Annotated in this window: 51 protein-coding genes, 1 tRNA gene and 1 riboswitch (2 of these 53 running past the window's edge); of the genes, 22 read left to right on the top strand and 30 right to left on the bottom strand. The window is 71.2% G+C overall.

Annotation, left to right across the window (positions count from 1 at the left end; translation table 11 throughout):
• A protein-coding gene (locus tag ACZOOI_RS12765; protein WP_465280763.1) for a DedA family protein crosses the window boundary here: on the bottom strand, window positions 1–667 show its 5' portion. 8 nt of this gene lie to the left of the window's left edge; only the first 667 of its 675 coding nucleotides appear in the window; it begins with the start codon at window positions 665–667; its stop codon lies beyond the left edge, outside the window.
• 209 nt (window positions 668–876) lie between these two features.
• Between ACZOOI_RS12765 and ACZOOI_RS12760 the strand changes: the two genes are divergently transcribed.
• Together ACZOOI_RS12760 and ACZOOI_RS12755 are read left to right on the top strand one after the other, a co-directional pair.
• Window positions 877–1,413, top strand: a complete 537-nt coding sequence (locus ACZOOI_RS12760; protein WP_391588067.1) for a hypothetical protein — start codon at window positions 877–879, stop codon at window positions 1,411–1,413.
• 81 nt (window positions 1,414–1,494) lie between these two features.
• Window positions 1,495–2,643: a CapA family protein gene (locus ACZOOI_RS12755; protein ID WP_465280762.1), complete on the top strand. Its 1,149-nt coding sequence runs from the start codon at window positions 1,495–1,497 to the stop codon at window positions 2,641–2,643.
• Between the two features lie 221 nt (window positions 2,644–2,864).
• Here ACZOOI_RS12755 and ACZOOI_RS12750 read toward each other — a convergent pair whose 3' ends face one another.
• From ACZOOI_RS12750 to ACZOOI_RS12715, 8 genes are all read right to left on the bottom strand, one after another.
• Complete coding sequence (locus ACZOOI_RS12750) at window positions 2,865–3,398, bottom strand: DUF6879 family protein (protein ID WP_465280761.1); 534 nt, start codon at window positions 3,396–3,398, stop codon at window positions 2,865–2,867.
• A gap of 34 nt (window positions 3,399–3,432) precedes the next feature.
• Entirely contained in the window at window positions 3,433–4,599 is a 1,167-nt protein-coding gene (locus tag ACZOOI_RS12745; protein WP_465280760.1) for a methyltransferase domain-containing protein, read from the bottom strand.
• 59 nt (window positions 4,600–4,658) lie between these two features.
• Window positions 4,659–4,808, bottom strand: a complete 150-nt coding sequence (locus ACZOOI_RS12740; RefSeq protein ID WP_465280759.1) for a hypothetical protein — start codon at window positions 4,806–4,808, stop codon at window positions 4,659–4,661.
• Between the two features lie 32 nt (window positions 4,809–4,840).
• A complete protein-coding gene (locus ACZOOI_RS12735) occupies window positions 4,841–5,707 on the bottom strand; it encodes a helix-turn-helix domain-containing protein (RefSeq protein ID WP_465280758.1) in 867 nt (288 codons plus the stop codon).
• On the bottom strand, window positions 5,704–6,216 hold the full coding sequence (locus tag ACZOOI_RS12730) for a DUF6879 family protein (protein WP_465280757.1): 513 nt from the start codon (window positions 6,214–6,216) through the stop codon (window positions 5,704–5,706). Before ACZOOI_RS12730 ends, ACZOOI_RS12735 begins: the two co-directional genes overlap by 4 nt.
• A complete protein-coding gene (locus ACZOOI_RS12725; RefSeq protein ID WP_465280756.1) occupies window positions 6,200–6,394 on the bottom strand; it encodes a hypothetical protein in 195 nt (64 codons plus the stop codon). Before ACZOOI_RS12725 ends, ACZOOI_RS12730 begins: the two co-directional genes overlap by 17 nt.
• 105 nt (window positions 6,395–6,499) lie before the next feature.
• Window positions 6,500–6,976 (bottom strand): GNAT family N-acetyltransferase, encoded by a 477-nt coding sequence (locus ACZOOI_RS12720; protein WP_465280755.1) that lies wholly within the window; start codon window positions 6,974–6,976, stop codon window positions 6,500–6,502.
• 58 nt (window positions 6,977–7,034) lie between these two features.
• Window positions 7,035–7,475, bottom strand: coding sequence for a nuclear transport factor 2 family protein (locus ACZOOI_RS12715; RefSeq protein ID WP_391588073.1), 441 nt, complete (start codon window positions 7,473–7,475; stop codon window positions 7,035–7,037).
• A gap of 223 nt (window positions 7,476–7,698) precedes the next feature.
• On the opposite strand from ACZOOI_RS12715, the gene ACZOOI_RS12710 reads away from it, so the two are divergent.
• Window positions 7,699–8,808: a S1C family serine protease gene (locus ACZOOI_RS12710; RefSeq protein WP_465280754.1), complete on the top strand. Its 1,110-nt coding sequence runs from the start codon at window positions 7,699–7,701 to the stop codon at window positions 8,806–8,808.
• Window positions 8,809–8,925: 117 nt separating this feature from the next.
• Window positions 8,926–9,954, top strand: a complete 1,029-nt coding sequence (locus tag ACZOOI_RS12705) for an RDD family protein (protein WP_465280753.1) — start codon at window positions 8,926–8,928, stop codon at window positions 9,952–9,954.
• 25 nt (window positions 9,955–9,979) lie between these two features.
• On the opposite strand, the gene ACZOOI_RS12700 is transcribed toward ACZOOI_RS12705, so the two are convergent.
• Complete coding sequence (locus ACZOOI_RS12700) at window positions 9,980–10,171, bottom strand: ferredoxin (protein ID WP_465280752.1); 192 nt, start codon at window positions 10,169–10,171, stop codon at window positions 9,980–9,982.
• 308 nt (window positions 10,172–10,479) lie between these two features.
• Here ACZOOI_RS12700 and ACZOOI_RS12695 point away from each other — a divergent pair, with 308 nt between their 5' ends.
• Window positions 10,480–12,525 (top strand): serine/threonine protein kinase, encoded by a 2,046-nt coding sequence (locus tag ACZOOI_RS12695; RefSeq protein WP_465280751.1) that lies wholly within the window; start codon window positions 10,480–10,482, stop codon window positions 12,523–12,525.
• Between the two features lie 51 nt (window positions 12,526–12,576).
• Here ACZOOI_RS12695 and ACZOOI_RS12690 read toward each other — a convergent pair whose 3' ends face one another.
• Window positions 12,577–12,999, bottom strand: coding sequence for a hypothetical protein (locus ACZOOI_RS12690; protein WP_026218597.1), 423 nt, complete (start codon window positions 12,997–12,999; stop codon window positions 12,577–12,579).
• 225 nt (window positions 13,000–13,224) lie between these two features.
• Between ACZOOI_RS12690 and ACZOOI_RS12685 the strand changes: the two genes are divergently transcribed.
• The 3 genes from ACZOOI_RS12685 (at window position 13,225) to ACZOOI_RS12675 (ending at window position 14,915) form a co-directional block, all read left to right on the top strand.
• Window positions 13,225–13,965 (top strand): nuclear transport factor 2 family protein, encoded by a 741-nt coding sequence (locus ACZOOI_RS12685; RefSeq protein WP_465280750.1) that lies wholly within the window; start codon window positions 13,225–13,227, stop codon window positions 13,963–13,965.
• Between the two features lie 13 nt (window positions 13,966–13,978).
• The gene (locus ACZOOI_RS12680) at window positions 13,979–14,518 is read left to right on the top strand and encodes a nuclear transport factor 2 family protein (RefSeq protein WP_465280749.1); all 540 of its coding nucleotides are present in this window, start codon (window positions 13,979–13,981) and stop codon (window positions 14,516–14,518) included.
• 106 nt (window positions 14,519–14,624) lie between these two features.
• Complete coding sequence (locus ACZOOI_RS12675) at window positions 14,625–14,915, top strand: hypothetical protein (protein WP_465280748.1); 291 nt, start codon at window positions 14,625–14,627, stop codon at window positions 14,913–14,915.
• A 79-nt stretch (window positions 14,916–14,994) separates the two neighbouring features.
• Here ACZOOI_RS12675 and ACZOOI_RS12670 read toward each other — a convergent pair whose 3' ends face one another.
• Complete coding sequence (locus ACZOOI_RS12670) at window positions 14,995–15,198, bottom strand: hypothetical protein (RefSeq protein ID WP_391588081.1); 204 nt, start codon at window positions 15,196–15,198, stop codon at window positions 14,995–14,997.
• 142 nt (window positions 15,199–15,340) lie between these two features.
• Between ACZOOI_RS12670 and ACZOOI_RS12665 the strand changes: the two genes are divergently transcribed.
• Complete coding sequence (locus ACZOOI_RS12665) at window positions 15,341–17,014, top strand: MFS transporter (protein WP_465280747.1); 1,674 nt, start codon at window positions 15,341–15,343, stop codon at window positions 17,012–17,014.
• Window positions 17,015–17,278: 264 nt separating this feature from the next.
• Here the strand turns inward: ACZOOI_RS12665 and ACZOOI_RS12660 are convergent, their stop codons facing one another.
• From ACZOOI_RS12660 to ACZOOI_RS12635, 6 genes are all read right to left on the bottom strand, one after another.
• Complete coding sequence (locus tag ACZOOI_RS12660) at window positions 17,279–17,767, bottom strand: YcxB family protein (RefSeq protein WP_465280746.1); 489 nt, start codon at window positions 17,765–17,767, stop codon at window positions 17,279–17,281.
• A gap of 40 nt (window positions 17,768–17,807) precedes the next feature.
• The gene (locus tag ACZOOI_RS12655) at window positions 17,808–19,490 is read right to left on the bottom strand and encodes a PrsW family intramembrane metalloprotease (protein WP_465280745.1); all 1,683 of its coding nucleotides are present in this window, start codon (window positions 19,488–19,490) and stop codon (window positions 17,808–17,810) included.
• A gap of 140 nt (window positions 19,491–19,630) precedes the next feature.
• Entirely contained in the window at window positions 19,631–20,359 is a 729-nt protein-coding gene (gene trmB / locus ACZOOI_RS12650) for a tRNA (guanosine(46)-N7)-methyltransferase TrmB (RefSeq protein ID WP_465280744.1), read from the bottom strand.
• A gap of 12 nt (window positions 20,360–20,371) precedes the next feature.
• Window positions 20,372–22,591 carry an FGLLP motif-containing membrane protein gene (locus ACZOOI_RS12645; RefSeq protein WP_465280743.1) on the bottom strand — a complete coding sequence of 740 codons (2,220 nt, stop codon included), beginning with the start codon at window positions 22,589–22,591 and terminating at the stop codon, window positions 20,372–20,374.
• A 150-nt stretch (window positions 22,592–22,741) separates the two neighbouring features.
• Window positions 22,742–24,016, bottom strand: coding sequence for an L-2-hydroxyglutarate oxidase (lhgO, locus tag ACZOOI_RS12640; RefSeq protein ID WP_465280742.1), 1,275 nt, complete (start codon window positions 24,014–24,016; stop codon window positions 22,742–22,744).
• Window positions 24,017–24,098: 82 nt separating this feature from the next.
• Window positions 24,099–25,529 (bottom strand): cytochrome P450, encoded by a 1,431-nt coding sequence (locus tag ACZOOI_RS12635; RefSeq protein ID WP_465280741.1) that lies wholly within the window; start codon window positions 25,527–25,529, stop codon window positions 24,099–24,101.
• 317 nt (window positions 25,530–25,846) lie between these two features.
• On the opposite strand from ACZOOI_RS12635, the gene ACZOOI_RS12630 reads away from it, so the two are divergent.
• Window positions 25,847–25,920: transfer RNA gene (locus ACZOOI_RS12630), tRNA-Met, on the top strand.
• A 97-nt stretch (window positions 25,921–26,017) separates the two neighbouring features.
• On the opposite strand, the gene ACZOOI_RS12625 is transcribed toward ACZOOI_RS12630, so the two are convergent.
• Window positions 26,018–27,364 (bottom strand): MFS transporter, encoded by a 1,347-nt coding sequence (locus ACZOOI_RS12625; protein ID WP_465281174.1) that lies wholly within the window; start codon window positions 27,362–27,364, stop codon window positions 26,018–26,020.
• A gap of 673 nt (window positions 27,365–28,037) precedes the next feature.
• Here ACZOOI_RS12625 and ACZOOI_RS12620 point away from each other — a divergent pair.
• From ACZOOI_RS12620 to ACZOOI_RS12605, 4 genes are all read left to right on the top strand, one after another.
• A complete protein-coding gene (locus tag ACZOOI_RS12620) occupies window positions 28,038–29,933 on the top strand; it encodes an asparagine synthase-related protein (RefSeq protein WP_465280740.1) in 1,896 nt (631 codons plus the stop codon).
• Window positions 29,934–31,551: 1,618 nt separating this feature from the next.
• Entirely contained in the window at window positions 31,552–32,697 is a 1,146-nt protein-coding gene (locus ACZOOI_RS12615) for an acyl-CoA dehydrogenase family protein (RefSeq protein ID WP_465280739.1), read from the top strand.
• Window positions 32,698–32,897: 200 nt separating this feature from the next.
• Window positions 32,898–33,938 carry a phosphotransferase family protein gene (locus ACZOOI_RS12610; RefSeq protein ID WP_465280738.1) on the top strand — a complete coding sequence of 347 codons (1,041 nt, stop codon included), beginning with the start codon at window positions 32,898–32,900 and terminating at the stop codon, window positions 33,936–33,938.
• 95 nt (window positions 33,939–34,033) lie between these two features.
• Window positions 34,034–34,486 (top strand): universal stress protein, encoded by a 453-nt coding sequence (locus ACZOOI_RS12605; RefSeq protein ID WP_396008343.1) that lies wholly within the window; start codon window positions 34,034–34,036, stop codon window positions 34,484–34,486.
• Window positions 34,487–34,705: 219 nt separating this feature from the next.
• Here the strand turns inward: ACZOOI_RS12605 and ACZOOI_RS12600 are convergent, their stop codons facing one another.
• Complete coding sequence (locus ACZOOI_RS12600; RefSeq protein ID WP_465280737.1) at window positions 34,706–35,449, bottom strand: TetR/AcrR family transcriptional regulator; 744 nt, start codon at window positions 35,447–35,449, stop codon at window positions 34,706–34,708.
• A 219-nt stretch (window positions 35,450–35,668) separates the two neighbouring features.
• On the opposite strand from ACZOOI_RS12600, the gene ACZOOI_RS12595 reads away from it, so the two are divergent.
• Both ACZOOI_RS12595 and ACZOOI_RS12590 read left to right on the top strand, forming a co-directional pair.
• Window positions 35,669–37,000 carry an NAD(P)/FAD-dependent oxidoreductase gene (locus ACZOOI_RS12595; RefSeq protein ID WP_465280736.1) on the top strand — a complete coding sequence of 444 codons (1,332 nt, stop codon included), beginning with the start codon at window positions 35,669–35,671 and terminating at the stop codon, window positions 36,998–37,000.
• Window positions 37,001–37,223: 223 nt separating this feature from the next.
• On the top strand, window positions 37,224–38,840 hold the full coding sequence (locus tag ACZOOI_RS12590; RefSeq protein WP_391588094.1) for a SpoIIE family protein phosphatase: 1,617 nt from the start codon (window positions 37,224–37,226) through the stop codon (window positions 38,838–38,840).
• Window positions 38,841–39,213: 373 nt separating this feature from the next.
• On the opposite strand, the gene ACZOOI_RS12585 is transcribed toward ACZOOI_RS12590, so the two are convergent.
• Entirely contained in the window at window positions 39,214–40,482 is a 1,269-nt protein-coding gene (locus ACZOOI_RS12585; protein ID WP_465280735.1) for an MFS transporter, read from the bottom strand.
• Window positions 40,483–40,850: 368 nt separating this feature from the next.
• On the opposite strand from ACZOOI_RS12585, the gene ACZOOI_RS12580 reads away from it, so the two are divergent.
• Together ACZOOI_RS12580 and ACZOOI_RS12575 are read left to right on the top strand one after the other, a co-directional pair.
• Window positions 40,851–41,405, top strand: a complete 555-nt coding sequence (locus tag ACZOOI_RS12580) for a MarR family winged helix-turn-helix transcriptional regulator (RefSeq protein ID WP_465280734.1) — start codon at window positions 40,851–40,853, stop codon at window positions 41,403–41,405.
• Window positions 41,406–41,481: 76 nt separating this feature from the next.
• Window positions 41,482–41,751: a hypothetical protein gene (locus ACZOOI_RS12575; RefSeq protein ID WP_465280733.1), complete on the top strand. Its 270-nt coding sequence runs from the start codon at window positions 41,482–41,484 to the stop codon at window positions 41,749–41,751.
• A 10-nt stretch (window positions 41,752–41,761) separates the two neighbouring features.
• On the opposite strand, the gene ACZOOI_RS12570 is transcribed toward ACZOOI_RS12575, so the two are convergent.
• Complete coding sequence (locus ACZOOI_RS12570) at window positions 41,762–42,229, bottom strand: DUF6328 family protein (protein ID WP_465280732.1); 468 nt, start codon at window positions 42,227–42,229, stop codon at window positions 41,762–41,764.
• 252 nt (window positions 42,230–42,481) lie between these two features.
• Here ACZOOI_RS12570 and ACZOOI_RS12565 point away from each other — a divergent pair, with 252 nt between their 5' ends.
• Together ACZOOI_RS12565 and ACZOOI_RS12560 are read left to right on the top strand one after the other, a co-directional pair.
• Window positions 42,482–43,402 carry a DMT family transporter gene (locus tag ACZOOI_RS12565; protein ID WP_465280731.1) on the top strand — a complete coding sequence of 307 codons (921 nt, stop codon included), beginning with the start codon at window positions 42,482–42,484 and terminating at the stop codon, window positions 43,400–43,402.
• 119 nt (window positions 43,403–43,521) lie between these two features.
• Window positions 43,522–43,788, top strand: coding sequence for a hypothetical protein (locus tag ACZOOI_RS12560; RefSeq protein WP_465280730.1), 267 nt, complete (start codon window positions 43,522–43,524; stop codon window positions 43,786–43,788).
• Between the two features lie 243 nt (window positions 43,789–44,031).
• Here ACZOOI_RS12560 and ACZOOI_RS12555 read toward each other — a convergent pair whose 3' ends face one another.
• The 6 genes from ACZOOI_RS12555 to ACZOOI_RS12530 form a co-directional block, all read right to left on the bottom strand.
• Window positions 44,032–44,490, bottom strand: coding sequence for a hypothetical protein (locus ACZOOI_RS12555; protein WP_465280729.1), 459 nt, complete (start codon window positions 44,488–44,490; stop codon window positions 44,032–44,034).
• A complete protein-coding gene (locus ACZOOI_RS12550) occupies window positions 44,491–45,834 on the bottom strand; it encodes an ATP-binding protein (RefSeq protein ID WP_020552304.1) in 1,344 nt (447 codons plus the stop codon).
• A gap of 58 nt (window positions 45,835–45,892) precedes the next feature.
• On the bottom strand, window positions 45,893–47,404 hold the full coding sequence (locus tag ACZOOI_RS12545) for an SCO6880 family protein (RefSeq protein WP_465280728.1): 1,512 nt from the start codon (window positions 47,402–47,404) through the stop codon (window positions 45,893–45,895).
• Window positions 47,404–48,717, bottom strand: coding sequence for a hypothetical protein (locus ACZOOI_RS12540; protein ID WP_465280727.1), 1,314 nt, complete (start codon window positions 48,715–48,717; stop codon window positions 47,404–47,406). The genes ACZOOI_RS12545 and ACZOOI_RS12540 overlap by 1 nt, the downstream gene beginning before the upstream one ends.
• Entirely contained in the window at window positions 48,707–49,513 is an 807-nt protein-coding gene (locus ACZOOI_RS12535) for a DUF8175 domain-containg protein (protein WP_465280726.1), read from the bottom strand. The genes ACZOOI_RS12540 and ACZOOI_RS12535 overlap by 11 nt, the downstream gene beginning before the upstream one ends.
• Before the next feature lie 316 nt (window positions 49,514–49,829).
• Window positions 49,830–50,159, bottom strand: a complete 330-nt coding sequence (locus tag ACZOOI_RS12530) for a hypothetical protein (RefSeq protein WP_020552300.1) — start codon at window positions 50,157–50,159, stop codon at window positions 49,830–49,832.
• 225 nt (window positions 50,160–50,384) lie between these two features.
• Between ACZOOI_RS12530 and ACZOOI_RS12525 the strand changes: the two genes are divergently transcribed.
• Together ACZOOI_RS12525 and ACZOOI_RS12520 are read left to right on the top strand one after the other, a co-directional pair.
• Complete coding sequence (locus ACZOOI_RS12525) at window positions 50,385–51,533, top strand: bifunctional lytic transglycosylase/C40 family peptidase (RefSeq protein ID WP_465280725.1); 1,149 nt, start codon at window positions 50,385–50,387, stop codon at window positions 51,531–51,533.
• Window positions 51,534–51,672: 139 nt separating this feature from the next.
• A complete protein-coding gene (locus tag ACZOOI_RS12520; RefSeq protein ID WP_465280724.1) occupies window positions 51,673–53,706 on the top strand; it encodes a PIG-L family deacetylase in 2,034 nt (677 codons plus the stop codon).
• A gap of 235 nt (window positions 53,707–53,941) precedes the next feature.
• On the opposite strand, the gene ACZOOI_RS12515 is transcribed toward ACZOOI_RS12520, so the two are convergent.
• Window positions 53,942–55,276, bottom strand: coding sequence for a transglycosylase family protein (locus ACZOOI_RS12515; RefSeq protein WP_465280723.1), 1,335 nt, complete (start codon window positions 55,274–55,276; stop codon window positions 53,942–53,944).
• Between the two features lie 2 nt (window positions 55,277–55,278).
• Window positions 55,279–55,463: riboswitch (cyclic di-AMP (ydaO/yuaA leader) on the bottom strand.
• A 493-nt stretch (window positions 55,464–55,956) separates the two neighbouring features.
• On the bottom strand, window positions 55,957–56,779 hold the 3' portion of the coding sequence (galE, locus tag ACZOOI_RS12510; RefSeq protein ID WP_465280722.1) for a UDP-glucose 4-epimerase GalE. Its footprint extends 146 nt past the window's final position; only the last 823 of its 969 coding nucleotides appear in the window; its start codon lies off the right edge, out of view; its stop codon occupies window positions 55,957–55,959.

The following is a 56,779-nucleotide window of genomic DNA, read 5'->3' as shown; positions in this document are numbered from 1 at the left end:
CGTGCGGTTCGAGCTCCTCGTTCGATTCGTCGCCGGAGGGCCCGTTCCCGCCCTTCCCGCCGCGGCGCCTGCGGGCCGCGAGGATCCGTCGGACGACCTCGACCAGCACGGTGATCAGTGCGGCGGTGGCCAGGCCCGCGCCGATGCCCTTGATCGGGCTGTCCTTGAACGCGGTCCCGCCCCAGAACCCCAGCAGCACCCCGTAGATGGCCCAGGTCAGGCCCGCGATCGCGGTGAATATCCGAAAGCGGCCGATCGGATACTCCACCATGCCCGCCACCAGCGAGACCGCGGTTCGGCCGCCGGGGATGTACCGGGCGACCACGATCATCGCGCCGCCGCGTTCGGCCAGCCAGCGTTCCGCCTGTTTGCGGGCCCGCCGACCGCGCTCGCCGTTGAGCATGTGCCGATTCGCGAACGGTTCGGCCCACCGGCCGATCGCGTAGGTGATGTTGTCGCCGAGGAAGGCGCCGAGCGCGCCGGCCAGTATGAGCAGGAAGAGGTTGGGCGAGAAGCCGGTGACGGTGGCGAACACGCCGCACGCGATCAGCGCGCTCTCGCTCGGCAGGATCGGCAACATCGCGTCCAGGAGCGCGGTGAGGAACACGATCAGGTAGGCCCACGGGGAGCCCGCGAAGGACATGATCGGGTCGAACCACGCGTCCACGGTCACTCCTTCGACGGTGTGCGAAACCGGTCCGCGACCGACTCGGACGATTGTTCGGCGGCCGCCTGTTTTCGGCGGCTACCCGCCCGGAGCACAAACAAGGCACCGTGCGCCGATCGGTCGAACGTCTGTCACGCTTGATCCCTTCGCCTCGACCTCTGATTCGAGACGGATCAACAAACGCTCACGAACAACGCGAGGGACGTGGCATGGACGCCGTTCACGAAGGTCTGGACGCCGTGCGGGCGGAGCTGGTCGGCCTCGATCGCCCCGTGGTGCGCCTGCTGGAGCCGGGTCTGCCGGCCGAGGCCGTGCGTACCCGGGTGGGCGCCGCGGTTCCCGCCGAGCTGGTCTCCTGGTTCGGCTGGGCGGACGGCACCCGCGAGGAGCCGGACCAACTGGTGGACGAGGCATCGTTCATACCGGGCTACGTCCTGGTCAGCCTGGCCGAGGCGCTGGAGTTCCGGGACGAGGTCGAGATGGACCAGCCGGAGGGTGTGCAGTGGTTGCCGCTGCTGGTGTCGCCGGCCGCCGACTTCTACGCGGCGGTCTGGGACGGCTCGGACGTCCAGGTGGCGAGCTATGTGCAGGGCGCGGACGAGCCGATGGTCTACGCGTCGATCCCGCTGATGTTGCGCACCGTCACCGAGAGCTTCCGGACCGGGGCCTTCGAGGTGGACGAAGAGGGCTACTTCGACATGCACCCCGAACTCTGCGACCGGGTCTATGAGGCCCTGAACGGCTGAAACGTTGCACGCGGGTGAGGTAATTCACGTCACGCCCCCTCGTACATACGGGCGCGTAGGTCGCTGGGCTACCTTGTCCGCGTGCCTATACCCCGCCGCCGGACCGTCGCGCTCGGCCTCGCTCCGCTGCTGATCGCCGGTCTCGCCTCGTGCGGGTTGTTGTCCGACTCCGAGGACTCGCCCGGCGGCACCGAGAACGCGGCGGACGCGAACCCGGCGGCCGGTACGGGCGGCTCCTCGGCCGCGCCCGGCGGCGGGTCCGCGCCGCCGTCGGCTCCGGCCGCGCCGGGCACCGAGATATCCGTTGCGTTCGCGGGTGACGTGCACTTCTTCGAGCGCACTCTGCCGCGTTTGAACGCGGGCGCCGAGGGGGCGCTGGGCCCGATCGGCAAGACGCTCGCGGCGGCCGATCTGGCGATGGTCAACCTGGAGAGTGCGATCACCGAGCGCGGCACGCCGGAGAACAAGACGTACCACTTCCGGGCTCCGGCGAAGGCGCTGACCGAGCTGAAGGCGGTCGGGATAGACGCGGTCAGCATGGCCAACAACCACGCCGTGGACTACGGCAAGGTCGGCCTGGAGGACTCCGTCGCCGCCGTCCAGGATCCGCCGATCGGCGTGGCCGGTATCGGCAAGGACGCGGCGCAGGCATACCGCCCGGTGATCCGGGAGGCCAAGGGCGTCAAGGTCGCGTTCCTGGCCGCGAGTCAGGTGCAGGACATCACCAACCAGCTCTACCAGGCCGGGCCGAACAAGCCCGGGATAGCGACCGCGCTGCAGACCGACCGGCTGGTGCAGGCGGTGCGGGACGCGAAGAAGCAGGCCGACGTGGTGGTCGTGTACATGCACTGGGGCATCGAGGGCGACAAGTGCCCGAGTGCGGACCAGAAGAGTGTGACCCGCAAGCTCGCGGACGCGGGCGCGGCGGCGATCCTGGGCACGCACGCGCACGTGATGCAGGGCGCCGGCTGGCTGGGCGACACCTACGTGGGCTACGGCTACGGCAACTTCCTCTGGTACGGCACGTCCCCGTATCCGAACTCGAACGACACCGGCGTGGCGACGCTGACCATCAAGGACGGCAAGGTCGTCGGCGAGAAGTTCACGCCCGCCTCGATCGACAAGCGCGGAGTGCCGATGCCGGTGACCGGCGCCGAGTCCAAGCGCATCCTGGACCGCCGGGAAACGCTCCGCCCGTGCACCGGATTGGCCGCGACGCCAAAGAAGTAGCCCGCGGCGCCGGGAAGTTCGGCGATGGTGCCCACGCGGGGACCGGGGCGGTGTTCGAAGGCGCCCGCCCCGGCCCGGTCTTTGCCGCCGCCGGACTGCCGTCCCTGGCGGTCGCCGCCGGCACGGACATCCGCCCGATGAGGGCAACGGGCCGCCCGGGAGCGGCGAAGGGCCGAACGAAGCGGAACGACGCGCGCGCCCACAGGATGCATGACGCTTCGTCAGTCACGCGGATCGCCATGTTCGGCCCACCAGGCTTCGAACGGCTCGGCTTCGGCGAGCGCGATATCCCGATAGCGGACGAATCGGCGCGTTCTCTCCTCCGACAACACGTCGGCACCGGTGAACGCCCCGGCGGCGTCGTAGTTCATGACCGATGCGGTAACCGCGTCGAAGAGCCAGAAGTCTGCGACGCCGGCGAGCGGATTTGCCCGTCCGGTGGTGTCGAGGATGAAGAACTCCTCCCCGGCCGTCATGTTCGTCAGGTAGCCCCAGCCCAACTCGAACCGTAGATAGGGAGTCAGGGGCCGAGCAAGCACATGCACGCGATAGACCCGCCGCCCAGCACCCGCGTGCCTCCGAAGCTTCGACAGCCAGGCAGCGTTGTAGTCGGCCGGTGGTGGCTCCCCGGCGAGGAAGGCTCGGTAGGCATCCACGTTGCCCGACTTGCCGTAGTCGTCCAGCGTTTCCAGTCGGAACGCCTCACGTTCGAAGGTGTCGAAGAGTTCCGCCAACCGCTTGGGCGGGTTGGGCATCGTGGGCCTCCCGGATTCTTCGTCACAGTCATCCTCATCGAGGCCACGACGGGTCGGCGACACCCTGCCCGATCGGAAACCCTTTGGATGATTCGGGGGTTCGTGCTTGTTGCGTGCCGTCGGCGGAGACGGTCCAGCCGAACGCTTCCATGCCCGGACGGTCGGCCGCGCACCACGTGGACCAGGCCGCTTCGACCTCGTTCCACAGGCGGCGTGGTCCGTGCTGGTGGACGGCGAACGTGTCGAGTCGCCTTCCGTCGTAGTCGACGCTTGCCCACGACGTTCCGGCCTCGTCGCCCACCCACAGGCGGGTGTGCACGCCGTCGACGTCGGGGTTCTCATCCCAGTGCTGCCAGACGCCGGGGGTCATCAGGCCGATCGCGAACTCCGCGGCGAGGTTGCCGCCGGCCACGTCCCAGGGCGATACGGCCGTCGTGCTCGAGGCGGCGACATGTTCGGGGGAGACGACTTCGTACACATCGGAGATCCGGGAGCGATGTCCGCGCAGGTGCATGAACGCCCCACCCGCGCGAAAGCGCCCCTGCGCTCGGCCCTGCGCGTCCACGGTGGCCACGAGGGTGCCGTTTGCGGTCCAGGCGGTTGCCCAGGGCGTGACGATCACGGCTCCGGGCCGGCATTGCCGAATCCAGGCCGGTGGAATGTGCGTAACGGCGGCGGTGGACAAGACTCGGTCGTAGGGTGCGCCGGTCGCCCAGCCCTCGGCGCCGTCTCCCCACACGACGGTCGGATGCCGACCGAGCGCCGCCAAACGGGTTCTGGCGATCCGGGCCAGATGCGGGTCCACTTCGATGGTCACCAGGCGGTGATCGTCACGCAGTCGGTGCGCGAGCAGTCCGGCGTTCCATCCCGTGCCCGTGCCGATTTCCAAGACCCGGTGGCCGTCGGCCACTTCGAGGGCCAGGAGGGCGGCCGCCACGATCGATGGTTGGGACGCGGAGGACGACGGCCAGTGTGCCCCGTCGGGTCGGGGACTGCCGCCGTCGCACATCTGCACGACCACCGGCACATCGGCGTATGCGGCCGCCCACCACCGCTGCGGCTCCCGAACCCGCTCACAGCGCTCGTGCCGGTCGCCGTCCGGTCGGCGCAGCCACACCAGGTCCGGAAGGAACACATGCCGCGGCACCCCCAGAAACGCCTCCCGCCACACCTGGGGCAGTTCCCCGACGGTTTCCTCCACCTGCCGGAGCAGATTCACCCGCGCTCGCCACAGGGCCCTGGCCTGGGCCGACACTCCCCTCACCGGCCCTTCGGGGTGCCGGGGTTGGCCGGCTTGTCCGGCGGAATCGGCGGCGGCACCGGCTTCTCGGGCTTGTGCCCGTCGTCGGTCGCGGGGTCGCGGTGTTTGGCCATGGAATTCTCCTCGACGGATTCGGAGTCGTATTCCATGAATACGTGGGAGGCTGGTCGGGTGTCCAGCCTCAGTCGCGCTCCTGCATGGTTTGCTCCCGAAAGGATTCGGACCACGTTTCGATCTTCCGTCGAGCATCGTCGCCGGACAGCGAGCGGGCCACAAAGTAGTCGAACAATTTTCGATGGTAGGCGACATCCTTGGGATCACGGAGTACGAGCCGTCCACTGAACAATTCGACGGTGACCAGGTGACCGTCATAGATGACGAACGTGTTGAACGGGGCGTCGTTCACGCGCCCCCGGAGTGGCAGTATGTGTACGTGCACCCGAGGGAGTCTGGATACTGCCACGAGATGGTCCAATTGGAGCGCCATCGCCGAAGGGCGGCAAAGTTGCCAGCGAGCGGCCGATTCCGTCAGGAGGAAATCGAATCGTTTTCCCTGATCATGAAGTACGGATTGTCGCTCGAGCTTCATGACCATCATCCTCGCCGTGTCGCCGGCCGTGGGGTCGACGGCGGGCGACAAGGATTGTCGCATGTATTCCGGCGTTTGGAGCAGGCCGGTGATCATCGTCGGCAGGAAATACCGGAGATGCTCGGCGCCGGCTTCGAGCATCGCGAGCTCGCGCTGTCGGTGATGGAGGCCGCGGCGCACCGACGCGCGGACATCCTCGTACTCGGTGTTCGCGATCTCCGCCAGACGCCGAATCTCGTCGGCCGTGGCGGCGTCCACTCCGAGGGCTTCCAGTATGTGTTGCACATCGAGGATGGACGGCAGAGTACGCCCGGTCTCGATTCTGGAGATCTTGCTCTGCGACATGCCGCAGCGGATGGCCAGGCGCTCACCGGAAAGGCCGGTTGCGCTACGCAGAGCCCGGAGAGCAGAGGCCAGGCGTAACCGGTCCCGGCCCGCCTGTTGCGGATCGAAGTTCAATCCGAGACGTATTCCGCGAAGGGGACGGACAGAGTCAGCGCCGATTCCTTCGATCGTTGATACCGATCGAGATCCGGTGCTTCGAGCAGGGTTCGGGATACTTGCGCCCCGTGCTCGTCGTACTGCATTTCGACGACTTTCGAGTCGTCGAACATCCAGAAATCCGAAGGCATGGGTGGAATTCCCTGGCGGCTGGTCGTGTCCAGGATTCTGACGTCCTCGCCGGCGGCGACATTGTAGTGGTAGGCCGCGAATTCGTATCGAAGGTAGTCGGACAGAGGGGGCGTGACGATATGGACCCGAACGACCTTGCGCCCGCCGGCCCGATAGCGAGCAAGCTTCGTCAGCCACGGGTCGTCCTCGGGCAGATCCAGGCGCCCGGTCGTCATGAACCGAGCGTATTCCTGTTCCTCGCCGAGCACGGAATAGGAGGCCAAGGTCTCGAGCCTGAAGGCCTCGCGTTCGAACGAGTCGAAGAACGAGGCCCAGTGCTCACCATCCAAGTGCACGCGCGGCCTCCCGGAGTACGTCCTCCGGCAGCGATACGACGGCTTCGCCCGCGGGCGTCCGATGGTCCACGAGGAAGCCTTGGACGGCGATCGTGCCATCCTCGTCGGTGGTGAAGACGGTCGGACAGTCGTTCGACCGACATTCGGGATCCCCGCCCGAGACGCGCGACAGCTTCATGATTCGCCCTCCGTGTCCGCTCGACTACCTCACGGTGACGCTAGAAGACGGCCCCGAACCGGGCAAGGACTACCCGCGTTCCCGCATAAACCGCGACAGCGTGCGTCAGCCGTTCGCGAGTGCGCTCAATGCGTCGCCGGCGAGGCGGTAGCCGATCCATTCGCGTTCGGGGGTGGCGCCCAGGGCGTCGTAGAAGCCGATGCCGGCCTCGTTCCAGTCCAGGACGGACCATTGCAGGCGGGCGTAACCGCGGGCGGTGCAGATGGCGGCCAGGCGCTGGAGGAGGGCCTTGCCGTGGCCCCCGCCTCGGGCCTGCGGGCGGACGTACAGGTCTTCGAGGTAGATGCCGTGTACGCCCTCCCAGGTGGAGAAGTTCAGGAAGTACAGGGCGAGGCCGACCGGCTCGCCCGTGGTGTCGTCCTCGGCGATCAGCGCGAAGGCCGCCGGGTGCGGGGCGAACAGGGCCGTGTGCAACTGGGCCTCGGTGGCCTTGACCTCGTGCAGCAACTTCTCGTAGGCGGCGAGCTCGCGCACGAGGGTGTGGATGGCGGGGATGTCGGCCGGGACGGCTTCGCGGATCATGCCTCGAAGCTACCTCGTCGCCGCCCGTCGGCTGCGGGAGTTTTCGGGCCCGTGGGCGCTATGCCGTCGGGGCCACGTACATGTAGGACTTCTCCTCGCTGCGCGTGGAGATCCGCCACTCGCCGTCCACGCGTGTGAAGGTGTCGAGGTACCACAGACCGCAGAACATCACCGGGCCCGGCGTCTCGTCGTCATCACCCTTGAAGACCATCGGGTTGTGACACATGGTGCGGCCCGTGGCGGTGTCCCCGTCCACGGTGATCGACGAGTTCGAGATCAGGTGCTGGTACGCGCCGAAGCCCGGCATCACCGAGGCCAGGAACTCCTTGGTCTCCTTCAGGCCGCCCTTGGAGCCGCCCATCGCCGAGTAGTCGATGTGCGCGTCGGCGGTGAAGACCGTGTCCAGCGCGTCCCAGTCGCCCGTGTCCACGGCGTGCGAGTACCGGACCATCAGGTCCTGGATCTCCATCCGGTCCGAGATCTCCTGAAGCGTCAGCATGTGCGTGCCCACCCTCTCCGGCGCTGCGGCGTCGTTCCGTGCTCGCGGGGACGACGTGAGGGGCCAACTTGACACGAACAAGCACATGACGAAAGAGGCAGACCTCGGCGGGACGGTGAAAAGTCCGATCCCGGGGTTAGTACGAAGAATGCTCGGGGGACCCGACCCGGTATCGGCAACCGGGCCGTCGCCGACGGCAGCCGCCGAACCCGAGGGAGACATCGTGGGCGAGACGACGCGGCGACGGGCCACGGTCGCGCTGACGGCCGCTGTGATCGTGCTGGGCGGCCTGAGTGCGTGCACCGACGACAACGGCTCGACGAAGGGTTCCGGCCGTGACGGCGGCAATGCCGACGGTAAGGTCGCGTCCGGCTCGGCCGCTCCGAGCAACAGTCCCGCGAACGACCTCCAGGCGCAGTACCAGCAGGTGGTGCGCAATGTGCTGCCCTCGGTCGTCCAGATCACCACGCAGAGCGGCCTGGGCTCCGGGGTCGTCTACGACGACAAGGGCAACATCGTCACGAACGCGCATGTCGTCGGCCGGGCCACCACGTTCGAGGTCACCCTCCCGAACGCGAGCAAGCCGGTCGGCGCCAAACTCGTCGCCGCCTTCGCCCCGGACGACCTCGCGGTGATCCGCCTCGACAACCCGCCCGCCGACCTGAAGCCCGCCCGGTTCGCCGATTCGAGCAAGCTCCAGGTCGGCCAGATCACCATGGCCATGGGCAACCCGCTGGGTCTGGACTCCAGCGTCACCGAGGGCATCGTCTCGGCCATCGGCCGCACCGTCAGCGAGCCGCAGTCCTCCGGCTCGCCGGGCGCGACCATCTCCAGCGCGATCCAGACCTCGGCGGCGATCAACCCCGGCAACAGCGGTGGTGCGCTGGTGGACCTGGACAGTCAGGTGATCGGGATCCCGACCCTGGCCGCGGCCGACCCGGAGACCAACGGCGGTGCGGCCCCGGGCATCGGCTTCGCCATCCCGGCCAACACGGTCAAGTCGATCACCGACCAGATCATCAAGAACGGCAGGGTGGAGAACTCGGGCAAGGCCGCGCTCGGCGTCACGGTGCGCACCGTGGCCGGGCCGAACGGCCGGGCCACCGGCGTCGGCGTGGTCTCCGTCCAGGACGGCGGCGCCGCCAAGGCCGCGGGCATCCAACAGGGCGACGTGATCACCTCCATCGACGGCCGGGAGATCACCGACGTGGTGGCCCTGTCCGAGGTGCTGGGCGGCAAGCAGCCCGGCGACCGGGTCGAGGTGAGCCTGATCCGGGCCGGCGACGGCGGCAAGGCCACCGTGAACGTGACCCTGGGCGAACTCGAGGGCTGACGGCACCGCAACGCACCGAAGCACGCTCGAAAGCACGCCCGAAGCACGCGGGAATCCCGCCCCGGATTTCGCGAGCGATCCGACGGAAGGGACGATCTGCGCGATAACGTCCCGCCCATGACGATTCCTCAGCCGCCACGCGGGCCGGGGTCGCCGTACGGGGAACAACCATCCGTCGACGGTGATCCACACCTGTCCTGGCACCAACCGCCCGCGACCGCACCGCCCCTGATCCCGGATCAGGGGCGACCGCCCCTACCGCAACCACCGCCACCGCCCGCGTCGGCGTACCCGCAGCCCGGCGCGCCGTCCTACGCGATGCCGATGCCGATGCCGACGTCGGCCGGCGACGGGCAACTCCCGCTCGCGTCCCGGAGCATGCGGCTGATCGCCCGCACCACGGACTACCTGCTCACCACCGCGCTCGTGCTGCCGCTGTGGTTCCTGGCCTACCACTACCTCCAAACCAAGGCCACGGACCTGCCCACCAAGGTGGTCCGCACCGCGTTCCTGGACGTCGTCTTCGGCCGGGCGGGCGAGGCCCAACGGGCGCCGCTGGAGGCGGTGGACGGCCTGTGGGGCACCACCAAGACGCTGCTGCTCCTGCTGATCCTCGCGCACCTGCTGGTGCCCGCCTTCTACGACTGGTTCATGCACGCCCGGTTCGGCCGCACCCTGGGCAAGATCGTGGTCGGCGCGAAGGTGGTCCCGGTGGGCACGTCGGCGCAGGCGGTCCGCGGCCGGGTGCCGGTCGGCGCCTGGCGGGCGGCTCGGCGCACCCTGGTGGCCGTCGTGGTGCCGTGGGCCGCGCTGTTGCTCACCTGGTACGAGATCGCGCTGCGTCAGTGGGGTACGGCGGGCCTGTTCGCGCTGCTGACCCTGATCGGCTTCCTGGACCCGCTGGCCGTGCTCGGCCCGCGTCGGCGCACATGGCACGACCGCACCGCCGGCACCGTCGTGGTGAACGTCAAGCTGCTGGCCCGGAGTTGGTCGGTCACGCGCAACGCGTCCGCGGCGGTGGCCCAGGGGGCCCGCGGCGCGTCCGGCATGGTGGTCCAGGGCGCCCGCGGTGCGCGCGACCGGTGGCAGTCGAGCCGTACCGCCGGGGCCCGGCCCGAGGACCCGAACCGGCCCGGGACCGGGTGAGGCGCCGTCCCGGGCCGGCTGAGCGTCACTCCTGGATCGAGATGGCTCGGGTCGGGCAGACCCGGGCCGCCTCCTCCACCTGCGGCCGCAACTCCTCACCCGGGTTCTCGTTCAGGATGTAGAGGAAGTTGTCATCCCGAACCTCGAACACCTCGGGTGCCTCGGCCATGCAGAGTGCGTTGCTCTTGCACTTGTCGAAGTCGACGACGATCTTCACGTTCGGCCCTTCGGTCGTGGAAGCGGTGCGATGCGGCGATACCTTCGAGTGATGCCGGACGACGGCGGTCCCGGTCGGCGCGATTCGGCGGCCGTACCGGCCGATCCGCGAACCGTCGCCCCACGCCGAGCCGTTGCGGCACCCGGCGCAACCGCTGGCCTATCACGCGCCCCCTCGGGTAAGGCGAGCCTTTTCCCTCGAACGGGGAACCAGCCGGTGCCCTGGGGAGGTCACAAGACCGGATGAGAGGATTCCATCCCGGTACGGCCGCAGCCGCGGGCCGGCGAACCAACACGGGAGGCACGTCCATGACGGCCGATGGCGGCGCCGAGATACGTTCGTTGCGTCCGGGCGATCCGCAGCACATCGGGCCCTTCCGGATCACCGGCAGACTCGGCGCGGGCGGAATGGGCGCGGTGTACGCGGGCCTGGACGGCTACGAACGCCGCGTCGCGGTCAAGGTGGTGCACGCGCAGTACGCCGACGACCCCGAATTCCGGGCCCGCTTCACGCGCGAGGTCAACCTGCTGCGCGCGATCAAGGGCACGTGTACGACACCGGTGCTCGACGCCGATGTCGACGCCGAGACACCGTGGTTCGCGACCGAGTACGTCCCGGGGCCGACCCTGGACGTGCGGGTCAACCAGGGCGGCCCGATGCACGGCGACGAGTTGATGGGGCTTGCGGCCGGGCTCGCCGAGGCGCTCGTCGCGCTGCACGACGCGGACGTGATCCACCGCGACCTCAAACCGCAGAACATCATCTGCTCGCCCGCCGGGCCGCGCGTGCTCGACCTGGGCATCGCCCGGTCCATGGAGGACAGCGGGCTGACCCGCACCGGCATGATGATCGGCTCGCCGGCGTGGATGAGCCCGGAACGCTTCAAGGGCCACGACAGCACGCCCGCCGCCGACGTGTACGCGTGGGCGATGCTGATCACCTACGCCGCCACCGGAGTGATCCCGTTCGGCACCGGCGCCCCCGAGGTGGTCGCGCTGCGCGTGCTCCAGGAGGAGGCCGACCTGTCCGGCGTGCCGGACGTACTGCGCCTGATCGTCAAGCGGGCCTCCGACAAGGAACCGCACTACCGGCCGCACGCCCGCGAGTTGCTGGCCTCGGTCACCCACGTGTGGCGCGGCGCGCTCGGCAACGCCGCGGCGCCCTCGCTCGACCCGGTCGCGGACGCCACGTCGTTGATCGGGCAGTTGTGGACGACGCCCGCGTCCGGCGGCCCCTGGCAGGTGCAGCAGAATCAACAGCAGCAGGCGCCGCAGCCCCCGCAGCCACGGGTGTACGAGCCGCCGCGCGGTCCCGCCCGCTCGGGCGGCACCGCCGCGTTCGGCGCACCGTCCGTATCGCCGCAGACGCCCCCGCCGGCCGGCGGCCGACCCTCGCACGACCCCTACGGCGCGTCCCAGACCCAACCGCCGCTGTACCGCGACGCCCCGACCTCGGGCACGCACGGCGTCCCGCCGCAGTCCTCCGGGCAGTACGGGGCACCCTCGGGCCAATACGGCGCGCCGTCGGGGCAATACGGTGCTCCGTCCGGCCGATACGGCGCGCCCTCGGGGCAGTACGGCACCGCCGGGCAGGGCTACGCGACGAATCCCCATGAGGCGCCCACCGCCCACGGTGCCCACACCCCGCCGCCCACCGGTCGGGCGGCGGCCCGGCAGGGCGGGTCCGGCGGCGGCGCCGGGCGCAAGCGCCTGCTGCTTGCGGTCGGCGGCGTGGCGGCGGTCCTGGTGATCGGGGTCGGCGCGGCGTTCGCGCTGCGCGGCGGCGGCGACGAGGACAAGAAGAAGCCGGAGACGCAGAAGACTCCGACCGCCGAGACACCCAGGCTCACCGGCAAGACCGGCGGCTTCACCCAGGACATCAAGGGGATGAAGTTCGCGGTCCCGGCCACGTGGGAGCTCAAGCAGGTCAGCGACACCGAGGTGTGCGTGTTGCCGAGCGCGACGCCGGCCGCGCAGCGCACCACGTGCGAGCGGGCGGGCCTGCGGATCTGGGTCGGCAAGAACAGCGAGCGCAAGGTCGACTTCAAGGATCAGGCGGGCTGGACCCTCGGTGCGAAACCGACCTGCGTGACCCGGGCCGACGACGCGGCGGCGCCGACCAGCAAGAGCGACGGGAAGAAGTACGCCGAACCGGGCAAGGGCAGCCTGACGTTCGAGTACGCGTCCTACAGCGTGACCTGCAAGAGCGGCGACTCGTTCCAGCCCCAGCTGTGGTGGTTGCCGCAGTCGATGATCTCGTTCTCCACGGCGGGGCTGTCCCGCGAGTACGACGCGGACCTGAACAAGATCCTGGCGTCGGTGAGCGTGACGGGTTACAAGAAGCCCGCTGCGTAACCCGCCACGCCCGACCGGGACAAGGACCCTGCGAAGGGCCGGAGCGGGAGCCTAGAAGTCGGCCGCCGCGGCGACCGGCAGGAACGGGTTCTCCGGTCCGGCCGGGAACGAACTCCAGCTCTGCTCCTCGTACAGGTTCATCAACTCGTGCTCGGACTCCTCGGTGTCCGGCCACTCGGCGTTGACGACCACGTGTACCGAGGGCTGGGGATACTGCTCCCACCACTGGACTATGTGGCCCTCGCCGTCCACGGGGACCGGGTGGTGCTCGACCCGGTGCACCATCATGTACGGACCGCCGGTCCACGGCCCTATGTGCGCGCCGCCCAGCGGGATCGCCGAGATCGAGTCGCCGCCGCGCGGCAGGGCCGGTCCGGCGAAGTCGCCCGAGAGCAACGAGCCCACGTACCCCGTCGGGGGACGGTCCGGTGGGACGTCCTGGTAGAAGTCCACCCGGACCCTGTACCGGATCACTCGCGTCCCCTCCGCTTCCTCTTCGTGTCGTGCTCGCAGCGAGCCCGGCCGGCTTGTTGCGACCGGTAATACGTATACCAGCCGGCGATGGTTCCGTTCCGACGATCGGGTGGGGGCTGGACTTCCCGACGGGCCGCGGGCAGGATCACGCGCACCGGAGGCGGCAGGCAGCGCCCGGATTTCTCCGTGCGGCCGGCTTCGCCGGGACCAATGCGGGGAGGCACGATGGGTGGCACCCGGGACGAGGCGGCACTTGCACGGAGCGGACCGGTCGGCGGCGATGTGGCCGCCTGCGTGCGCCGATTCACCGAGTGGACGATGACCGACGGCGACCTGAGCTGTCGGTACGTCTGGCTCAACCTGCCGGACCCCACCGGCGGCACCGTGCGATACACGGTGCCCGGCACCGAGATCGTGCGGCGCCTCGGCGCGGGTGATCGCGTCGAGACCGTGGGCGAATTCCGCAACGGCGACGCCGTGGACGCGATGATCGCGCGCTGGCGGACGGCGGGTGGTCCGGTCGCCGGGTACGACGGCGCGGAACTGCGCGGCATCGTCGGCTGGGCGCCGGAACCGCTGCCGCTGCCGATCCCGCGGGCCGAGGTCGAGCGGGCCTTCGGCGACCTCGCGGCGCGCCTGGCCTCGGCCTCGGCCGGCGGCGAGTGGGCGCCGGTCGCCGCGGTGTTCACCGACGAGGTGCGCGTGCGCGACCACGTGGTCGGCTTCGTCGAGGGGCGGCATGCGTTGAGCGCCTACATCCGGGACGGCGTCCGGCGTTCGCCGTTCAGCCGCTACCGGGTCCGGCTGCGGATCATCGACGGCAACCGGGTCTCGACGGTGCTGCGCGCCGAGGGACCCGCCGGCGGCCTGGACGTCAACGTGGTGCTGCACTACGCGGGCGGGCGCCGCTGGTCCTATCTGGAGATCGTGTACAACCCGCAGGAGGTCGTTCGCCCCGGGGCCTGACAGGGTGTCGGTTATGGACGACGTACAGCGCCTGCCGGCCCACGAACAGATCCGTCAACTCGCCGCGCGCTACGCGCTGGCCCTGGACAGCCGGGACCTGGACGCGCTGTGCGGGCTGTTCGTGCCCGACGTGCGGGTGAGCCGGGAGGAGCGCGGACGCGCCGCCCTGCGGGTCGCGTTCGCGGCCCAACTGGCCCCGCTGGGGGTGACCATCCTCAATGTCGGCACGCACGTGATCGATCTGTTGGACGCGGACCACGCGACCGGACACGTGTATTGCAAGGCCGAGATCCAGGAGGGGCCGCGCTGGTTGCACCAGGCGATCCTGTACCGCGACGTGTACGAACGGCGGGACGGCGTCTGGTACTTCGCCCGCCGTCGGCACGACCTGTGGTACGGCGCGAACGTCGGTGCGAACCCCGCGGGACTGCCGCCGGCGAACTGGCCGGAGCGCTCGTTCGGTTCGGGTACGGTGCCCGCCATCTGGGAGACCTGGCGGGAATTCCATCGATCCTCGGACGAGCCGGGCGGATCGGGTTCCGTCGGCGTTTGACGGGGCAGGCGAGGAGCAACCGGTTACTCGGCGGCGGCTCGAGTCGACTCGGCGACCGACGCCGACTCGGCGGCGGACTGCCCACTCGGCGGCAGGAAGGTCGGCCATGGCGCGCGACAGGCTTCCGGACGGCGCGAGGAACGCGGCTGCGCGTACCGGCGTGCTCCTGGCGCTGACCATCGTCGCGGCGATGGTCGCACTGCTGGGCGTCTGGGCGCACACCTGGTTCTGGGTGTGGGCCATGCTCTTCGTCGGCCTGGGCATGCTCGGCATGGCGTGGAGCGCGCTGGAGATCCTGATCGCGCTCCAGGTGGCCGAGGAGCAGCAGGACCGGGACCTCGGCGTCTACCAAGTCCGGCCGGTCGAGATGCGTGCCCGGCGGCGCACCGGCCGCTGATCGGGGCGCATCGGTTCCGGCGGGACACGAACGGGGCGCGGCACCGGGATCGGCGCCGCGCCCTGCGGGGTGTCCGCGGTCAGGGGACGATGCGCTCGACCGCGGCCGGACCCTGTTCGGCCAGCCGGCGGCGGGCCTCCTCGATGTTCTTCTCGGTCAGATCCTTGCCCTCCGCAAGCACCAGATCCTCGGGATCGACGGGCGTCTCTGCGCCACTGCGCAGGTCCATCCGGGGCCGGTCGCCCTCGGGGATCTCGTTCACGGGAATGCGCTCGTCACTCATCTGGCCGTCCTTCGCTCGGGACTGGGGTCGGTGCCCCCGCACCGACCCCGACTACCCGTTGCGTCGGGAGCGGGAACCCCGCGCCGAACTTTTTATACAGCCGTCCTAGACAGCTGTCTTATACGCCCGTACAGTTCCTGTCATGACCTCCACCACAGCCAAGGCCGGCCGCAAGGAATGGATCGCCCTGACGGTCCTGCTGCTCCCGCTCCTGCTCGTGTCGATGGACATGGGCGTGCTGTACTTCGCGCTTCCGTTCATCAGCGAGGACCTCGAACCCACGGCTCCGCAGCAGTTGTGGATGATGGACGTCTACGGCTTCCTGCTCGCGGGCCTGCTGATCACGATGGGCGCGCTCGGCGACCGGATCGGGCGGCGCCGGTTGTTGCTGATCGGTGCGGCGGCCTTCGGGGCCACCTCGGTGGCCGCGGCCTTCGCGAACAGCGCCGAGATGCTGATCGCCACCCGCGCGCTGCTGGGCGTGGCCGGCGCCACGCTGATGCCCTCGACCCTGGCGCTGATCCGGAACATGTTCCACGACCCGGCCCAGCGGCGGACCGCGATCGGGGTGTGGACCGCCGCCCTGACCGCGGGCGCCACCCTGGGCCCGGTGGCCGGCGGCCTGCTGCTCGACCACTTTTGGTGGGGCTCGGCGTTTCTGCTCAACGTTCCCGCGATGGTGCTGCTGCTCGCGGTCGGCCCGTTCCTGCTCCCGGAGTTCAAGGACGCCGCGGCCGGTCGGCTGGACCTGATCAGCGCCGGGCTCTCGCTGGTGGCGGTGCTCGCCGTGATCTACGGGATCAAGGAGATCGCGGCCGAGGGTGTCGCCCCGCGCTACCTGATCGCCATCGTGGTCGGCCTGGTCGTGGGCTTCCTCTTCGTCCGGCGTCAGCGCACCATCGCAAACCCGCTGATCGACCTCGAACTGTTTCGCAATCGGGCCTACAGCGCCTCGATCGCGGTCAACGTGATCGCGAGCATCGCAATGCTGGGCTCCGCGCTGTTCAACACGCAGTACATGCAACTCGTGCTCGGTATGCGGCCGTTGGAAGCGGCGCTGTGGTCGCTGACGGTGATGCCCGGGATCATGGTCGCGCTCACCGTGTCCGGCATCGTGGCCAAGCGGGTGCGGCCCGGATTCCTGATCGGGGCGGGGCTGCTCCTCGCGGTGGCCGGCTTCCTGGTGATGAGTTCGGCTCGACCGGGCTCGCCGCTCGTGCTGGTCCTGGTCGGTGCGGGTCTGGTGGCCGCCGGGGTGTTGATCGCGACCACGCTCACCGCCGAGATGATCCTGACCGCGGCGCCGCCGGAGCGTGCCGGTGCGGCGGGGGCCACCTCGGAGACCGGCAGTGAACTCGGCGGGGCGCTGGGCATCGCGATCCTGGGCAGCATCGCGGACGCGGTGTACGGGCGGGACATGCGGGACGCGACCGTGCAGGGAGTGCCCGCCGACGCGATGCACGCGGCGAACGACACGCTGGCGGCGGCGAGCGCGACCGCCGGGCGGATCTCGGGTGGGGCCGGTGAGCAACTCCTGGACACCGCGCGGAGCGCCTTCACACACGGCATGCAATACGCCACCCTGGGCGGCGCGGTCCTGCTGACGCTGGCCGCGGTCGTCGCCACCGTCCTGCTGCGCGGGGTACCGATCGCCGCCGAGGCGGAGGCCCGGGCGAAGACGGCGGCCGAGACGGAAGAGCGGCCGCGGATCGAGACGGACGAGCGGGCCCGGACGCAGACGGGGACGGGCGCGCAGGCGCAGCCCGCCGGGCTCGCCGCCGCGGCCGGTGACGAGCCGGTCCGTATCCGGCGCTGACCGGGCGTCCGTCCACACCGTCCGTGGTGGAGGCGGGCTGGAGGCGGGCGATCCGAGACACCCGAAGGCGACCCCGCGAGGGGTCGCTTTTGTGGTGAATGCGGGGAATGCCGAACGGATGAAAGCCAATAGCGTGCAGGCAACCGGATAAACACGCCCGATCAGGTCGAATCGGCATTGACTCTCACCATTTCGAGCACCGTGTTACGCCGAAAGCCTTTGCCCACAGGTTTTCCACAGGATGTGGATCTTCCTTGTGGAAGATCAGCGCGTTGCCCGGCTCCGGCTGTGGATAAACGTCTCCAGTTCGAGGTTTTCGGCGTCCGAAAAGACCCGGTCCGGAATGGTCATCGCCTGGGTGGGGCCGAACTCGAAGATCCATTGGGCGTCCACCCGGCGCACCTTGCGGAAGGTGTCCCACGGGGTCGTGCTGCGACTGCCGCCGAGCGTGGTCGTGAACTCCTCGTCGGTCAGGGTGACCTCACACGGCACGCCGTGCATGTGTTTGTTCTGCCGAGTGGCCTGGATCGGTGCCCAGAATCGCAGCGCGAGCATCGCCACACCGAAACCGACGAACGCGAGCGGCCACAACACGGTCGTACCGGACAGCAGCGCCTTCGTCACCAGGACCACGCCCAGCACCGAGAGCACCGCCCCGGCCCCGAACAGGCCCCGGAAGAGGCCGCGCCGAAAGGCGAGCACGCCCTCCGCGATATCGGCCTCGGTCGGGACGTAGGTGGTCGAGATATGCACCCGGCCATGGTCGCACGCGGCCCGCTCGAGCCGGCTACGGCTACGACTCCCGCGGTTCCGTGGGGGTCGCCTCGGGCGGTGGTGGTTGCGGGGTGTCGCCGGGGCGGGCGTACCACGCGGGCGGGCCCAGGGGTCCGGGCTGCGCGGGTACGACGCCGGCGGCCGACGCCGGGGGCGGACCCCACGGTGCGCCGGGTTGGCCGGGCGACCCGCTCCACGCCCCGTTGGCCGCGTGCCGAGGCGGCTCCCACGGCGCGGGCACGCCGTACTGCGGCGGAGGTCCCCAGGCGGGATGCGCCTGCGGATGCCGACCCGGCGGCATCCATCCGGGCGGCGGGCCGAACGCGGCCGTGCCCGGCGATGGCCCCCAGCCGGCCGGTGCCCCGTACGGCGCGGCCCCATACGGCGCCGTGCCCGGCGGGCCGAACGGCATCATCCCCGGCGCCCACCCGGGCGGCGGCTTGATGTAGCGCCACCTCGGGGACGGCATCGTGTGGTCGATCACCCGGCTCAGGAGCGGCTTCGCGGCCCAGACCCGATCCAGCAGCTCGCGCTCCTGCGCCGGGAACTCCGGGGCCGGACCCTTGCGCGAGCGGCTCGCACGCCGGCGCAGTTCGGCGAGCAGCGTGGCGTTCGCCTGATACGCGCGCAGTTGCGCCGCCCCGGCCGGGCCGAGCATGGCCTTCGCGGTCCGCAGCGCGCGCGAGCGGTCGGCCATCGAGGACAACAACAGCGGCTCGTGCGGTCGGAACCAGCCCGCCGCGACGTATCCCGGCAACTCGTCCTCGACCGCGCGCAACTGGTCCCGGCGCACGATCACCACGTACCAGACGAGCCCGCCCAGGATCGGCATCATGACCAGGAAGTACACCCCGAGGAAGGCAAGCCCCTGGGTGGCCGAGCCGTTCCAGGCCGCATGCAGCCCGACCGCGCACACGTAGCCACCGAGCGGGAGCAGGATCCGCGCCGGTCGGGAGCGGACCGCCAGCGCGAGGCCGAAGCCGAGGCCGATCATCGAGGTGAACAGGGGATGGGCGAACGGCGACATGATGCCGCGGGCGATGAAGGTGCCCCACGTGGTGCCCAGCCCGTCGCCGCTGTCCTCGCTCGCGGCGAACTCGCGGCCGAAGTACAGGATGTTCTCGGTGAACGCGAAGCCCGCCGCGCTGACCGCCGCCGGAATCAGTCCGTCCAGGACGCCGCGGAAGCTCTGCCGGATGGTCAGGAACAGGAGCAGGACCGCGAGTCCCTTGACGCACTCCTCGACCACGGGCGCCACGATGGTCAGCCCCAGCAGCTCGGCGTCCTCTTCCCCCTTGAGGTCCATCAGCTTGTCGAAGGACCAGCTGTTCGCGAGCAGCGCCACGAGCGCACCCGCACACGAACCCCACGCGAACGCGAAGAGCAGGCTCTTCCACGGCAACGGCCGCACCCGACCGAGCCACACGATCGCGCTCACCACCAGCGGAGCGGGCACCAGCGCCAACAACGCGCCGACGAGCAGCCCCTGTGCGCCGATGGTGTCGCCGAGCATGACCGCAACCGTGACCGCACAGCCGAGCAGCGCGGTGACGAGCACGGTTATTCGCGCGGTCTGGTTCGCCGCGAGCGTGCGCAGCCGCGACTTCTCGACCGGTCCGGGCTCGTACAGGGCGAACTCGTACGCGGCCCGGTCCGGGGGGACCGGACCGGCCGGCGCGTCGGGTCCTTGCGATGCGTCCATATGGGGTGACGATAACGCCGCGCGGTGGCGCGGTGCCCCTCTCTCGGGTCGGCTGTGACGTGGTCGGTATCGGTGGTCCGACCGGGGCCGGTACGCACCGCCGGGCCGCGGGCGGGCTCGGGTTCGGGCCGGTGCCCGGCTCAGCGGCGCCGAAAGAGCAGATCCGCGACCTCGTGGCCCTTGTCGAGCCCCTGCTGTTCGAAGCGGGTGACCGGCCGCCAGCTCGGTCGGGGAGCGTAGCCGTCGACGGTGTTGACCAGTTCGGGCTCGGCGGAGAGCACTTCGAGCATCCACTCCGCGTAGTGCGCCCAGTCGGTCGCGCAGTGCAGAATGCCGCCCGGCGCCAGCCGCGACGCGGCCAGCGCGGCGAAGCCGGGCTGAATCAGCCGGCGCTTGTGGTGCCGGGTCTTGGGCCACGGGTCGGAGAAGAAGACCCGGATGCCCGCGAGGCAGGCCGGCGGCAACATGTCCCGAAGCAATTCGATCGCGTCGCCGTTGGCCACCCGTATGTTCGTCAGGCCCCGACGCTCGGCATCGTGCAGCAGGCTGCCCTGACCCGGGGTGTGCACGTCGATGGCGAGCACGTTGGTGCCCGGGTCGGCCTCGGCCATCGCCGCCGTCGCCTCGCCCATGCCGAAGCCGATCTCCAGCACCACCGGGCGGTCGTCGCCGAACAACTCGCCCAGGTCGAGTCGGCGGTCCGCGACGTCGAACCCCCATCGCTCCCACAGCCGATCCAGCGCGTCGCGCTGGGCGAGCGTGACCCGGCCGCGCCGCGGGGTGAAGCTGCGCACGGTCGCGAGATGACGGATCGGGCGATCGGTGATCGGGACGCCGGAGGCGGTCGAGGCGCCGGGAAGAGGGGACATAAGACAAGGATTTTACGGCGAATCCGGGGGACGGCCGATCGTCGGGGGAACCCCGGGCATCGGCGGCGGCGGGCCCGACGGGCCGGGCAGCGTCGCTGCGACGGGTACGTGCGGTGCCCACGGCGGGTCCGGCGGCGTTGCCGGGCGCAGCCGGAACACCGCCCAGAACAGCACCGACGCGACCAGGAAGGCACCGAAGAGCCACGCCGCGCGCAACCACATCCCCCGGGTGGCACCGGTGCTCACCCCGGTCGGGTCGAGCAGCGTGAGCAGGAACAGGAACACCGCGACCGCGTACACCGCCGCCCAGCCCGATCGGCTCCACCGCCACAGCAGGTGACCGTCCAGAAAGCGCACCGGCAACAGGCCGAAGACCAGGCCGATCACCGCGGCGACATAGGTCTGGGTGAGCACGTTCTCGGCCAGCACCCAGCCGAAGGCCGGCGTGTCCTCGCCGGCGAGCACGTGTTCGACCGGGATGCGCCCCACCCAGGCGCCCAGGCCCACCCCGGCCAGCGCCCACGCGCCCAGCGCGGTGGCCCGCCCGTCCTCGCGCGCGGGGATCCGGCGCAGGCCGGCATGCGTGAAGGCGAGGAACAGGCCGTAGACGTAACCCGGCACCAGGTGCGCGAGCCGGGAGCCGGTACCCAGCAGCAGGGCGACCACCAGGGCACCGGGGATCAGCTGCGGGAAGGCGCGGACCCGCGAGACGTGCCGGCGGTACGCCTCGGACACGCCCGCGTAGGCGAGCACGGTGATCGGGACCGCGATCAGCAGGGACAGGGCGAGCGCGGACGTGCTCGTGTCCAGGGCCACGTTCGGTTCGACCGCGACCGTGCCCAGCGCGGACAGCAGGACGAAGGCGAGTACCTGGAGCCGCGGCGCCCGCGGCAGCGAACGCGGTCGGGCCGCGCCCGGTCGCAGCCGGCGACGGATGCGACCGCGGTTCTCCTCCACGGTCTTGTTGAACAGTTCTGCGGCGAAGCCCACCAGTGGGAGGGCGAGCAGGGCGCCGACGCCCGCGCCGGCGAGCGGCGCGGGGTGGTCGAGCAGGTCGTCGGGGGAGGGCAGGCCGCGTGCGGACTCGGCGCGGTCGGCGGCCCCGCCGGGCACGGCCCGGGCCGGCTGCCGGGTGGGCAGCACGGTGAACGCGAGCCGCACGCTGCCGTCCAGGCGCTCGGTGGCGCACACCGCGGTCAGTTCGGCCGGCCCCTCGGGCAACCCGGCGGGCACGGTCAGCTCGGCGTCGACCCGACCGTCCGGGCCGACCGGGACCCGGGCCAGCTCCCGGTCGCCGCGGCGGATCGCCAGTTCGGCGGGCGTGGCGCCGGTCGCCGCGGCGCAACCGGTGAAGCCGGATCCGGTCGCGCGGATCCGGTCGCCGCCGCCGGCCTGCGCGGTGGAGAGGCCGAACGCGACGGGCGGAAGCGTGAGTTCGGCATCGAGGACGACGCCGGCGTCCACCACGCCGAACCCGGCGGAATCGGCCAGGCAGGACACGGTGATCCGGTGTGCGCCGCGGGTGGGCGTCTGCGGGACGTGCAGGCGCAGCGGCTGGTACTCGATCAGCGCCTGCGGCCCGTTCGGCTCGGCCGGGGCGTAGAACGTGGTGACGAAGCGGCCGTCCCAGAAGAGTCCGCCGCTGTGCGTCGCGGTGGCGGGCCCGCAGCGCAGGTTCGTCCAGACGGTGACGATGGCGTCGGGTGTGGGTCGGGCCGGTTCGAGCACCAGCCGCCGGCTCGCCAGGTTCGCCGGCGGCGGACCGGGGGCCGGGAAGCCGTCCGGATTGCCGGGCTCGGCCTGCGGATAGTCGAACGTGGTCTGGGCCATCGGCGCCGGGAACACCTCCCGGCCCCGGTTCGTGCACACCGTGCGGAAGCCTTGGACGCCGACGTAGACGGGCGGGTCCAGGGTGAAGCGCACGGTGAAGCCGTGGTCCTGCGCGGGGTCGATCGGGACGTCCGCCGCGATCAACCGGTCGGTGCCCAGCACGTTCGTGCGCAGCCGCGCGTCGTACCCGATCACGTCGACCCGACCGGTGGGACATCCGGTGTGCCCGGTGGCCCGGAGCGTGACCGCGTCGCCGGGGCGCAGCTGTCCGCCCGGCGAGATCACCAGCCGGGCACCCGGGGTGTCGGCGCGGGCGGGCGCGAACCCGCCGAGCAGCCCGCACACCACGAGCACGGCTGCGCCCACGAGTAGGGCCCGCAGAACAGCGGGATTGATGGCCACGACAGTCCCCCGATCGGCCGGTCCGCGACCATGATCGCGCAACGGCTCGGCGGCCGGCCAGAGCCCCTGGGGTGCCGTCAACCCCCGCCGGGCGCCGCGACGCCCGCACCGAGTCTCGCCGCCCCGGCGAACCACGCCCGAATGGAACCGCTAGGCGAGTGGTTCTCCGGCCCGCCGACGCACGGCACCGGACGCCGCGGCGCCCGGCGCGGGGTTGAAGGCACTCCCCAGCCGCTCCGCGACCCGAGCCGCGATCTCGTCGCCGATCGGCAGCGACGCGGTCGCGGCGGGCGAGGGCGCGTTCAGTACGTGGACCGTGCGCGGGCCGCCGGTGATCAGGAAGTCGTCGACGAGTTCGCCGTCGGGGCGGACGGCCTGCGCGCGCACTCCGGCGGGCGCTCGGACCAGGTCGTTCGCGGTGACCTCGGGCAGCAGCCGCTGCACCTCGCGCACCATCGCGGGCTTGGCCACCGAGCGCAACAACTCGCCCGCGCCGTACCGCCAGTGCCGGCGCGCGATGTGCCACATGCCCGGGTAGGTCAGCGTCGCGGCCAGCTCGCGCGGCGCGATCCGCGACCACGAGTAGCCCTCGCGACGCAGCGCCAGGACCGCGTTCGGCCCCACGTGCACGTCGCCGTGGATGCCCCGGGTCAGGTGTACGCCCAGGAACGGGAAGGCCGGATCGGGCACCGGGTAGACCAGCCCGCGCACCAGCCCGCGGCGCGAGGGCACCAGTTCGTGGTACTCGCCGCGGAACGGCACGATCCGCACCGGCGGCGGGTCGCCCGCCAGCGCGGCGATCCGATCGCTGTACAGCCCCGCGCAGTTGACCAGGACCCGCCCGCGCAACTCGCCGAGCCGGGTCTGCACGACCACCTCGTCCGGGTGTACGGCGAGGTCGACCACTTCCGCACCGGTGCGCAGCGCGACGCCGCGCTCGTGCAGCAGGGCGACCAGGGTTCGGCACACGTCGGCGTAGTCGACGATGCCGGTGGAGGCCACGTGCAGGCCGCCGACCGACAACACGTGCGGCTCGCGTTCGCGAACCTGCTCGGTGGTCAGCTCGGTGACCGGCACGCCGTTCGCCAGGCCGCGCTCGAACAGCGTGCGCAGCCGCGGGAGTTCATGCACGCTGGTGGCGACCACGAGCTTCCCGGGGACATCGTGCGGGATGTCGTGCCGGGCGCAGAATTCGGTCATCCGGCGCGCACCCTCGACGGCGAAGCGGGCCTTGAGGCTGCCCGGCCGGTAGTACAGGCCGGAGTGGATCACCCCCGAGTTGCGGCCGGTCTGGTGGACCGCCCAGGAGGTCTCCTTCTCGACCACGGCCACGGTGCGCCCGGGGTCGCGTTCGGTGAGCGCGTATGCGGTGGCCAGACCGACGATCCCGCCGCCGATCACCACCACGTCGTAGGTCAACGTCATGAGCACACCTCCGTCCGGCCTCGGACCCACCCTAGGCTGCCCGACCCGGGCCCGGGACGGGCTTGCCCGATGGTGTCCGCCGTCACCGGCCGCGGCGCCACCTGGCCGGGGACCACCACGCGGTGGATGTGGCCGGTGCCGGGTCGGGCGCGGGCTCGGGCGCGTGCTCGGGGACCGGGGTCGGGTGCGCGGGTGGGGCGAGTGCGGGAGCGGGGACGGGCTCGGGCGAAGGTATCGGCGGCGCGGGAGCCGGCGCCGGGGTCGAGGTCGGCCGGGAGGAGGGGGCCGGCCAGGGGGCGCCGCCGTGGATCGGGTGGTCGGGAGTGAAGGCGACCGGCAGTGTGGCGAGGGCGCGGATCCAGGGGGAGGCGCGCCAGGTGAGCGCGTCCTGGGGGACGGCCAGGTGCAGGTCGGGCAGCCGGTCGAGCAGCGTGTCCACGGCGGTCTTGGCGATCAGGCGCGCGTGGTCCTGGGCGGGACACATGTGCGGGCCGCCGCCCCAGGCCAAGTGCGCCCGGTTCCCGGTCAGTTCGGTGCCGGCCGTGCGGACCGCGGGGTCGGCGTTGGCGGCTGCGATGCCCAGGAGCAGGAAGTCGCCGCCGCGGATCAGGGTGCCGCCGAGCAGGGTGTCCTCGGTGGCCCAGCGGCCGGCCGCGTTCTGCATCGGTGGGTCCTGCCACAACACCTCGTCGAGTGCCTCGTCGGTGGTGCGGCGGCCGCCGGTGAGGGAGGCGTGCAGGGTGTGGTCGGTCAGCAGGATGCGCAGCGCGTTGCCGATCCAGTTGGCGGTGGGCTCGGTCGGGGTGATCACGAGCAGGTCCTCGATCACCTCGGCGTCGGTCAGCCCGGCGGGATGCGCGATCATCCAGGACGTGACGTCCGCGCCCGGCGTGATCCGCTTGGCCGCGACCAGGTCGGTCATCATGCGGTGGAAGGCCGCCTGATGCGCGAGCGCCTCCGGGCCGCCGTCGAACATCCCGTTGATCGCCCGGACCAGGTGCGGTCCCTCCGGAGCGGACATGCCGACCATCCGGCCCATCGCCAACAGCGGCAGGCGCTGCGCGTACTCGGTGAGCAGGTCGGCCTCGCCGCGGCTGACGAACGTGTCGATCAGCGAATCGGCCATGTGCTCGATCTCGCCGCGCAGGACCCGCCGATCGACCCGGCCCAGGCTCTGTGCGACGGCCGCGCTGCGCCGGCGGTGTTCGGGGCCGTCGGCGCACAGGACGGAGGGGCGGTACTCGACCATCGGCGAGAGCGGCCAATCGGCCGGGACCAGGCCCTCGTTCCGGTCGCGCCACAACCGCGAGTCGTGCGAGAACCGGTCCGGATCGCGCAGCACGGCCAGGAGTTCGGCGTAACCCAGGACCAGCCACGCCCGCACGCCGCCGTCCAGCACGACCGGCGCCACCGGGCCGTGCCGTTCGCGCAATTCGCGGTACAGCCCGGCCGGGTCGGTCTCGAAACGTGGGCCGGACAGGGCCACGAACGGGCAGCCGGATCTCTCGGTCATCTCAGGACACATCCCGCTCTGCCGCTGCCACGGCCGTCGCCGGCGCACGTCGGCCCGCCCGGGTGGGCGACCCGCCCCTTCTACGGCCCGGAACCATATCGTGCCCGCGGCCGTCTGCCACCGGTGCGAATCGGACACGAACCGCCTTTTCCCGTAGGGGTATCGATTGCCCGCCCGGTCTCCGGTCCGGTTCACCGGTCACGGTCCCCGCGGGCCGGTTCGCGTCCCCGTCCCCGGTCTCCCGCGGCCGGTCCGGCCGGCCGTCGCGGCAATTGGTCGTGGGCGCGGTCGCGATGGCGTACAGTTGGGTCTACCGACGCGGGGTGGAGCAGCTCGGTAGCTCGCTGGGCTCATAACCCAGAGGTCGCAGGTTCAAATCCTGTCCCCGCTACTTGGATCACGGGCCCGACATGAAAATGTCGGGCCTGTGGCGTTTCCGGTGGCATTTCCCGAGGTCGTTCGCCGGGCCGAGGACGGTCCGGTGCGGCTCAGACGGTGATCCCGCCGACCAGCCGGGCGCGTTCGGTGAAGTCCTTGACCGCGCGCACGTCGGCGTACGGCTTGAGGCCGATCATCAGGTCGTTGAGGTAGGCCGCGTTGCGCGACGAGTGCACCCGGTCCGCGATCTCCAGCGCCTGCCGGCCGGTCGCGCAGGCCGACTCGATCTCGCCCGCGCGCAACTCCGCCTGCGCCCCCACGGCCAGCCGCAGTCCGTGCGAGCGCTGGTACGCCTCGCCGCGCAGGCCCGCGAGCGCCTGCACGGTGAAGTAGCGGGTGCGCTCGGGCACGCCCAGGTCGCGGTAGCACTCGGCGCCGTCCGCACACAGCCGGTCCCACGTGAAGAAGTCGATCCACTCCGGATCGGCGTCGCCCGGGCGGGCCCGCTCCAGGTGCGCCTCGGCCGCGTTGAGCGCGCGCCCGCAGCCCACCGCGTCGCCGGCGCGGGCTTGGGCGCGCGCCTCGACCAGGTGCAGGAAGCCGGTCACCCGGGAGGTCGCGATGCCCTTGTTGCGCTCGATGGCGGCCTGGGCCAGGTCGACCGCGATGTCGGGGTTGCCGCGGTAGGTCGCCTGCAGGCTCATCGACGCGAGCACGTAGCCGCCGAGCGGTACGTCCGCCGCCGCGCGGGCCAGCCGCAGGGCCTGGATGTAGTAGCGCTGTGCGACCTCGTGTTGGCCGGTGTCGAAGGCCATCCACCCGGCCAGTCGGGAGAGTTCGGCCGTGGCGCCGAACAGCCTGCGGCCCACGTCGTCGTGATAGCTGCCGCGCAGCAGCGGGGTCGCGTCGCAGCGCAGACACTCCGGCACCATCGACGCCCGCCAGTCGCCGCCGCCGTACTTGCTGTCCCAGCGCCGGGCCTCCTCGGCCGCCTCGCGCAGCTTGGTCACATCGCTGTGTCCCACGTGCGGCCCGGTGCCGCGGTGCTCGGCGCGGGCGTCCGCGGGGGTGATCAACCAGCGGGCCATCGGCGTGCCGTAGGCGGTGACGGCGAACGTCCCGGCGAGCAACTCGCGTCGATTCACGTGGTCGTGCCTCCACAGGTCGGTGGCGGTGCGAACTGCCTCCCCGACATCGCGTGGGAAGGCCAGACCGAGATCGGGATCCACCGGCCGACTGTCGTCCAGGCCGATCTCCTCCAGCGGCACCGGGCGGCCGAGGCGTTCCGCGAGCACGGCCGCGATCAGGTGCGGCACGGGGCCCTGTGGAGTCATCCCCTTGCCCACCCAGCGGGCCACGGAGGTCTTGTCGTAGCGGAGGGAGAGTCCGCGCCGGGCGCCCAGATCGTTGACCCGGCGGGCGAGTCCGGCATTGCTGACCCCGGCGACGCCGAGCAACTCGCCGAGCCGGCCGTTGGGTCCGCGCTCGCGCGGGGGTCGGGGACGGGTGTCGGCGGGCTCCGCGGGCCCCTGGTCGGGGTAGGCGTGGAGGGTGGAGGGGCGCTCGGGGGACGCCTGGTCGGCACCGGCCGGGGAGTCGCCGAAGGAGCCGTCGGACCCGGCGCCGACGCCTCCGCTCACTACCCCCGGATCGGGAACCTCCCGACCCCCGTCATCGGGGCCCGAACGCCCCGACTGATCCTGCTTGGGACTGCCGCGCATAGTTTGCCCCCAAAGGCAACCCTCCGTCCGCCTCAGCGTAACCGGACCGGCCACTCGCGGTAAGGGAGATATTCGCCAATCCCGGGTGTCGCGCGACCCGATTTCACGAGTCGTTCCCGGTCGTCCTGCCGCCGGGGCAACCCTTGGCCAAGCCATCGCCAAGGCCGGGTCGCAATCATTGACAGAACGTACTTGACGCCGCGTCAGTACGCAGGCACGGTCAAAAGGCACCATGCGCCGGGTGCGTGTCCCCGTGCGCCGTCGGATGCGCTCTACTCAGGCTTGCCTAACCTTGGTTCCATGGAAACGTCGGAGCACGTACGGCCGGTATCCATGGTGATGTGCGCGAGGCCGTAACCCGAAGGGGGTCGAGATGCGCTGGTTCGCAGGGGCGTCCGAAAGTCGGAGCGTGACCCGGCCGACCGGGGCCAGGACGCTGTGGGACGGCTCCGATCCGCTGTGGCTGGTGGGGAATTGGCCCGCGGACGAGGTCCGGGTGGTCAGCCGGGGCGGGATGCGGATGGCGGTGCTGGGCGTGTGCGGCGCCACCGACGCCGAGCTGGAGGTCGGACTCGCGGTCGCCCGAGGCGGCGCGCTGCGACACCTGACCGGGTGGGCCGGCAGCTACCACGTGGTGCTGCGCACCGGCCTGCGCACGGTGGTGCTCGGCGATCTCGCGGGCGTCCGCCAGGTGTTCCACACCGAGCCGGCCGACGGCGTGGTCTACGCCTCGCACGCACTCCCGCTCGCCGACCTGACCCGCGCCGGCCTGGACACCGAGGCCTTCGCGGCCCGCCTCGCCTGCCCCGACGTGCCCGAACTGGTGTCCGGGCGCTCGATGTTCGCCGGGGTGAACCGGCTCGAACCCGGCCACGCCCTGGACGTCGCGCACGGCGTGGCCCGGGTGCGGCTCTACGAACAGCACCGCTCCCCGCTCGACTTCCCCGGCGCGGCCGTCGAACTGGGTCGGGCGCTGTCCGACGCGGTCGGTCGCCGAGTGGCCGGATCCAAGCGCCCCGGCGCGGATCTGTCCGGAGGACGGGACTCGGCGGTGCTCGCGCTGCTGGGCGCCCGCTCGGTGGCAATGGCCAAATCGCGCGACCTGATCGCGGTCACGTGGGCCGAGCCGTGCGCCCCCGGCGACCCGGAGTCCGCGGCCGACATCGTGGCCCGCTCGGCGCGGCTGCGCCACCTGGTCGTCCCGGGCGACGTCGACCACCTGCCCTACACCGGCCTGGAGGACGTGCTCAGCGGCGCCGTGATGCCCGACGAACCCGGCTTCTCGCTGATCGGCATGGCCCGAACCACCCGTACGTTCAACGCCATTCGCGACGCCGGCATCGACATGCACATCACCGGCTACGGCGGTGACGCGGTGCTGGGCACCCCGCTCGCCTACCTCGCCGACCTGGCCATGGACCGTCGCCGGCTGACCACCGCCCGGCACGCCCGCACCTGGGCACGCAACCTGGGCATGCGCGGCCACGACCTCGCGAGCACCGCCAACCGGGTCGCCCGCACCACCTTCCCCCAGGCACTCGACCAACTCGCGGAGGTCTTCGCGGGCTCCGGCCGGGTGGAAGCGGGCCCGGCCGCCGCGATCGCGTGGTGCTCCGCGGCCCCCACGGCGGTCTGGACGACGCCGGACATGCGCCGCCGTCTCGCCGTGTCGCTGCGCCGCCTCGCGGGCGAGTCGGTGGTCTCCGCCGGATCCGTTGTCGCCGCGGACCCGGCGGTCCATGGCCGCCCGGGGGACCGCGCCGCATGGGTCGCGGTCCGCCGGGCGGCGGAACGCCAACGCGCCTGCCAACAAATCGCCGAGCGCATCGGCGTGCGGGTCCAAGCGCCCTACCTGGACACCGCCGTGGTGCGCGCCGGGTTGTCGCTGCCGGCCTGGGCACGGGACCGGGACGACGGCCCCAGGGCGCTGCTCACCGCGGCCGTCCAGGGGCTGATCCCGCGACACACCCTCGGCACCGTGCACCGGGCCGACTACACCGAGGCCGAACGACGCGGCCTGCGCCTGAACGCCCGGGTGCTCCGCGACCTGTTCGCCGACCCGCTGCTCGCCGAACTGGGCGTGCTCGACCCGGGCGAGGTACGGCACACCCTCGACCGAGCGATCGGCGGCCCGAACCTGAGCAAGGGCGACCCGACCGCCGCCGCCCCCGACCTGCCCCTGGGCGCCCTCGCCGACATCGTCTCGGCCGAACTGTGGCTGCGCGGCGTCTGGGAGGGCCGAGTAATGCGCTGGGACGCAACCCCAAGCTCGGCCCCGGGCGTACGCATCGCAGCGGTCGCGTAGGCCACGCCGAGATCCGCCGGCCACGGGGCGGCCCGGCGGGCAGCAAGCAGGGAGGGCACGCCGGGCACCTGGGCAAGCCGCGCGGGCACGTGGGTTGCCCGGGTGCCGGGGAGCCGGGGTGCTGGGGTGCCGGAGTGTTGGGTGCCCCGGGTGCCCAGGTGCCGGGGGATTCGGTTGGGTGGCCGCCGGGCCTTCTGTGGCACGAGGCATCTGCGCCAGTGGGCCGTCACGAGCCACGTGGGCCTGCCCGGCCCATTCGGCCACCGCCGCCGGGCCTGCCGAAGCCGGTCCGCCGTCGGGGTTGTTCGTCCGCTACGCGGCCGGGGTTCGGTCCGGTGCTTCGCATCCGTGTTGTTCGTCCGCTACGCGGCCGGGGTTCGGTCCGGTGCTTCGCATCCGTGCTGCTCGTCCGCTACGCGGGCGGGGTTTGGGTCCGGTGCTTCGCATCCGTGCTGCTCGTCCGCTACGCGGGCGGGGTTTGGGTCCGGTGCTTCGCATCCGTGCTGCCCGTCCGCTACGCGGCCGGGTGGGCGGGGGCGATGTTCGCTTTGGGGGCCGTGGTTGCGTCCCTCGCGGGTCTGGAACCGGATCGCGGTGGGCCTTCCGGGGCTCGGGAGTCCGGCTGACCTGCGGCTTTACCCGCCGAGCGGGCTTGCGCACCCCAGCGAGTGCGTGTTTCGTGCTTCCTGGGCCCGCATCGAGCCTGGCGAGGCCGGGCCGGTCGCCCTTGGACGGACGAATGGGCGCGGCCTGGGCGGCGGGCGCGGGGCGGGGCCGGAGAGGCCAGCGAGCCCGGCTCGCGTGGGCCGAACAGGGCGGGGCCGGCCGCGTAGCGGACGAACAACACGGATGCGGAGCACCGGACCGAACCCCGGGCGCGGAGCGGACGTGCGACCTTGCCGCACCCCGAAGTGCGGGTTTCGTGCTTTCTGGGCTCGGCATCAAGCCTGGCGAGGTCGGGCCGGTCGCGCTTGGACGGACGAATGGGCGTGGCCTGGGCGGTGAGCGTGGGGCGGGGGCCGGATAGGCCATCGAGCCCGGGTCGGCCGGGCCGAACAGGGCATGGCCGGCCGCGTAGCGGACGAACAACACGGATGCGGAGCACCGGACCGAACCCCGGGCGCGGAGCGGACGTGCGACCTTGCCGCACCCCGAAGTGCGGCTTTCGTGCTTCCTGGGCCCGCATCGAGCCTGGCGAGGCCGGATCGGTCGCCCTTGGACGGACGAATGGGCGTGGCCTGGGCGGCGGGGGCGGGGGCCGGAGAGGCCATCGAGCCCGGGTCGGCCGGGCCGAACAGGGCGGGGCCGGCCGCGTAGCGGACGAGCATCGCGGATGCGGAGCACCGGACCGAACCCCGGGCGCGGAGCGGACGTGCAACCTGCCGCACCACGACTCACCCGCGCCTTGCCTCAGGACGCTCGGCCTCTCCCCGGCGGGGTCCTCGTACGCAACGCGGCCGGGGACGTTTCTGTCCGGCGTTCCACTCCCGCGCGTCCCCGGGCCTTGATCCGCTTCCGGTGCGCACCTAGCATGCGAGCGTGGCACCTACCGACCGGTAGGAATGTCCGATCCGGCTCGATTCACCGCGACACCGCTGACCGCAGGGGGAGCACGCACATGAGGGACCGGCACCTCGAACCCGAGCACATCGCCTTTCGCGAATCCGCGCGTGAGTTCTTTCAGCGTGAGGTGGTCCCGTTCCACGACCAGTGGGAGAAGGACGGCATCGTCGACCGCTCGGTCTGGCTCAAGGCCGGCAAGCAGGGACTGTTGGGCATCGACGTGGACGAGCGCTACGGCGGCGGCGGGGTGTCCGACTTTCGCTACTTCGCGACGTTGTCCGAGGAACTGATCCGGGTGGCCGCGTCCGGGGTGGGATTCGGCCTGCACAACGAGGTGGTCGCGCCGTACCTCAACGACCTGGCCACGGACGAACAGAAGCAGCGCTGGTTGCCCGGCTTCTGCTCCGGCGAGATCATCACCGCGATCGCGATGACCGAACCCGGCGCGGGCAGCGACCTCCAGGGAGTGCGGACCACCGCGATCCGGGACGGCGACCACTACGTGCTCAACGGCGCGAAGACCTTCATCGCCAACGGCATCAACGCCGACCTGGTGATCGTGGTGGCCAAGACCGATCCCGCGGCCAAGGGCAGCAAGGGGATCAGCCTGATCGTGGTCGAGCGGGACATGCCGGGCTTCGAGCGCGGGCGCAACCTGGACAAGATCGGGATGAAGGCGCAGGACACCGCCGAACTGTTCTTCTCCGACGTGCGGGTGCCGGTGAACAACCTGCTCGGTGAGGAGAATCGCGGCTTCTACCACCTGATGAGCAACCTGCCGCAGGAACGCCTGGGCATCGCGAGTGCGGCGGTCGCCGGCGCCGAGACGGTCTTCGCGCACACCCTGGAGTACGTCAAGACGCGTACCGCGTTCGGCCGCCCGATCGGCTCGTTCCAGAACACCAGGTTCGAACTGGCGGAGATGGACACCGAGTTGGACATCGCGCGGACCTACGTCGACGACTGCATCATGAAGCACCTCGCGGGCGAATTGGACGCGGTCGCCGCCTCGAAGGCCAAATGGTGGACCACCGACCTGCAAAAGCGCGTGGTCGACCGCTGTCTGCAACTGCACGGCGGATACGGCTACATGCTCGAATACCCGGTGGCCAAGGCGTTCATCGACACGCGGGTGCAATCGATCTACGGGGGGACGAACGAGATCATGAAGGAAATCATCGGCCGTTCCCTCGGCGTCTGAACACGGCGTCTGAACACGGCATCTGAGCAGGGCATCTGAACACGGCGTCGGTACACGGCATCGGAAGCAGGCATCGGAACACGGCATCGGAACAAGGCATCCGAACGTGCCATCCGAGCCTCGACATCCGAACCCGGCAACTCGACATCGAACGCGGCAACTCGACATCCGAACCTCGGCATCCGGAGCGGAGCGCGAACATGACGGAGGGTCCCATGGCCGAGGCGTTGCGGCCCGAAGCGATCACGAAGTGGCTGGCCGAGCGGGCCGCGGTGCACCCGCCGCTGAACTTCGACCTCGTGCTCGGCGGCCGTTCGAACCTCACCTACGTGGTCTCGGACGCCGACGCGCACCGCTGGGTGCTGCGCCGACCCCCACTCGGACACGTGCTCGCGACCGCGCACGACATGGGGCGCGAGCACCGGATCCTGGCCGCGCTGGGCTCCGGGCGGACCGACGTGCCGGTGCCGTCGGTGCTCGGCCTGTGCACGGACGAGACGGTCAACGGTGCGCCGTTCTTCGTGATGGACTTCGTCGACGGGCATGTGATCCGCTCCGCCGAGGACGCGACCACGATGCTCACGCCGCAGGCCCGGCAGCGGGCCGGCGAGCAGCTCGCGGACGTGCTCGCGGCGATCCACGCGGTGGACGTGGACGCGGTGGGTCTGGGCGAACTCGGCCGTCGCGAGGACTACATCGGGCGACAGCTGCGTCGCTGGCACCGCCAGTGGGAGGCCACCCGGGTGCCCGGAATCGACGCGATCGACGACGTGCACGACGCGCTGGCGGCGTCCGTACCGACGCAGCAGGGCGCCACGATCGTGCACGGCGATTTCCGCCTGGACAACGTCATCCTCGGCCCGGACGGCACCGTGCGCGCGGTGCTGGACTGGGAACTGTGCACGCTCGGCGACCCGCTCGCCGACGTGGGCACCACGCTCATGTACTGGGTCGAGGCGGGCGAGGACGGGGCGTTGTTGCCCGCCGACGGCACCGCGAGCGAGGGCTTCATCGACCGGGCCGCGTTCGCCGCGCGCTACGCGGCGGCCACCGGTCGGGATCTGTCGCACATCCGCTGGTACCAGGCGTTCGCGTGCTGGCGGCTGGCCTGCATCCTGGCCGGCGTGCTCGACCGCTACACCGCGGGCGCGATGGGTGCGCAGGACGCGGCCGGGCGGTTCACCGGCGACGGTCTGCGTGCGCTGGCCGACCGCGCGCAGGAGATCCTCGCGCACGCCTGACCGCCGTCCGGGTGGCGTTCGCGTGCAGAGGTGAGTGCGTGACATCCGGGTGGTATGGGGCCCTCCACATCCGGATTCGGTGACGAGGAGGGCCCATGGCCGACGCTGAGCCGAAGGGCGTCGTGGTCGGCGTGGACGGGTCGGAGCCGGCCCGGCGGGCCCTGGACTGGGCGATGACCGAAGCCGAGCTGCGCGGGTTGCCGCTGTACGTGGTGACCGCGCAGCCCGCGTCCCCGGGCTACGTCGTGCTCGCGCCCGGCCCGCACTACCAGGAGGACCTGGAGCGGGTGCTCGCCGAATTGCGGACCCGGACCGAGACCACCGTGGCCGAGGTGAACGGCGAACGCGAGCGGCCGTTCGGCGGGCATGCCGTGGTCCAGGTGTACTCGGGGACGGCGACCGAGGTGCTGCTCGGGATGTCCGAGCGGCACGAGATGGTCGTGGTGGGCTCGCGTGGCTCCGGCGGCTTCTCCCGCCTGCTGCTCGGCTCGGTCAGCACGGCGGTGGTGCACCATGCGGCCTGTCCGGTGCTCGTGGTGCGCAGCTGATCATGCTCGGCCCGGCCCGGTTGCGCCCTGAGCCGGCTCGATGGCACCCGAAGACCGGTTCGGTTCGAACTCCGGTCGGTTCGAACTCCGGTCGGTTCGAACCCCGTTCGATTCGAACGTTATTCGGCTCGAACCCCATTCGACTCGGGCCGCTTCGACCCGGCCCCGCTTCGACCCAGCCCCGGTTCGACCGGCCCCGCTTCCACCCATCGCCCCGGTTCAACTCAGGAAGAGGGTGTCCAACTCGTCCTGCGTGAACGGCTTTCCGGGCAGCGGGGACGAGTGTCCCGCGTGCAGGCCGTCGAGCAGGATCTCCAGATACCGACCGGCGATGGTCAGTCGTTGCGAGTGCGGAAGTCCGGACGGGGGCAGCAGACACGACATCATCAGCGATATGTCGGCGTCCGAGACATCCGCCCTGAGCAGTCCGCAGGCCTTGGCGCGTTCGACCAACATGCCCACCGCATCGTTGAGTTCGGCGCGCGAGGAGCTCATCTCCTCGGTTACCGGGACCCGCCCGCTGAGGGCGGGGAACAATCGGCCGGCACCCGAGCCGACCGCGCGGCGTAAGTACCTGGCGAGCGCGGACCACGCGTCCGGCTCCTCGTCCAGTGCGTTGACCGCCTCGGCGGTCAGCCGGTTGGTCTCGGCGATCATGATCCGTTGGACCAGCGCCTCCTTGCCGGTGAAGCGGCGGTAGATGGTGCCCACCCCCACGCCGGCGCGGCGGGCTATCTCCTCCATCGGGGCGTCGTAACCCAGCTCGCCGAACACCTCGCGGGCCGCCCGGAGCACCTGCTCCAGATTGCGCCGGGCGTCGGTGCGCAGCTGTGGCGACGGATCGGCCGGCCTGCTCCGTTGCGGCTTGCGAGCCGGTGGAATCGTCGTCGTGTGTCGCCCCCCGACGCCGTCGCCGCCGGTGTCCTGCGTCTTCGTGGTACGCGTACGCGAAGCGCCGCTCATAGCGTCTCCCCCGGAAGGCAAGTGTGTCGATTCCCCCACCAGACCCCGCTTTGCCCAGGGCGTCGAGACTACCCGAACCGACCCCACCCCAGAAGCGGAATCCGACAGCACGGTTGTGAAGATATCGCTGACCGCTGATCTCTCGTCACCAACCGTGCGGGGCACGCAAACCCGTCGAAGATCTGTCTGTGGCGCTCGGAAAGGGGCAGAGTGGGACGCATGACGACCTCGACTCGGCCCGAGCGCATCCTGATCGTCGGCGGCGGCTACGTCGGCTTGTACACGGCCCTTCGCCTGCAACGGAAACTCAAGGCGGGAGAGGCGACGGTGACCGTCGTCGAACCGCAGTCGTACATGACCTACCAGCCGTTCCTCCCGGAGGCCGCGGCCGGCGCCATCTCGCCGCGCCACGTGGTCGTCCCGCTCCGCTCGGTGTTGCCCAAGTGCCGCATCGTGACCGGGACCGTGGAGCACGTGAACCACGCGAAGAAGACCGCGACCATCGAACTGCTCAACGGCGAGACCTACGACGCCTCCTACGACCTGCTCGTGGTCGCCCCGGGCTCGGTCGCACGGACCCTGCCGATCCCGGGGCTCGCCGAGTGGGGCATCGGCTTCAAGACCGTCGAGGAGGCCATCGCGCTGCGCAACCACGTGCTCGAACAGATGGACACCGCCTCCTCGACCCGGGACCCCTCGATCCGCGACCACGCGCTGACCTTCGTCTTCGTCGGCGGCGGCTACGCGGGCGTGGAGGCGCTCGCGGAGCTGGAGGACATGGCCCGCTACGCGTGCCGGTACTACCACAACATCACCCCGGCGGACATGCGCTGGATCCTGGTCGAGGCCTCGCCGCGGATCCTGCCCGAGGTGGGCGAGGACATGGGCCGGTACACGGTCGCCGAGCTGCGCCGACGCGGCATCGACGTACGCCTGAACACCCGGCTGGAGTCGGCGCGCGACCGGCACGTCGTGCTCTCGGACGGCACCGAGGTCGACGCGAGCACGCTGGTGTGGACGGCGGGCGTCAAGCCCAGCCCGATGTTGATCGCCACCGATCTGCCGCTGGACGACAAGGGCCGGCTCAAGGCGCGCGCAACGCTGGAGGTGGACGGGGTCCCGGGGGTGTGGACGGCGGGCGACTGCGCGGCGGTGCCCGATCTGACCAAGCCGGGCGAGGAATTCACCGGCCCCAGCGCGCAACACGCGGTACGCCAGGCGCGGGTGCTCGCCGACAACATCATCGCCACGCTGCGCGACCGGCCGCAGCAGCAGTACCGGCACAAGTACGCCGGCTCGGTGGCCTCGCTCGGCCTGCACAAGGGCGTCGCCCAGGTCTACGGGATCAAGACCAAGGGCCTGCCGGCGTGGTTCATGCACCGCACATACCACCTCAGCCGGGTGCCCACGATGAACCGCAAGATGCGCATCATGGCGGAATGGACACTGGCCCTGATGTTCCGGCGGGAGATCGTCTCGCTCGGTTCGATCGAACACCCGCGCGCCGAGTTCGAGTACGCCACCCGAGGCGACCGCAAGCGCACCGGGTAGGCACGACCGGCCGAGGGGCTCGTAGGCTGAAGCGTTGCCCGAGGGGCGAGTGGGCCGCGACCGGGTCCCGTACATTGCCACAGCGCACTCCTGTGGTACCCCGAACGGGGGCCCGGTCACGGGACGTGATTCCCTCACGGCCGACTTTCGCCCACACTGGTGATGTCACCTGCGGTAAACCTCCATGCGCTTTGCGTGAACGAACTCTCTAGGAAGCGAGCGGTTGAACATCACTCGGTGGGGCGCCCGGCTGGCCGGTGACCGGCGCCGCTCGGTGCCGGCGGCACGCAGCCAGGAATCGAACGACACCTTCCCGTTGCGCGACGTGCTGGCCCACGCGCCCGCGCTGATCGCGGTCACCCGAGGGTCGAACCACGAGCTGTGTTACGTCAACGACGCCTACCGGGCGGTCTTCGGCGCACGCAGGTCGGGTGTTCCGGCCCGGGACGCGCTGCCCGAACTCGCCGAGCACGGGCTGCTGACGCTGATGGATCAGGTCTATCGGACCGGGCGTGGGCGAACCGTGCGCGCCCGCCGGGTCGACCATCGCGGCGAGACCTACCCCGGCATGCCGGAGAGCGAGCGCAGGCACGGCTACTACACGTTCGTGTGCACGCCGGTCCGCCCCGAGGCGGCCGGTCGCGGCGGCGACACGCGAGGCGTCCTGGTCTTCGCGGTCGACGTCACCGACCAGGTCCAGGCCACCGACCGGCTGCGGGAGAGCGAGCGGCGGCACCGGCAGGCCGCGGTCACCCTGCAACGCAGCCTGCTGCCGCAGCGGTTGGAGAACCCCGACGACCTGATCGTGGCCGCCAAGTACCTGCCCGGCGGCACCGACGCCGCGGTCGGCGGCGACTGGTACGACGTGATCACCCTGGGCGCGGGACGCACCGCGCTGGTGATCGGCGACGTGATGGGCCGGGGCGTGCGCGCCGCGGCGGTGATGGGCCAACTGCGGACGGCGGTACGGGCGTACGCGCGCCTGGACCTGCCGCCGCACGAGATCCTGCAACTGCTCGACGAGACCGCGATGGAGATCGACGCGACCCAGATCGCCACGTGCGCCTATGCGGTCTACGACCCGGGCGAGGGCGTGCTGACCTACTCGACGGCGGGCCATCTGCCGCCGTTGGTCCGTGACGGCGAGGACGTGATTCACAAGCTCGACGACGCGAACGGGCCGCCGCTGGGCACCGGCGCGAGTTGGCCGCACACCTCGGGGCGGATCACCCTCGACCCGGGCTCGACCGTGGTGCTGTACACGGACGGCCTGGTCGAACGCCGCGGCGAGGACCTGGACGAGGGCATCGACACGCTGGGCGCCGCGCTGCTGTCGTCGGTGGGCGAACCCGAGGCGGTCCGGGACCACCTCATCGCGCACATGCAGTTGCCCGAGGAACACGACGACGACATGGCGATGCTGGTGCTGCAACTGCCGCGCCGCGAGGGTGCCCAGGCGCGGCTGTTCCGGACCGCGTCGCTGGACCTGCTGGGCGGCAGCGAAGTGGCCGCACGCGGGCGGGCCTTCACTTCGGGTGTGCTGGCCAGTTGGCAGGTCGGTGAGGAATTGCGGGAGATGGGCGTGCTCGCGGTCAGCGAGTTCGTGGCGAACGCGCTCACCCACGGGGCCGCGCCGATGCGGTTGCGCCTTCGGCGCACCGACAAGCGGCTGATCGTCGAGGTCTCCGACGCGGACGACCACGTTCCGCGGCGGCGTCGGGCGGCGGCCGACGACGAGAGCGGGCGTGGGGTGGCGATCGTGGCGACGATTGCCAAGTCGTGGGGGAGTCGGCTCACCGACGAGGGCAAGACGGTCTGGTGCGAGTTCCCGTTGGGCTGATCGGGGGGATTTGGCCTCATGCGCCGGCCGGGCTGAATTGGCTTTCGTCCGACCTTGGGCGTTGGTTGCCTTGGGTTGGCCTCAAGCGCCGGCCGGGCTGAGTGGCCTCAAGCGCCGGCCGGGCTGAGTGGCCTCAAGCGCCGGCCGGGCTGAGTGGCCTCAAGCGCCGGCCGGGCTGGGTGGCCTCAAGCGCCGGCCGGGCTGATTGGTTTTCGTCCGACCTTGGGCGTTGGTTGCCTTGGGTTGGCCTCAAGCGCCGGCCGGGCTGAGTGGCCTCAAGCGCCGGCCGGGCTGAGTGGCCTCAAGCGCCGGCCGGGCTGAGTGGCCTCAAGCGCCGGCCGGGCTGAGTGGGCGTGGCTTGGGGTGGGGCTGGTCAGGCCGGCAGGGGGTGGGGAGTGGGTTGGTGGGAGGGGGTGGACTCGGCGATGACGACGCCGTTTTGGGTCGGGTTGAGGGTGTGGCGCATGCGTAGGCCGAGGATGGTGATCAGGAGCGAGCAGGCCATCAGGACGGCCAGGTAGGGGCCGTACAGGCCGGCGCCGACCATGACGCCGGCGAAGGCCGGGCCCGCTGCCATGGCGAGTTGCTTCACCAGGGACTGGGCCGCGTTGTACTGGCCGAGCAGGTGCGCGGGGGCCAGGTCCGCGACCATCGGTCCAAGCGTCGGCGCGAGCAGCGACTCGCCCACGCCGAGCAGCGCGTACGTGGCGATGATGGTGACCGCCGCCGCGACCTTGTCGTCGTGCACCAGGCCGGACAGCGCCGTCACAATCCAGGCGAGCAGCCAGACCAGGCCGGTGGCCGCGATCACCGTGCTGCGCCGGCGGCGCTGGGTGATCCGCAGGACGGTGAGCTGGCCGAGCACGATCACCGCGGTGTTGGCCGCGAGCGCGACGCCCAGCATGCTCGGCGAGATCCGGCTGACCTCGGTCGCGAACGCCGCCAGGCCCGACTCGAACTGGCCGTAGCAGGTGAAGAAGATGACCGCGCCGACCACACACAGCCGGACCATCGCGCGGTCCTTCACCAGGTGCCGAAAGCCCGAGCCCGGCGCCGTCCCGGCCGGAGCGGCCGGTATCGCGGGCAGCCGGACCGTGCCGCACACCGCGCCGAGCACCAGGAACATCGCGGTCTCGACGGCGAACAGCAGGGTGAAACTGGCCGGCCGCGACGGGTCGACGATCATGCCGCCGATCAGCCCGCCGATGCCCAGGCCGAGGTTGTTGAAGGTGAACTGGAGCGCGAACGCGCGAGCGCGGGTGAGCGCCGTCGTACACCGCACGATCATCGTCGCCAGCGCGGGCTGGATCGCGGCCACGCCGGCCCCGAGCAGCGCGGCGCCCACCATGACCAGCGCCTCGCCGCGGGCCAGGCCCAGGGTCAGCGCGCCGAGCGCGGCCACCACCGAGCCGACCGCGACCACCGGACGGGGGCCGCGCCGGTCGATCGCCGGACCGACCATCGGGAGCGCGCACAGCGCGGCGATGGCGAGCACGCTGAACATCAGGCCGGCCTGACCGGCCGACAGGTTTCGCACCCGCGTCACGTATACGAACAGGAACGGCACCGTGAAACCGCTGCCGAACGCACTGAGCGCGTTACCGAGCTGGATCCGACGCAGAGCGCCTTGGGTCGCCACCACACACCTCCCGACTACCGGTCGCGCGGGCCGGCCGCTCCGGCCCGCGGGGATCGGTCCGCAGGCCGGGCTCGGGCATCCGAAGGCGCGCGAAGGCGGCCGACCCGACCCGTACCGGCTTCCGGGCATGCCCGGGTCCGGCGAGGTGGTCGCCTGGTATCCGCGTCGAGGCGGGCGCGCCGGGGGCGGCCGGGCTGTCGCCCGGGCCCACGCCGGCGTCGTCGCCGTGCCTGATCCGATGAGTCCGAGTCCTCAAGCCTGAAGACTTCAGAGCTAAACTATACGGATCTATAGCCTTGGCGTCCAATGCTTAACGGCGTCGTCCGGCGAGGGCGACGACCGAGCGGGTGGGAGGTGGGATACTTCCCGGCATGACAGAGGGGGCCGAGCAGGCAACAGCGGACGAAGGCGACATCGAGGAATACCTCGCCGTCTTCCAGCGCGAATTCCCCGAGGTGGACCCGCAGGTCGAGACGATCGTGGCGGCGCTGTCCAAGCTCAACCGCCGGATGAGCGTCGCGTACGGCCGCCAACTCACCGCGCTGGGCATCACCAACGCCGAGTGGGAGGTGCTCAAGGCCCTCGTGCTGGTCGGCCGTCCCTACCGGCTCAGCCCCGGCGACCTGGCCCGCCGACTGGGCCTGACCCCCGCGGCGATGACCCATCGGTTGGACCGGATGGTCGCCGAGGACCTGGTCACCAGGACCCGGGACGAACAGAACCGGGTGCGGGTGATCGTCGAACTGACCACCACCGGCCGGGACGTGTGGCTGCGCGTGGTGCGCGAGGCCGCGGTCTTCGAGGCCGGCCTGCTCCAGGACCTGGGGTCGGCCGAACGGCATGCGCTCGCGGCCGGACTGCGCGGCATGCTGGCGCGGGTCGAGGAATCCCAGCCGGACGCGGGCGGGCGCCTGGACACGGAGTGATCCGGCGGGCCCCGAGCGCTGCCACGCTCGGGTGCGCCGCCACGGTGGGACACCGGACGAGAAGGGGACCGGACACATGCGAGTGCGCATTCCGAGGCAACGCACGGACATCGAGCGGCTGGACCGACCGCTGCCCGCGGGCCTGTCCAGGCCGGCCCCGCGCATCCTGCGCGCGCCGCGCCCGAGGAGCCCGCGCCCGGCCGAGGATCCGCTGCTCGACTACCGCATGGTGGTCACCCGCACGCTGATCCGACACCGGCCGATCGACACCGGCGGCTGCGGCTGCGGGGTACCCGAGCCGTGCCCCGTCCGGGCCCACGCGGCCCGCCTGCTGGAATGGGTCTGACCCGCTCCGGTCACGGGAGCAGGTCGCCGTTCCGCCGGAAACGGGTGATCAGCGGCTGGAGCAGCCACACCCACGTGATCAACGCGGCCAGCGGGATCGCCACGGACAGGGCCCAGGTGCGACCGAACAGGTAGTCCACCACCAGCAGGACCGCGGCCGTCAGCGCCACCGACAGGGCGATCGCGCCGGCTATCCCGTAGCGGTTCGACCGGTGCAGCAGCACGTCCTTGGCGTGCCCGCGAAAGAGCAGGCGGTGCTGGACGGCCGGTGCGATGAAGAAGATCGAGGACAGCAGGGTCGAGATCAGCGCGACCAGGAACACGTCCTTCTGGAATTCACTCACCCGCGCGAAGCCCTGCGCGAACGGGACGGTCAACAAGAACGCGAACATGAACTGCACACCCGGGATGGCGACGCGCAACCCCTGCATCAACTCGTTCAGCTCGCGGTCGAGCCGTTCCTTCGACGTTTCGTCCATGCTGGGCTGCTGCCCTGGAAGAAACGTTTCGCACCTGGTGCGCACCGCGAACCTCACGATCGTGCCGCGCGGACGCACTAGGGTGGCGGCCATGCACCACGCCTGGTCCAACTGCCCGCCGCCCCGCCACTGAGCGGGGTGTCCCGGGGTCCGATCCGGTAGTCCCGGGTCGCGGCCCTCGATCGGCCTGGCCCGAACCGGTGCCGCCCCGCTCCGACGTTGTCCTGTAGGCGTCGAAGTCGGAGCCTTTCCATGTCCGTTCGTACCTTCCTTCATGCTGCCCGGAATACCCGGTCCGGGCTCGATCTGTTCGTTGTCGCCGGCGTCCTGTGGGGGACCGGCGGGATCGCCGGTTCGGTGTTGGCCGCCCGCGCCGGGCTGCACCCGGTGGCCGTCGCGGCCTATCGGCTGCTCGCCGGCGGCCTGTTCATCACCGGCTACGCGCTCGCCTGCGGGCGGCTGCGGGTGCGTCGCCCGAGCCGGGCCGAACTCGCCCGGATCGCGGGCGTCGGCGCTCTGTTCACGGTGTTCCAGGCGGCCTATTTCGCTGCCGTGGCCGCCACCTCGGTGAGTCTGGCCACGCTCACCACCATGGTCGCGGTGCACATCCTGGTGACCACCGGCTCGGCCGTGCTGGAGCGGCGCCGACTCGGCCGGTTCGCGATCGCGAGCCTGGTCGTGGCCGCCGTGGGCCTGGCCCTGCTGCTCGGCTCACCCGCCGGCGGCGCCCGCGGCGCACCGGTGGGCGTCGGCTTCGCGCTGGTGGCGGCCGGCGGGTTCGCGGTGTTGACCCTGGACACCCGCCCGGCCCTGCCCGCGCTCGACCGGGTCGCCGTCACCGGGCTCGGATTCCTGTTCGGCGGTTGCCTGTTGTTGCCCGCGGGACTGGCGGTCGGGATGGCCGTGCCGATCCGCACCGACACCCTGGGCGCGGTGCTCTTCCTCGGCGTGGTGCCCACCGCGGGGGCGTACGTCGCCTACTTCATCGCGCTCGGCCGGGCGCACGTGGGCGGCGGCGTCGTGGCGGTGCTGCTCGAACCGCTGACCGCGACCGTGCTCGCCGCGTTCCTGCAGGGCGAGCGGCTCGGCCCGACACGGCTGCTCGGCGGCGTCCTGGTGCTCACCTCGATCGCGGTGCACCACCGCGCGGCCGGCAACCCCGCACGCGGCTGAATCCCGCGGCCCCGTCGGCCCTTCGGGCGGAAACCGTCCCGAACCACCCGTCTCGTCCCCGATTCTCGGCTAGCGTGCGGCACCAGCGGCACACGGCCGGCACAGCACAGGAGGTGCGCATGAGCGTGTCCGAGGGGATCTCCGACGGGGCCGCGTATTCGCCGTTCGACCCGACCGCGCTGCCGGCGATCGGGGGCTACTACAAGAAGCTCCCGCCCACCCCGTGCACCTACGACACGGTGCCCTTACCGATCGAGGCGGTCGACGGCCACCCGGTCGTCTGCAAGAACCGCGCGTGCAAGTACTACCGCAAGTCCGACAAGGTGGAATACAAGTCCGGCCCCCGCGCCTACCGTTGCGAAGAGTGCATGACCTGGACGGACTGATCGTCCGTCGCGACGGAGCCGAGGCGCGGCGCCGGCCCCAGCCGGCCCGGCCGGCCTTCGTGGCCGGCCCACGGGGCGGAACACCCGCCGCACGCCGAAGAGTTCACGCAGGTCGCAATACCGCCAGGGGCATACGCCCACGAACATGGTGGGTCGGGCCGATCGCCGGGTCACCGTACGGCCACGCGGCGACCAGGCCCGGCCACGATCGTGGGGCGCCCTCGGCAGAGGTGCGCACGCGCATCATTCCCCGTCCGGGAGCCGCTGATTCCGCTTCGGGGCAGGTGAATTCGGCGATTCCGCGCCGGCGGCCCGGGCAGCCTTCGCCGCCGCCCGGCGCAGCCACCACCAGAACACCCACCCCACCGCGATCAGCAGGATCAGCACCACGAAGCCGAACGACACCCAGAACGCGGTGGGGGAGGGCAACTGCCCGGGCGGGGTGTCCGGCCACGCGTGCGGGAGGTCGTCGGGGTCGCCCAGCACCGCGCGCAGCGCCAGCGCCGAGTGCCGGTAGGTGACCTCGTCGGGCCAGTCCTTGCCGCTCGCCAGTGCGGCCAGCCCGGTGGACAGCCATATCACCGCCGTGCCCGCGAACAGCAGCAGCAGGCCCGCGATCACCAGGCCGTCGGGGACGCCCCCCGAGGGCGTCCGCCCCGGCGTGGGTTCGCGCGGCGCCGGCGGGTGTCCGTAGGACCCCATCTACGCCGCCGGATCGTCGGCCAACGCCGCCTCGGCACGCACCCGTTCCTCCACCGCGTCCTCGGTCATCGCGCGGTCGGTGTAGACCATCGGCCGCTCGGTGTCGGTGATCAGATGCTTGACCACCTGCACATTGCCGTTGACGTCCCAGACCGCGATGCCCGGGGTCAGAGTCGGGATGATCTCCACCGCCCACCGGGGCAGACCGAGCACCTTTCCGGTCGCCCGGGCCTCGTCCGCCTTCTGCATATACACGGTTCTGGTCGAGGCCATCTTCAGGATCGCCGACGCCTCCTTGGCCGCCGCGCCGTCCACCACGTCGGAGAGGTGGTGCACCACCGCGACGAAGGACAGGCCCAGACGCCGGCCGAACTTGAGCAGACGCTGGAACAACTGGGCAACGAACGGGCTGTTGATGATGTGCCAGGCCTCTTCGACCAGGAAGATCCGCTTGACCCGGTCCGGCCGGATCCAGGTGTGCTCCAGCCACACGCCGACGATGGCCATCAGGATCGGCATCGCGATCGAGTTCCGGTCGATGTGCGACAGGTCGAAGATGATCAGCGGCGAGTCCAGGTCGATGCCGTCCGTGGTCGGCCCCTCGAACATGCCCTGGAGGTCACCGTCGGTGAGCCGGTCCAGGACCAGCGCGACGTCCAGTCCCCAGACCCGGACGTCCTTGACGTCCAGGCTGAGCAGTTCGCACGACTCGGGGGTCGGGTTGCGCAACGCCTCGACGATGTCCGGGAGGATCGGCTGCCGCCCGTGCACGGTGCGCATCACGTGCGTGTGTGCCGCCTTGAGCGCGTAGCCGGCCCGCTCCTGGAGCGAGTGGCCCATCGCCACCTCGATGATGGTGCGCAGCAGCGCCAGTTGGCCGGTGACCGCGATCGCCGGGTCCAGCGGGTTGAGCCGCACCGCGTCGCCGGAGAGGTCGTTGGGGTCCAGCCGGACCGGCTTGACGCCCAGCGCCTCGGCGATCAGGTTCCACTCGCCGACGCCGTCCTCGCCCTGCGCGTCCAGGACCACCACCTGGCGGTCGCGAAAGCGCAACTGGCGCAATACGTAGGTCTTCTCCAGCGCCGACTTGCCGTTCCCGGACTCGCCCAGGACCAGCCAGTGCGGCGCGGGCAGTTGCTGGCCGTACAGCTGGAACGGGTCGTAGATGTAGCCCTTGCCGGAGTACACCTCGCGGCCGATGATCACGCCCGAGTCGCCGAGGCCGGGCGCGGCCGTGGGCAGGTAGATCGCCTGGGCCTGGCCGGTGGACGTGCGCACCGGCAGCCGCTGGGTCTCGCCCCGGCCGAAGATGATGCCGGAGAAGCCCTGGGTCAACGTGGACATCAGACCCGACATGTGATCACCCCATCCATCCCGTCCCCGGCGGCGACACCGCCGGCACTCACTTTCGAATACCCGTCGCGAACGGCAGCGTGTTGACGAACGCGCGGTGCTGCTCGCGGTCGCACCACTCCAGCTTGAGGAAACACTTGCCCGCCGACGCGCGGATGGTGCGCTTGTCCCGGGAGAGCTGGTCGGGATTGCGCGAGGACACCGTGATGTAGCCGACGATGTTCACCCCCGCCGCACCGCCCGCCAGGTCCTCGCCGCGCTGGTCGACCCGGCCGGTGTGGGCCATGTCGCGCGGGTCGACCACGCGGTTCATCTTGGCCGCGCGGGCCGCGTCCGCGTCGTCGTTGGTCTTCTCGGTGAGCATGCGCTCGATCGCGATGTCGGTGGGCTCCAGGTCCATGGTGACCGCGACCGTGCGGATCACGTCCGGGGTGTGCACCAGGAGCGGGGCCAGGAAGTTGACGCCGACCGGGGTCAGCGGCCATTCCTTGATCCACGCGGTGGCGTGGCACCACGGCTCTGCCGAGTCCGACTCGCGGGTCTTGGCCTCCAGGTAGTTCGGGTGTGTCGCGTCCAACTCGGCGGGCCACGCGTAGCGCGCCTGCATGCCCTCGAACGCGTCGATCTGGTGCTCGGGGTCGTACATCGAGTGGATCAGCGAGGCCAGCCGCGCCTCGTTCAGCGGCTGCCGGACCCGGATGTCCGCCTCGGTCAACCGGGCGCACACGTCGGTGAGTTCACGGGCCATCACCACGCCGAGGCCCTTGTCGCCCTTGCCCATCACATTGGCCTCGGCGGCCAGTTCGCGGGTGTAGTGCATGCACGCGATCAGGTAGGCGCGGTGCTGCTCCGACGAGGTGGAGACCATCGACTGGAGCTGCTCGTAGGAGTCCTGCACCCACATCGGCGCCTTGTGGTCGCCGCGCCGAGCGACGTCCTTGGCGTGCGCGTCCGGGTCGGCGGGCAGCGTCCGGGCCAGCACCTGGAGCCGGGTGACGAAGCCGTCGCCGTTGGCCACGTGCTTGAGCAGGGTGCCGAACCGCTCGACCAGTGCCTCCTGGTCCTCCGAGTCGCGCAGCCCCACACCGGGGCCCTCGATCTCGATCGCGGCGGTGACGGTGCGCCGTTCCAGGTGCATCAGCACGGTCAGGTCGTCCGGGCCGAACGGCACGCTGGACCAGGCCACCCGACCGACCCCGGGCGGCGCGCCGACCGCGACGCCCTGCCCGGTCAGCTTGGTGCCCGCCTCGATGACCGCCGACCGGTACGTGGCCCCGCGCTTGAGGGTGCGCTTGTAGGTGCGGTTGATCTCCCACCACTTGTAGAACGTGCGCTTCTTGTACGGCATGTACACGGCGGCGAACGCGAGCAGCGGGAAACCGACCAGGCCGAGGATGCGGAGCACCAGGATCGGCATCAACAGGCCCCACAACAGGGCGAATCCGCCGGCCGCGATGATCAGGAAGATCTCGCCGGGCTCGCGGTTCTTGCCGATGACCGCCGTGGGTTTGGCCTTGCCGATCAGGAAGGTTCGGCGTCGGGCGACCGGTTGCGTAGTCATTACTCTTTACCGTTCCTCGCGTGAGGCGTTGCCGCGGGATTGGCCGGAGGCGGTGGTGCCGGCGTCGGGGCGCCGCCCGAACCTCCGCCCCTGGTGCCATGGGCCGCAATGCCCGACGATACGGCGTTCGCGGTCACCGGGGCAGAGCCGGAACCGGTCGATCCCCGCGAGGCGTGTGCCTGGATGCCCTGCTTCATGTACGTGGCCGGGCCGTTGACCATCGAGGCCGGACCGGCCGACTGCATGGCCTTGCGGCTGCTGTGCAGCGCGGCCATGTCGTCGCCGATGCTGGGCACGAAGCGGTAGATGAGCACGCTGGCGAAGATGGACAGGAACAGGATCGCCAGGCCGGAGAGCACCGAGGAGAACGCGTCGTCCTTGCCGCCGGCGGTGACCGCCGTGGCCAGCCCGAGCACGATCACGATCACCGGCTTGGCCAGCAGCACCGCGATCATGATCCCGGCCCAGCGTCGGACGTGGTGCCACATCGCCTTGTCCACCAGGCCCGAGTACACCGCCGTGCCCAGGATCGCGCCGACGTACAACATCGCCGCCCGGACCAGGAGTTCGACCCACAACACGGCCGCGGCGGCCATCGAGAGCAGCGACACGAAGATGAGCATCACCGGTCCGCCGCCGAGATCGCTCGCGGGATCGAGCGCCTTGGAGAAGCCGCCGAGGAACTTGTTGGTGTCCTGTTGGGTGCCGGTGGCGATGGCCGCGGTGATCGCGTCGGTCATCGAGACGGCCAAATACAGGATCAACGGGGTGAACGCGGACGCGATCACCGCGAGCCACAGGTAGCCGATCGCCTCGCTGATCGCGGTGCCGATCGGGACCCCGCGCACGGCGCGCTTGGCGACGGCCAGTATCCACAGGATCAGGGTCAGGAACGTGGACGCGGCGAACACCACCGCGTACTGGCGCAGGAAGCCGGGGTTGGTGAAGTCCACCTGGGTGGTGTCGTTGACCGCGCCGGCCAGCTTGTCGATGATCCAGGTCGCCGCGTCGGCACAGCCCTTGGCGATCGAGCCGAGCGGGTCGGTGACCGTGCCCAGCGTGCCGGTGCCCGGGGCGCCGGGACCGCCGTTGTTGCAGATGTCCTTCGCCGGGCCGGTGAGCAGGTCGCACTCCGGCTTGCTCGCGGGTGCGGTCGCGCCGGGCGTGCCGGTCGGCGGTGTCGTGGCGCCGGGTGTCGGCTCGGCCCACACGCGCGTGGCACCGAGCACGAGGAGGGCCTGCACCGCGGCCAGTGTCCCGCCGAGGGTCAGGAATCGGTTGCGAGGGCTGCGGCGTTCCCGGTCAGCGTGCATGGCGCAATTCCCCGAACTCCCCGTCGGCCTTGGCGATGTCGTTGGCGCTGGACGGATCCTGTAGTCCGGAGACCGGAGTCGGGCCCTCCTTCTGGCTGAACTCGACCAGCTTCCAATCGCCGTTCACCCAGGACAGCTTCATCGTGGTGGTGTTCCACGCCTCGGCCACCGGCTTGGTGGAGCCGACCCCGGCCATGCCCACCACGCCCACGCTCCACACCTCCACGGTCGCCGAAGCGGGAGTGAAGGCAACGGATTTGGTGCCCATCGGCACAGCCCGACAAACGAAGGTCTGACCCTTGGGCGGGTTCCCGTCGGGCTGAAGGCCGAAAGTCGCGGTCTGTGCCCGGAATGCATGGTCGACGCGCGCGAGCAGACCGTCGCGGATCGCCGGATCGGTGATCGTGGTGATGATCGCGGCCCGCGGCTGGGCCCGGAACATCCGATCCGAGCCGTACGCGACGACGAAGTTGGCCGCGGCCGACTGGGCGCCCTCCGCGGTCTGCGGGTAGCCGACCGGCACGCCCGACTCGGTGCGCTCGGGCAACTGCGCGGCGGACAGCGGCGGTCCGCCGGATGCCTCGGCGGCCGTGGAGGTCTTCCCGGCGTCCTTGGCGGTCGAGCCGCCGTCGTCGTCGGAGCGGTTGGCGGCGAACAGCAGGGACACGATGACCACGGCGATCACCACCACGACGCCGATCCCGGACAGTATGGGGTTGCGCCTGGGCTCCGGACTCTCCGGCGAGGAGGTCGGTCTGGGCAGGCGGGTACGCGTGGCGGGTTCCTCATCGCTCATGGCCTGTCCCCCCTCACCGCGGCAGGCCGGAAGTTACGGACGACCTGCGCGCACAACACAGTCCCCGGGGGCGGAGCGCCGCCGGGTTCGGTTGCAGCCGGAACGATCTTCCCAGACGGGAAGTCATTTCGGTGGCACCGCGCTGTCGTGTGAACACAGGCTCGATTGTCCGGTAAAGGAACCGGAATTGCTGCTCTGCCCCGGATGCGGAATGGGGCATTCCGTTTTCGGGGCGCACGGCGCACCGGAGTGCGCCGCGCCCGGGACAAAACACCACGGGATTCGCCACCTTGGGGACGGCAGGGTGCGAATCGGTCTAGATCGCCATTCCGTACACAATCGTGAACAGCGTCCCGAGCGATCCGATGATGAAGACGCCGGTCAGGCCGGCGATGATGAGGCCCTTGCCCTGCTCCGCGCTGAACGTGTCGCGCATCGCGGTGGCCCCTATGCGCTGCTTCGCCGCGCCCCAGATCGCAATGGCCAGGCAGAGCAGCAGGGCCACGGCCATGATCACCTCGACCATGATCCGGGCTTCGCCGCCCAGCCTTGCGAACGGGCCCCAGTTCGGAGCTATGCCGCCGATGATCGTATTGATGTCGCCGTTGCCGTTGCCGTTGCCTTCGCCAAGAAACACGTTGTTCACCGCCCCCGAGGTCGGGCTTTTGGTTGTCTCCGGTCGCATTCGACCGGAGGAGTGGTCGTTCGTTTATTGTGCTGTGGGGAAGCCGATCGGGCTACCACCTCGGCAAGTGTGTCTGCTCACTGTGTGTATCACGGGTGATTGCGCTGAGCAATCGTGGCGCGCACAATGTGCTCGGAGTGTCCGTCGCGGCCCCGTCCCGGTCGCGGAGAATCGGGGGTGCCTGCGATGCGCAAAGCCTGGGTGGCCGGTGGCATCGCATTCGCGATCCCCTTCGGTCTGGTCGGTCTTCTCACTGTAGGCGTGGGCGCGATGCAATCCGCATCCGGCAGCCAGGGCGGAGTCGGCGGCACGATGTCGCTCGCGCCCGGCACCGTGCCGGCCGCGTACGCGGCCACCATAGACAAGTGGGGCAGGCTCTGCCCGGAGATCTCGCCGGCGCTGCTGGCCGCGCAGCTCTACCAGGAGAGCGGCTTCGACCCGACCGCGGTGAGCAACGTCGGGGCCCAGGGCATCGCCCAGTTCATGCCCACCACGTGGCCCGAGTGGGCCACCGACGGCAACGGCGACGGCAAGTCGAGCCCGTGGGATCCGGCCGACGCGATCCCGGCCGCCGCGCGCTACGACTGCTCGTTGGCCAAATATGTCGCCTCGGTGCCCGGCGACCGGACCAACAACATGCTCGCCGCGTACAACGCGGGCGCGTACCGGGTGATGCAGTACAAGGGCATCCCGCCGTACACCCAGACCCAGGACTACGTGAAGTCGATCCGCTCGCTGGAGCAGAGCTTCGGCGTCGTGCAGACCCCGCTGCAGCCGATGGCGCTCGCGGCGGGTGCGGTCAACTGGGCGCAGACCAAGCTCGGCACCCCGTACCTGTGGGGCGGCGAGGGCACCGCGGCCGACGGCGGCCGGTTCGACTGTTCGGGGCTGACCCAGGCCGCCTACGACACCGTGGGCATCAAGCTGCCCCGGGTGGCCAACGACCAGTGGAACGCCGGCCGGCATCCCTCGCGCGACCAACTCCTGCCGGGCGACCTGGTGTTCTTCGCCACCGACCTGCGCGACCCGCGCAGCATCCACCATGTCGGGATGTACGTCGGCAACGGCCAGATGATCCACGCGCCCTACACCGGCACGGTGATCAAGTTCGGCCCGATCGACAAGCCGGACTACATCGGCGCGACCCGAGTCACCCCCGAGGGCGCGAAGTCGCTGCCGGACCGCAGCCCCGGTTCGGCGAACAACGACTCCGGCGCGGGCAGTCCGGCCGCCGACCCCGGTCGCTCCCCGGCCGGGGGCGGCAAGGTGCCGACCCGACTGCCCGCCGCGGCCGAGCCGCGCACCGTAGGGACGGGCGGCGCGCGGGCGCGCTGACCGCCGCGGCGATCCGGCGCGTGGGCCGGGCGTGCCGCGCCGGGCGTGCCGGACGCAGGTGTGCCGGGTGCGGGTCGCGGTCGACGACCGGCGATGATGAGGCCGGTTCGCCCGCGACGGCAGAAAGGTCCCAGCCGACATGGCGATGATCCCCGGCACCGGCAGGTTCACCGCGGTGGTCGGTGTCCTGGCGCTCGGCTTCGCGCTCGCGGTGGTGAAGGTGACCGGGCCGTACGGCTCGCCCCCGTATCACGCGCCGACCTCGCCGATCGGGATCGAGACTTTGGCGCCGCGGCCCGGCACGACCGGTGCGGTGATGCAGGTGGTCGCGCATCAGGACGACGACCTCTACTTCATGAACCCCGACGTCGACCGGGCGGTGCGCGCCGGCACGGACAGCGTGACGGTCTTCCTCACCGCGGGCGAGGCGGACGGCCGCAACGGCACCGGCGGGCGCCCGGATCCGCAGGCGTACGCGGCGGCGCGCAACAACGGCGCGCGCGCCGCGTACGCGTTCATGGCCCTCGGAGACCGCACGGCGCGCTGGGAGCGGCACAGCGTGCGGTTGCGCGACGGCGCGCACGCCGAACTCGACCATCTGGTGGATGCCCCGAACATCAAGCTCGTGTTCCTCAACACGCGCAAGGAGGAGGGCATCGGCGCGCGCGGGCGGCTGCGCACGTTGTGGAACGGCAGGGAACGCGAACTCGACACGCTGGCCGCCCGGGACGAGCCGGCCGGCGGACCGTACTCGTACACCAGGGATGGCCTGATCGACTCGCTCGCGGACCTGATGCGGGCCCAGACGCCGACCGTGGTGCGCACGCTCGACCCGGACCCCGATCGACAGCGGCACGACGGGGCACACCCCGCACACTCGGACCACGGCGGCGTCTCCGACCACCAGGACCACACCGCCGCCGCGCAGTTCACCTGGGAGGCGCTGCGCCGGTACAACGCCGCGCGGCCGGCCGCGAGCGCGGCGGCGATCGCCTACCGGGGCTACTACAACGAGCGCTGGCCGCACAATCTCGCGCCGGCGGCCCGCGAGCGCAAGGACGAGATCACCCGGGTGTACGGCTGGACCGACCGGGTGCGGCACTGCCCGGGACGGGTGGACTGCGGCGACCTCAAGGTGCGCGACACCGCCGCTCGGACCAACTGGCCGCAGAGCACCACGTATCGCTTTCCGGACGTCGGCCCCCGGCCGGTGCTCGGCGCGGACGGCCGGCTGACCGCGTGGGCCGTGCTCGGCGGCCGGGTCACCCGGTGGACCCAGGAGGGGGTCGGCGCCGCGGCCTGGACTCCGGCGCAGTCCATGCCCGGCCCCGGTGACGGCGAACTCGCCCCGGGACCGGCCGCGGTGCGCACGCAGGACGGCCGGATCGCGGTGTTCGCGCTGCGGATCGGCGGTGCCCGGCGCTCCGACCGGGACCGGTTCGAGATCGTCACCGCGACCGAGACGACGCCCGGCGGCGCCTTGGGTCCGTGGCGGGGGCTGGGCAGCCCAAACGGCGGTGAACGCGGCCCGGGCACACCGGTGGTCCGGGCCGACGGCGCGGGCGGGCTGCATCTGTTCGTGCGCGATCGGGACAAGGGGATCAGCACCCGCTTCCGACCCGCCGGCAGCGAGGAGTGGTCGGACTGGCAGGACCTGGGCGGCGGCGAGATCGTCGAGGGGCCGAGCGCGGTGACCCGCCCGGACGGCCGGGTGACCGTCTTCGGCACGGCTCGCGAGGGCATCCGGTACTGGGACTTCGTCGGCGACCGGTCCGGTCCGCCCGGCACGATCGCGGCCGAGCGGCCGGTGGGGGCGCCTGCGGCCTGGGTGGGCGCCGACGGCCGGGTCGGCATCGCGCACCGGCGGGCCGGCACGGCGGAGATCGCGAGTGTGGTCGAAGTCGGGCCCGGCGCCTGGACGCCGGGTGACCCGCGCACCGCGGGCGCGGGTCACGAGGCGCTGTACCCGCTGCCCCGGCCGGACGGCACGACGGTCGTCTGTACCCGGGACGCCGAGGGCCGTCCGGTCGTGGTGGGCGTGGCCGGGCCGCCGATCGTGCTCGACGAGCACGCGGTCGCGGTCGGTCCCACCGGCGCGACGGACGGCGCCGGGCAGCCGGTGGTCCTGTGGCTCGGACCGGACGGGGCGCTGCGCACGGCACGGCTTTCCTGACGATGTGCCGGGCGGCGCCCGGCCGTTCCGCCGGGGTGCTGTGCGCCGTACGGCCGTCTCGACGCGGCGCTGTGCACCATGCGGCCTTTCGGCGGCACGCTGGGCACCACACGGCCGTCCCGACGGCAGATCCGGCCCGCCGTGAGCGGCACCCGCGCGGACACCCGCCCGGACATGCGAACGGCGGGCGCTCCCCGAAGGGAACGCCCGCCGGACGGCGCGGGAGAGCGGTGGATCAGACGCTGACGCCGTGGCTGCGCAGCCACGTCATCGGGTTGACCGCGGAGCCGTAGTTCGGCGTGGTGCGGACCTCGAAGTGCAGGTGCGGGCCGGTCACGTTGCCGGTCGCGCCGGAGAGCGCGATCTTCTGGCCGGTCTGCACCTTCATCCCGGCCTTGACCGAGATCGAGGAAAGGTGCGCGTACTGGGTGTACTTGCCGTCCGCGTGCCGGATGACGACCTCGTTGCCGTACGCGCCGCCCCAGCCGGCCGACACGACGGTGCCCGAGGTGACCGCGCGCACCGTGGTGCCGGTCGAGACCGCGAAGTCCTGGCCGGTGTGGCTGCCGCTGGACCAGCGCGAGCCGCCGGCGCCGAAGCTCGACGTGAGCGTGGCGCCCGAGACCGGGGCGACGTAGGCGCCGGAGGCTTTCTCGGTGCTCGCGGAGGGCTTGGCGTCGCTCTTGGCGGCCTCGGTCTTGACCGAGGTCTTCGGCGCGGCCGGCTTGGTCTCCGCCTTCGGCGCGGCCTTGGGGGTCTCCGGCTTCTGCACCTCGACCTTGGGCGCGGCGGCCTCGGTCTTGGTGGTGGTCGGCGCGGCCTTGCCGTCGACCGTGAGCTTTTGGCCCGGGAAGATCAGGTCCGGGTTCTCGCCGACCACGCTCTTGTTGGCCTCGTACAGCTTCGGCCAACCGCCGGGCACGTGCGCGGCGCCGGCGATCTTCGAGAGCGTGTCGCCGGCGACCACGACGTAGGACGACGTGGCGGCGGAGTCCGACTTGGCGACCGGCTCGGTCTTCGGGGTCTCGGTCTTGGGAGCCTCGGCCTTGGGGGCCTCGGACTTGACCTCGATCTTGGGCGCGGCGACCGTCTTCTTCGGGGTCTCGGCCTTGGGAGTCTCGGTCTTGGGCGCCGTCTTCGGCGCGGTCTTGCCGGCCGAGGAGCCGGTGTCGACGTCGGGGGTGGCGCCGCCGCGGGTCAGGCCGGCCTTGACCGAGCACACCGGCCAGGCACCGGGGCCCTGGCTCTTGAGCACCTTCTCGGCTATCGCGATCTGCTGGCCCTTGGTCGCCTTGTCGGCGCGCGGGGCGTACTGCTGACCGCCGAACTCGTTCCAGGTGCTCTGGGTGAACTGCAGGCCACCGTAGAAGCCGTTGCCGGTGTTGATCTGCCAGTTGCCCGTGCTCTCGCACTGGGCGACCTTGTCCCAGGTGCTCACGGAGGCGGCCTGGGCCGTGCCCGCGCCGATGATCGGCATGGCGACGCCGACTCCGGCGACACCCGCCGCGGCGATCAGACGCGTGGTCCTACTGGTGCTGCGACGGCGATGACGCCCGGTTCCGGACAGCATGGCTGGATCCTCTCCCACGCCTACGAGGTGAGCTGTCGGATTCGGGCCGGAGATCGATAGCCCGGCCACATCCCGAAGGACGTGGCTTCACCCCAAGCCGTTCGCGGCGTCCGATCGTTTCGATCGGGGCCGTTCGCGGCGGTTCACCTGTGGTTCCCCCGCTCCTGTCGTGTGGTGCTCGTCAGCCTCCCGAACGGCCGGCGACAGGATTCGGCGTACCGGCGATCGGGGTCCGTGTGGGATACGGACGGATCGAACGCTAAGCAGGCCCGGACGTAGATCACAAGTCCGTGTCGGATAGACGTCGAATATCCGATTTGCGGATGAGCGCAATGTAGATGATCCCTTACGGAAAGGACCGTAGTTGGCGTTCCGTGGTGGATGCGTTGGAAATGCGTGACAGGGGCGCCCGGTTGCCGTGCATGCGGATCGTCCGGAAACGATTACCTACGCCCCGCTTGTCACATCGGCATCGCGCGTAGCGTCGCGCGGAGGGTGCCCATGCCCACCCGGACGGGCGTCCGCACTCGTGGCCGGCGTGAGCTACCCCACAAAACAACAAGCCGCATGTCCGATTCATCCCGGGCGACTTCATGCCCGCCGACCCCGGCCCGAGCGACCTCGTTCCGCCGCGCCGACGGCCGACGACCCACCGGCGCGGCGTCCCACACTCCGCCGTCTCAGCCGCGCAGCGCCCGCCAGCCGGCCCATGCGCTCTGCACCATGTCCGACGTGCCATGCCGGGCCTTCCAGCCCAACTCGGTGGTGATCAGGTCGGCGCTCGCGACCACCCTGGCCGGGTCGCCCGCGCGCCGTGGCTGGTACTCCGGTGCAAGGTCGCGCAAACCGGTGACCTCGGCGATGAGTTCCACCATCTCGCGCACCGACGTGCCATTGCCGCGACCCACGTTCAGCACCAGGCGCGCGTCCGGATCGGCCGCCAGTCGACGGGTGGCGGCCACGTGCGCCTCGGCCAGATCCACCACATGGATGAAGTCGCGCACGCACGTGCCGTCCGGCGTGTCGTAGTCGTCCCCGAAGATCACCGGCGCCTGATTGGCCGTCAACTTCTCCAGCACCATCGGCACGAGGTTGAACACGCCCTTGTCCGCGAGCTCGGGCGCGCCCGAGCCCGCGACGTTGAAGTAGCGCAGCGAGGCGTACGAGATCCCGTGTGCGCGCGCCGTGGCCTTGATCATCCACTCGCCGACGAGCTTGCTCTCGCCGTACGGGTTGATCGGCAGGCACGGGGTGTCCTCGGTGACGAGGTCCACGTCGGGCATGCCGTACACGGCGGCGCTGGAGGAGAACACGATGCGGGTGACGTCGGCCGCGACCATGGCCGCCAGCAGGGTGCGCAGACCCTCGACGTTCTCCTCGTAGTAGAAGAGGGGGCGCGCGACCGATTCGGGCACCTGCTTGCGGCCCGCGGTGTGCACCACGCCGGCCACGGCGTGCGCCCGGAAGACCTCGTCGAGCAGCGCCCGATCCAGCACCGAGCCG

The organism is Embleya sp. L77 (genome assembly GCF_055557415.1).
This window is presented reverse-complemented; position numbering and strand designations above follow the sequence as displayed.

What these genes read in the sequence shown, in the direction of transcription:
- ACZOOI_RS12760 (WP_391588067.1), top strand. Translation starts at nt 877, where the DNA reads ATGGACGCCGTTCACGAAGGTCTGGACGCCGTGCGGGCGGAGCTGGTC.
- ACZOOI_RS12750 (WP_465280761.1), bottom strand. Translation starts at nt 3,398, where the DNA reads ATGCCCAACCCGCCCAAGCGGTTGGCGGAACTCTTCGACACCTTCGAA.
- ACZOOI_RS12740 (WP_465280759.1), bottom strand. Translation starts at nt 4,808, where the DNA reads ATGGAATACGACTCCGAATCCGTCGAGGAGAATTCCATGGCCAAACAC.
- ACZOOI_RS12725 (WP_465280756.1), bottom strand. Translation starts at nt 6,394, where the DNA reads ATGAAGCTGTCGCGCGTCTCGGGCGGGGATCCCGAATGTCGGTCGAAC.
- ACZOOI_RS12720 (WP_465280755.1), bottom strand. Translation starts at nt 6,976, where the DNA reads ATGATCCGCGAAGCCGTCCCGGCCGACATCCCCGCCATCCACACCCTC.
- ACZOOI_RS12715 (WP_391588073.1), bottom strand. Translation starts at nt 7,475, where the DNA reads ATGCTGACGCTTCAGGAGATCTCGGACCGGATGGAGATCCAGGACCTG.
- ACZOOI_RS12705 (WP_465280753.1), top strand. Translation starts at nt 8,926, where the DNA reads ATGACGATTCCTCAGCCGCCACGCGGGCCGGGGTCGCCGTACGGGGAA.
- ACZOOI_RS12695 (WP_465280751.1), top strand. Translation starts at nt 10,480, where the DNA reads ATGACGGCCGATGGCGGCGCCGAGATACGTTCGTTGCGTCCGGGCGAT.
- ACZOOI_RS12685 (WP_465280750.1), top strand. Translation starts at nt 13,225, where the DNA reads ATGGGTGGCACCCGGGACGAGGCGGCACTTGCACGGAGCGGACCGGTC.
- ACZOOI_RS12680 (WP_465280749.1), top strand. Translation starts at nt 13,979, where the DNA reads ATGGACGACGTACAGCGCCTGCCGGCCCACGAACAGATCCGTCAACTC.
- ACZOOI_RS12675 (WP_465280748.1), top strand. Translation starts at nt 14,625, where the DNA reads ATGGCGCGCGACAGGCTTCCGGACGGCGCGAGGAACGCGGCTGCGCGT.
- ACZOOI_RS12670 (WP_391588081.1), bottom strand. Translation starts at nt 15,198, where the DNA reads ATGAGTGACGAGCGCATTCCCGTGAACGAGATCCCCGAGGGCGACCGG.
- ACZOOI_RS12665 (WP_465280747.1), top strand. Translation starts at nt 15,341, where the DNA reads ATGACCTCCACCACAGCCAAGGCCGGCCGCAAGGAATGGATCGCCCTG.
- ACZOOI_RS12655 (WP_465280745.1), bottom strand. Translation starts at nt 19,490, where the DNA reads ATGGACGCATCGCAAGGACCCGACGCGCCGGCCGGTCCGGTCCCCCCG.
- trmB (WP_465280744.1), bottom strand. Translation starts at nt 20,359, where the DNA reads ATGTCCCCTCTTCCCGGCGCCTCGACCGCCTCCGGCGTCCCGATCACC.
- lhgO (WP_465280742.1), bottom strand. Translation starts at nt 24,016, where the DNA reads ATGACGTTGACCTACGACGTGGTGGTGATCGGCGGCGGGATCGTCGGT.
- ACZOOI_RS12635 (WP_465280741.1), bottom strand. Translation starts at nt 25,529, where the DNA reads ATGACCGAGAGATCCGGCTGCCCGTTCGTGGCCCTGTCCGGCCCACGT.
- ACZOOI_RS12615 (WP_465280739.1), top strand. Translation starts at nt 31,552, where the DNA reads ATGAGGGACCGGCACCTCGAACCCGAGCACATCGCCTTTCGCGAATCC.
- ACZOOI_RS12610 (WP_465280738.1), top strand. Translation starts at nt 32,898, where the DNA reads ATGACGGAGGGTCCCATGGCCGAGGCGTTGCGGCCCGAAGCGATCACG.
- ACZOOI_RS12605 (WP_396008343.1), top strand. Translation starts at nt 34,034, where the DNA reads ATGGCCGACGCTGAGCCGAAGGGCGTCGTGGTCGGCGTGGACGGGTCG.
- ACZOOI_RS12600 (WP_465280737.1), bottom strand. Translation starts at nt 35,449, where the DNA reads ATGAGCGGCGCTTCGCGTACGCGTACCACGAAGACGCAGGACACCGGC.
- ACZOOI_RS12595 (WP_465280736.1), top strand. Translation starts at nt 35,669, where the DNA reads ATGACGACCTCGACTCGGCCCGAGCGCATCCTGATCGTCGGCGGCGGC.
- ACZOOI_RS12580 (WP_465280734.1), top strand. Translation starts at nt 40,851, where the DNA reads ATGACAGAGGGGGCCGAGCAGGCAACAGCGGACGAAGGCGACATCGAG.
- ACZOOI_RS12575 (WP_465280733.1), top strand. Translation starts at nt 41,482, where the DNA reads ATGCGAGTGCGCATTCCGAGGCAACGCACGGACATCGAGCGGCTGGAC.
- ACZOOI_RS12570 (WP_465280732.1), bottom strand. Translation starts at nt 42,229, where the DNA reads ATGGACGAAACGTCGAAGGAACGGCTCGACCGCGAGCTGAACGAGTTG.
- ACZOOI_RS12565 (WP_465280731.1), top strand. Translation starts at nt 42,482, where the DNA reads ATGTCCGTTCGTACCTTCCTTCATGCTGCCCGGAATACCCGGTCCGGG.
- ACZOOI_RS12560 (WP_465280730.1), top strand. Translation starts at nt 43,522, where the DNA reads ATGAGCGTGTCCGAGGGGATCTCCGACGGGGCCGCGTATTCGCCGTTC.
- ACZOOI_RS12555 (WP_465280729.1), bottom strand. Translation starts at nt 44,490, where the DNA reads ATGGGGTCCTACGGACACCCGCCGGCGCCGCGCGAACCCACGCCGGGG.
- ACZOOI_RS12550 (WP_020552304.1), bottom strand. Translation starts at nt 45,834, where the DNA reads ATGTCCACGTTGACCCAGGGCTTCTCCGGCATCATCTTCGGCCGGGGC.
- ACZOOI_RS12545 (WP_465280728.1), bottom strand. Translation starts at nt 47,404, where the DNA reads ATGACTACGCAACCGGTCGCCCGACGCCGAACCTTCCTGATCGGCAAG.
- ACZOOI_RS12540 (WP_465280727.1), bottom strand. Translation starts at nt 48,717, where the DNA reads ATGCACGCTGACCGGGAACGCCGCAGCCCTCGCAACCGATTCCTGACC.
- ACZOOI_RS12535 (WP_465280726.1), bottom strand. Translation starts at nt 49,513, where the DNA reads ATGAGCGATGAGGAACCCGCCACGCGTACCCGCCTGCCCAGACCGACC.
- ACZOOI_RS12525 (WP_465280725.1), top strand. Translation starts at nt 50,385, where the DNA reads ATGCGCAAAGCCTGGGTGGCCGGTGGCATCGCATTCGCGATCCCCTTC.
- ACZOOI_RS12520 (WP_465280724.1), top strand. Translation starts at nt 51,673, where the DNA reads ATGGCGATGATCCCCGGCACCGGCAGGTTCACCGCGGTGGTCGGTGTC.
- ACZOOI_RS12515 (WP_465280723.1), bottom strand. Translation starts at nt 55,276, where the DNA reads ATGCTGTCCGGAACCGGGCGTCATCGCCGTCGCAGCACCAGTAGGACC.